This window comes from Pyxidicoccus xibeiensis (assembly GCF_024198175.1).
GTDB classification, from domain to species: domain Bacteria; phylum Myxococcota; class Myxococcia; order Myxococcales; family Myxococcaceae; genus Myxococcus; species Myxococcus xibeiensis.
Window position 1 is genome coordinate 1 of record NZ_JAJVKV010000031.1, and the last position, 46,997, is coordinate 46,997.

The window sequence follows — 46,997 nt, forward strand, 5'->3', positions numbered from 1 at the left end:
CCGAGCTGGTGCGCCACCGCGTTACGTCCCTCTGGCTCACCGCCGCCCTCTACGAGCAGATGGTCGCCCACCAGCCTCAGTCCCTGGCTGGTGTGAGCCAGGTGCTCGCCGGTGGTGACGTGCTGCCGGTGGAGCGCGTGCGCGAGCACCTCGCTCGCCTGCCCGAAGGCAGCGTCCTCATCAACGGCTACGGCCCCACCGAGAACACCACCTTCTCCGCCACGCATACGCTGAAGGCCGGAGACGCGGTGGGCCGCTCGGTGCCCATCGGCCGGCCGCTGCCGCACTCCACCACCTACGTGTTGGACGAGGCCTTCCAGCCGCTGCCGCCCGGCGTGCCCGGAGAGCTCTTCGTCGGTGGCGAAGGCTTGGCCTGGGGCTACCTCAACCGCCCCGACCTCACCGCAGAGCGCTTCATTCCCCACCCCTTCGCCTCCACCCCCGGCGCACGCCTCTACCGCACCGGTGACAAGGTGCGCTGGACGGCCGACGGCACCCTCGAGTTCCTGGGCCGCACCGACTTCCAGGTGAAGGTGCGTGGCTTCCGCATCGAGCTGGGCGAAATCGAGGCCGTCCTGCGCCAGGTCTCCGGCATACGGGAGACCGTCGCAGTCGTCCGCGAGGACGTGCCCGGCGACAAGCGCATCATCGCCTACCTCGTCCCGGCCACACCCGGCCTGGACACCTCGGCCGTGCGCACCTTCGTGCAGCAGCGCCTGCCCGAGTACATGGTGCCTTCGGCCTTCGTCGAGCTGGCCGCCCTACCCCTGTCCTCCAACGGCAAGCTGGACCGCAAGGCCCTGCCTGCGCCCGACTTCGCTGCTTCCGCATCCGAGGACTTCGTCGCTCCGCGTACGGAGCTCGAAGTCACACTGGCGGGCATCTTCGCCAGCGTGCTCGGCCTGGAGCGCGTCGGCCTGCACGGTGACTTCTTCGACCTGGGCGGCCACTCGCTGCTGGCCACGCAGGTGGTCTCCCGCATCCGTGCCACGTTGAACGTCGAGCTGCCCCTGGGCGAGCTGTTCTCCGCCCCCACCGTGGCCCTGCTCGCCGAGCGCCTCCAACAGCGCGGCGCCACCGCCCAGCAGCCTCCGCTCGTCCCCGTGGAGCGCTCGCAGGCGCTGCCGCTGTCCTTCGCTCAGCAACGTCTCTGGTTCATCGACCAGCTCCAGCCCGGCAGCGCCGCCTACAACATTCCCTGGGTGTTGAAGCTGGAAGGCACGCTGGATACCAACGCGCTGCTGCAGACGCTGCACGCGCTGGGGCAACGGCACGAAGTGCTGCGCACCACCTTCGTCGTGCGCGACGGCGAGCCCACCCAGCACGTCCACGCAGACCTCCAGCTGGAGCTGCCGGTGGTGGACCTGTCCACCCTGCCTCCCGCCCAGCGCGATGAGAAAGCTCGGAAGTTGGCGCAGGAAGAGGCGCAGCGCCCGTTCGATCTCGCGCGGGGGCCGCTGGTGCGCACCACGCTGGTGCGCCTGGCGCCCGAGCAACACCTGCTGCTGGTCACGCTGCATCACATCGTCTCCGACGGCTGGTCCATCGCCGTCATGGTGCGCGAGCTGGGCGCCTACTACCGCCAGTTCACCGGCGGCGAGCCCGCAACGCTCGCGCCGCTGCCCGTGCAGTACGCGGACTACTCGGTCTGGCAGCGCCAGTGGCTGCAGGGCGATGTGCTGAAGCAGGAGCTGGGCTGGTGGCGCGAGCAGCTGGCCGGTGCCTCCACCGCACTGGAGCTGCCCACCGACCGGCCCCGCCCCGCGCTGCAGACGTACCGCGGTGCAGTGGAGACGGTGCCCCTCCCCCGAGCGCTGAGCGAAGCCGTGAAGGCGCTGGCGCGGCGTGAAGGAGCCACGCCCTTCATGGTGCTGCTGGCCTCCCTCCAGCTGCTGATCTCCAAGTACTCAGGGCAGGACGACATCTCGGTCGGCTCGCCCATCGCCAATCGCAACCGGGCGGAGACCGAAGGCCTCATCGGCTTCTTCATCAACACCCTCGTCCTGCGCGCGAAGGTCGACAGCCGCCAGTCCTTCCGCGAGCTGCTGGCCCAGGTGCGGGAGCGCACGCTGGCCGCGTACGAGCATCAGGACATCCCCTTCGAGAAGCTCGTCGAGGAGCTGCAGCCCCAGCGCGACCTGAGCCGCAGCCCGCTCTTCCAGGTCACCCTCACGCTGCAGAACGCCCCCACCAACGAGCTGGCGCTGCCGGGGCTCACCCTCAGTGCCCTGGCGCCGGAGATCGACACCTCGAAGTACGACTTCAGCCTCGTGCTCGACGAGGGCAGCGACGGCTTTACTGGCGTCATCAACTACAACACCGACCTCTTCGATGCCGGCACGGTGCGGCGCCTCATGCGCCACTACGCCGTGCTGCTGGAGGCCGCCGTCTCCGCGCCGGAGCGCAGGCTCGACCTGCTGCCCCTTCTCACGGCGACGGAGCGCCAGCAGGTCGTCGCTGAGTGGAGCGGGACGCGCGGGGACTACCCGAGCGACACCTCCCTGGCGGTCCTCTTCGCCCTGCAGGCGCGGCAGACGCCGGATGCGCTCGCCCTCGTCTTCGGCGATGAACAACTGACGTACGCGCAGCTGGATGCGCGGGCCAACCGGCTCGCGCACTACCTGCGCAGCCTGGGTGTCCAGGCGGGCAGTCGCGTCGCGGTGCGCCTGGAGCGCTCCGTGGACCTGGTGGTGGGGCTGCTGGCCATCCTCAAGGCCGGAGCGGCCTATGTCCCGCTCGACAAGGGCTGGCCCACCGAGCGCGTCACCTTCGTCCTCCAGCAGTCCGCTGCGGCCGTGCTGCTCACCCAGTCCGCGCTCGCTGACGAGCTGCCCGACACGGGCAACGTCATGGTCGTCATGGACGAGGAGGGCGCTCGCATTGCACGCCAGCCCGAGTCCGCTCCTGCCATCCACCTGGGCGGGGAAGCTTTGGCGTACGTCATGTACACCTCGGGCAGCACCGGCCAGCCCAAGGGCGTGTGCGTGCCCCACCGCGCTGTCGCGCGACTGGTGAAGAACAACGGCTTCATGCGCTTCGGCAGCCAGGAGGTCTGGCTCCAGGCCGCCCCCGTCGCCTTCGACGCCTCGACTCTCGAAATCTGGGGTGCCCTGCTCAACGGCGCCAGGCTCGTCCTCGCCCCGGCCCGCTCCCTCTCCTTGGAGGAGCTGGGCTCCGAGCTGGTGCGCCACGGCGTCACCTCGCTGTGGCTCACCGCCGCCCTCTACGAGCAGATGGTCGCCCAGCAGCCACAAGCCCTGGCTGGTGTGAGCCAGGTGCTCGCCGGTGGTGACGTGCTGCCCGCGCACCGCGTGCGTGAGCACCTCGCCCGCATGCCGGAAGGCGCCGTCCTCATCAACGGCTACGGCCCCACCGAGAACACCACCTTCTCCGCCACGCATACGCTGAAGGCCGGAGACGAAGTCCTGCGCTCCGTCCCCATCGGCCGGCCGCTTCCCCACTCCACCACCTACGTGCTGGACGACGCCTTCCAGCCGCTGCCGCCCGGCGTGCCTGGAGAGCTCTTCGTCGGTGGTGAGGGCCTCGCCTGGGGCTACCTCAACCGCCCCGACCTCACCGCCGAGCGCTTCGTCCCCCACCCCTTCTCGACGACTCCCGGCGCGCGGCTCTACCGCACCGGCGACAAGGTGCGCTGGACTGCCGACGGGACGCTGGAGTTCCTGGGCCGCACCGACTTCCAGGTGAAGGTGCGTGGCTTCCGCATCGAGCTGGGCGAAGTCGAAGCCGTCCTGCGCCAGTTCTCCGGCATCCAGGAGACGGTGGCTGTCGTGCGCGAGGACGTCCCGGGCGACAAGCGCATCGTCGCCTACGTCGTCCCCACCACGCCCGGCCTGGACACGTCAGCCCTGCGCGGCTTCATGCAGCAGCGACTGCCCGAGTACATGGTGCCCTCGGCCTTCGTTGAAATGGCCGCGCTGCCCCTGTCCTCCAACGGCAAGCTGGACCGCAAGGCCCTGCCCGCACCAGACTTCGCGGCTTCCGTCTCCGAGGACTTCGTCGCGCCGCGCACCGAGCTGGAGACGCAGCTGGCCGGCATCTTCGCGGGCGTGCTCGGCCTGGAGCGCGTGGGCCTGCATGGAGACTTCTTCGAGCTGGGCGGCCACTCGCTGCTGGCCACGCAGGTGGTCTCCCGCATCCGCGCCACGCTGAACGTCGAGCTGCCCCTGGGTGAGCTCTTCTCCGCCCCTACCGTGGCCCTGCTCGCCGAGCGCCTTCAGCAGCGTGACGGCACCACGCAGCAACCGCCGCTGGTGCCCGTGGAGCGCACGCAGGCCCTGCCGCTGTCCTTCGCTCAGCAGCGCCTCTGGTTCATCGACCAGCTCCAGCCGGGAAGCACCGCCTACAACATTCCCTGGGCGCTGAAGCTGAACGGCACACTGGATGTCACCGCGCTGCACCGCGCGCTCCACGCACTGGGACAGCGACACGAGGCCCTGCGCACCACCTTCGTGGTGCATGGCAGCCAGCCCACGCAGCACATCCACTCCGAGCCTCGGGTGGAGCTGCCAGTGGTGGACCTGTCCGCCCTGCCTGCCGCCCAACGTGACGAGGAAGCACGGCGGCTGGCGCGAGAGGAGGCGCAGCGCCCGTTCGACCTCGCTCAGGGCCCGCTGGTGCGCACCACGCTGGTGCGCCTCGCATCCGCCGAGCACATCCTGCTCGTCACGGCGCACCACATCGTCTCGGACGGCTGGTCCGTCGCCATCATGGTGCGCGAGCTGGGGGCCTACTACCGCCAGTTCAGCGGCGGTGAGCCGGCGCGACTGGCGCCGCTGCCCGTGCAGTACGCGGACTACTCGGTGTGGCAGCGGCAGTGGCTCCAGGGCGAAGTGCTGAAGCAGGAGCTGGAGTGGTGGCGCCAGCAGCTGGCCGGCGCGCCCGCCGCGCTGGAGCTGCCCACCGACCGGCCGCGTCCCGCGATGCAGTCCAATCACGGCGCCACGCTGCCGATTCCCTTCCCTCACGAGCTGAGTGACGCGGTGAAGGCGCTGGCGCAGCGTGAGGGGGCCACGCCCTTCATGGTGATGCTGGCCGCCCTGCAGCTGCTGCTGTCGCGCTACTCGAGCCAGGACGACATCACCGTCGGTGCCGCCATCGCCAACCGCAACCGCGCGGAGACCGAAGGCCTCATCGGCTTCTTCGTCAACACCCTGGTGGTGCGAGCCACCATCGACAACCGCCAGTCCTTCCGCGAGCTGCTGGCCCAGGTCAAGCAGCGCACGCTGGCCGGATACGAGCACCAGGACGTCCCGTTCGAAAAGCTGGTGGAAGAGCTGCAGCCCCGGAGAGACCCGAGCCGCAGCCCGCTCTTCCAGGTCAGCTTCAGCTTCCACAACACGCCGAGCGAGCCGCTGACGCTCCCCGGGCTGGAGCTGGAGCCGCTTCCCCCCACAGAGGACACCTCGAAGTTCGACCTCGGCTTCGGCGTGGTGGAGGTCAACGGCCACCTGGAGCCCGCGCTCAACTACAACACGGACCTCTTCGACGCGAGCACCGCGGAGCGGATGGGGCGCCACTACCGCGCGCTGCTCGAGCATGTCACCGCCAACGCGGACCAGCCCCTGCGCCAGGTGAGCCTGCTCACCACGGACGAGCTCGCACAGGTCCAGGCGTGGAACGCCACCGGGCGTGGCTTCCCGCGCGAGACGACCGCGCACCAGCTCTTCGAGGCCCAGGCCGCGCTCACTCCCGACGCCGTCGCCGTGCGCTTCGAGGGCCAGGCCCTCACCTACGCCCGCCTCGACACCCGCGCCAACCAGCTGGCCCACCACCTGCGCTCGCTGGGCATCCGGCCCGAGGTCCCCGTCGCACTCTGCGTCGAGCGCTCGCTCGACATGGTCGTCGCCATCCTCGCCATCCTCAAGGCCGGTGGCGCCTACGTCCCCATGGACCCCGGCTATCCGGTGGACCGCCTCACGTACATGCTGCGTGACTGCGCCGCCCCCGTCCTCGTCACCACCGAGGCCATCGCCGACGAACTGCCCTCCGGCAGCGAGCAGCTCGTCCTGCTCGACACCGACGCCCCCCTCTTCGAGGCCGGGCCCGACTCCGCACCTTCCTCGGGCGTGGGCGCCGACAACCTCGCATACATCATCTACACCTCCGGCTCCACCGGCCGCCCCAAGGGCACGCTCCTTCAGCACCGCGGACTGTGCAACACGGCGCTCACCGCCGCCCGCGAGCACGGCTTCCACCCCTCCAGTCGCGTCCTCCAGTACGCCGCCTTCGGCTTCGACGCCTCCGTCGCCGAAGTCTTCGGCACCCTGCTGGCCGGCGCCACCCTCGTGCTCGCGCCCCGCGAGCGGCTGATGCCAGGCACCCCGCTGCGCACCCTGCTGCGCGAGGAGTCCGTCACCGCCGTCACCCTCACGCCTTCCGTGCTGGCACAGCTGTCTCCGGAGGACTTCCCCTCCCTGGAGACGCTCATCTCCGCCGGCGAGGCCTGCGCTCCGGAGCTGGTGGAGCGCTGGGGCTCTCGCGTGCGGATGCTCAACGCCTACGGCCCCACCGAGGTCACCGTCTGCGCCACCCTCTCCGCCCCCATGCGGCCCGGCCAGCGCATCACCATCGGCCGCCCCTGGGCCAACGTGCGTGTCCACGTGCTGGACTCCACCCTGCGTCCGGTGCCCGTCGGCGTCCCGGGAGAGCTGTGCGTGGACAGCGTGGGCCTGGCCCGCGGCTACCTCGGCCAGCCCGCACTCACCGCCGAGCGTTTCATCCCCAACCCCTTCGCCACCGACGCGGGCTCCCGCATCTACCGCACCGGCGACAAGGCCCGCTGGCTGGACGACGGCACCCTCGAGTACCTGGGTCGCCTGGACGAGCAGGTGAAGCTGCGCGGCTTCCGCATCGAGCCAGGTGAGGTGGAGTCCGCCCTCCTGCAGCACCCCTCCGTGCGCGAGGCCGCCGCCGTGGTGCGCGAGGATGCCCCGGGGGACAAGCGCCTGGTGGCGTACGTGGTGGCCGAGGAGGGCGACTCCCTCGACGTCGCCGCCCTGCGCACCGCCCTCAAGCAGCGGCTGCCCGAGCACATGGTGCCCGCCGTCATCTCCGTGCTCCAGGCCCTGCCCCTCACCCCCAACGGCAAGGTGGACCGCAAGGCCCTGCCCTCGCCCGATGACGAGCGCGAGGCCCAGGCCCGCGACTACGTCGCGCCCCGCAGCCGCACCGAGGAGCAGCTCGCCGCCCTCTGGGCGAAGCTGCTGCACGTCGCGCGCGTCGGCGTGCACGACGACTTCTTCGAGCTGGGCGGCCACTCGCTACTGGCCACCCAGGCCCTCTCGCAGGTGCAGGCCACCTTCGGCATCGAGCTGCCGCTGCGCGAGCTGTTCGAGGCACCCACCGTGGCCAGCCTCGCCGAGCGCGTGGACGCCGCCATGCGGACGTCCCAGCAGGCCCCCCAGGCGCCCGCGCTGCGTCCCACCTCGCGCGACGGAGCCACTCCCCTCTCCTTCGCCCAGCAGCGCCTGTGGTTCCTCGACCGCCTGGAGCCGGACAGCCCCTTCTACAACGTGCCCCTCGGCCTTCGCCTGGAGGGCACGCTCGACGTGTCCGCGCTGGAGCGAGCCTTCACCGAGCTGGCACGCCGCCACGAGGTGCTCCGCACCACCTTCCGTGAAGGCCCGGTGCAGGTCATCCATCCGCCCGCGCCGGTGCCCCTGCCGGTGGTCGACCTGTCCACCCTGGCCGAAGGCGCGCGCGAGGAAGAGGCCCTGCGGCTGGCCCGCGAGGAGGCACGCCGCCCGTTCGACCTCACCCACGGCCCGATGCTGCGCGCCACGCTGCTGCGCCTCGGCCCCACCGAGCACGTGCTGCTGCTGTCGATGCACCACATCGTCACCGACGGTTGGTCCATGGGCGTGCTGGTGCGTGAGGCCGCCACGCTCTACGCGGCCTTCTCCGCCGGTCGGTCCTCGCCCCTGCCCGAGCTGGCCATCCAGTACGCGGACTACGCGGCCTGGCAGCGCGGCTGGCTCCAGGGTGACGCGCTCGAGGCCCAGCTCTCCTGGTGGCGCGAGCACCTCACCGGCGCCCCTCCGCGCCTGGAGCTGCCCACCGACTTCCCGCGGCCTGCCCTCCAGGGCTTCCGCGGCGCCACCCACTCGCGCCTGCTGCCGCGCGAGCTGGCCGACTCGCTCCAGGCCCTCTGCCGCCGTGAGGGGACCACGCTCTTCATGGCCCTGCTGGCCGGCTTCGACATCGTCCTCTCCCGCTACAGCGGCCAGCAGGACTTCGTCGTCGGCACGGACATCGCCAACCGCAACCGCGCGGAGACCGAAGGCCTCATCGGCTTCTTCGTCAACCAGCTCGCGTTGCGCGTGAAGCTGGAGGAGGGGCAGACCTTCCGCGAGCTGCTCGGCCAGGTGCGGGACGTCACGCTGGGCGCCTACGCCCACCAGGACCTGCCCTTCGAGGAGCTGGTCAAGGAGCTCAACCCCGAGCGCAGCCTCGGACACTCGCCGCTGTTCCAGGTGAAGCTGGTGCTGCAGAACCAGCCGACCAGCGAGATTGTCGTGCCCGGCCTCACGCTGCGGGCCCAGAGCGTCGACTCCGGCACCTCGCGCCTGGACATCACGCTGGCCGTCCTCCAGACGGAGCAGGGCCTGGCGTGCGCCTGCGAGTACCGCACGGACCTCTTCACCGCGGCCACCATGGACCGACTCCTGCGCCACCTGGGCACGGTGCTGGAGGCCGCGGTGGCGCGGCCCGAGGCCTCCATCTCCAGCCTGGCCCTGATGGCCGAAGCGGAAGAGCGACAGGTGCTGGTGGACTGGAACGCCACCGGGCGTGACTTCCCCCGCGACACGGCCGTGCACTCCCTCTTCCAGGCCCAGGCGGCCCGCACGCCCGACGCCATCGCGCTCGAGTCCGAGGAGGGCACCCTCACCTACCGGCAGCTCGACGAGCGCTCCAACCAGCTCGCGCACCACCTGCGCACGCTGGGCGTCACCCCGGGCACGCGCGTGGCGCTGTGCCTGGAGCGCGGCCTGCTGCTGCCCGTGGGCCTGCTCGGCATCCTCAAGGCCGGTGCCGCCTTCGTCCCGTTGGACCCGACCTACCCGGCGGAGCGCCTGCAGACGATGCTCGCGCAGACGGCCGTGTCCGTCCTCGTCACGCAGGAGCGGCTCGCCGACGAGCTGCCCGCCCACGTCCCGCTCCTCGTGTGCCTGGACTCCGAGTGGGAGCAGGTGGCCCGCCAGCCCGTGTCCGCGTCCGACGCGTTCGCCAGCGCAGACAGCCTCGCGTACGTGATGTTCACCTCGGGCTCCACCGGTCAGCCCAAGGGCGTCGCCATCCCCCACCGCGGCATCACCCGCCTGGTGATGAGCGGCACCTTCATCCACTTCGGGCCCGAGGAAACCTTCCTCCAGCTCGCCCCCAGCTCGTTCGACGCCTCCACCCTGGAAATCTGGGGCGCGCTGCTGCACGGCGCGCGGCTGGTCCTCTTCCCGCCCCACGCGCCCTCGCTCGAAGAGCTGGGCGCGGCGCTGGTGCGCCACCGCGTCACCACGCTGTGGCTCACGGCCGCCCTGTTCGAGCAGATGGCGGTGCACCAGCCCGAGGCCCTGGCCTCCGTGCGCCAGGTGCTGGCTGGCGGTGACGCCCTGCCCGCGCAGCGCGTGCGCGAGCACCTGGCCCGGCTCCCGCAGGGCGCCGTGCTGGTCAACGGCTACGGCCCCACGGAGAACACGACGTTCACCGCGTGCCACCGGATGGAGACCGGCGCCACCTTCGGCGCCTCCGTCCCGCTGGGCCGCCCCATCTCCAACACCCGCGTCTACGTGCTGGACGCGGCGCTGCGGCCGGTGGCGCCGGGCGTGCCCGGTGAGCTGTACACCGGCGGCGACGGCCTGGCCTGGGGCTACCTGGGCCGGCCGGACCTCACCGCCGAGCGCTTCGTCCCCCACCCCTTCGCCACCGAGCCCGGTGCGCGGCTCTACCGCACGGGCGACAAGGTGCGCTGGCTGGAGGACGGGACGCTGGAGTTCCTCGGCCGCGTCGACTTCCAGGTCAAGGTGCGTGGCTTCCGCATCGAGCCCGGCGAGGTGGAGAGTGTCCTGCGCCTGCACTCGCGCGTGCAGGAGGCTGTCGTCGTCGTGCGCGAGGACTCGCCCGGCGACAAGCGCCTGGTGGCCTACGCCGTCGCGCCCGACACGGACGCGGCGGACCTCAAGGACTTCCTGCGCCAGAAGCTGCCCGAGTACATGGTGCCCTCGGCACTCGTGTGCCTGGAGTCCCTGCCCCTCACGCCCAACGGCAAGGTGGACAGGCGCGCCCTGCCCGCCCCCGAGCTGGGAGGCGCGGAGGGCGACGACTTCGCCGCGCCCCGCACCGCCACCGAGGGTGTGCTGGCCGGCATCTTCTCCGACGTGCTGGGCGTCAAGCGCGTGGGGCTGAATGACGACTTCTTCGAGCTGGGCGGCCACTCGCTGCTGGCCACCCAGGTCGTCTCCCGCATCCGCGCGGCCTTCGACCTGGAGCTGGCGCTGCGCGAGCTGTTCGAATCGCCCACCGTCGTCGGGCTCGCCCGGCACGTGGACTCGACGCGCCTGGAGCGTCAGGGCCTGGGCATCCCCGCGCTCACGCCCGCGCCGCGCAAGGGCGCGCTGCCGCTGTCCTTCGCGCAGCAGCGTCTGTGGTTCATCGACCAGCTCGAGCCGGGCAGCCCGCTCTACAACATGCCCGCCGCGCTGCGGATGAAGGGCACCCTGGACGTGGGCGCACTGGAGCGCTCCATCTCGGACGTGGCGGAGCGCCACGAGGCGCTGCGCACCACCTTCGCCTCGCGCGACGGTGAGCCGGTGCAGGTCATCCACCCGGCTGCGCCCCTGTCGCTGCCCGTGGTGGACCTGAGCACGCTGCCCGAGTCCGAGCGCCAGGACGAGGTGCTGCGCCGGGCCCGCGAAGAGGCGCTGCGGCCCTTCGACCTCGCCGCAGGCCCCCTCTTCCGCGTCACCCTGCTGCGGCTGGGTGAGCGGGAGCACGTGCTGCTGTCGACGATGCACCACATCGTCTCCGACGGTTGGTCCACGGGTGTACTGGTGCGGGAGCTGGGCGCGCTCTACACGGCGCACCTGTCCGGCACCCGCGCGGAGCTGCCGCCCCTGCCCGTGCAGTACGCGGACTTCGCGGCGTGGCAGCGCGGCTGGCTGCGCGACGACGCGCTCCAGGCGCGAATGGAGTACTTCAAGAAGCAGCTGGGCGGCGCACCCGCCCTGCTGGAGCTGCCCACCGACAGGCCCCGCCCATCCGTCCAGACGCGCAACGCCGCGCACCTGCCCGTCATCGTTCCGGCGGACCTCTCCGAGGCCGTCAAGGCCCTGTCGCAGCGCCACGGCGCCACGCCGTTCATGACGCTGCTTGCTGCCTTCCAGGTGCTGCTGTCGCGCTACTCCGGCCAGGATGACGTCGTCGTCGGCTCGCCCATCGCCGGCCGCAACCGCGCGGAGACCGAGGGCCTCATCGGCTTCTTCGTCAACACCATCGCCCTGCGCACGCGCATCGACCCGGACGCGTGCTTCACTTCGCTGCTGGAGCAGGTGAAGCACACCACCCTGGGGGCCTTCGACCACCAGGACGTGCCCTTCGAGAAGCTGGTGGAGGAGCTCCGTCCGGAGCGCAGCCTCAGCTATTCGCCGCTGTTCCAGGTCATGTTCTCCGTCCTGAACACCCCCATGGGTGCGCTGGAGCTGCCAGGCTTGCGGCTGGAGGAAGTCGGGACCAGCGAGGTGCCTCTCAAGTTCGACCTGGACCTCGGTGTGCTGGAGACGCCCGCGGGCTTCCAGGGCAGCCTCGTCTACAACACCGACCTGTTCGACGCGGCCACCATGCAGCGCATGGTGGTGCACCTGCTCACCCTGCTGCGCGCCGCCGTGGCGGCCCCCGAGCAGGCCGTCTCCACCCTGCCGCTGATGGACGAGGCCGAGCAGCGCCGCCTGCTGGTGGAGTGGAACGACACCGCCGCCGCCTTCCCGGATGGCGCCAGCGTCCACCACCTCTTCTCCGCCCAGGCCGCCCTCACGCCGGACGCGCTCGCCGTGGTCTCCGGCACAGGCTCGCTCACGTACGCGCAGCTCGACGCACGCTCCGGCGTGCTGGCCGCTCACCTGCGTGCGCTGGGCGTGCGACCCGGCACCCTCGTCGCCCTGTGCATGGAGCGCTCGCTGGAGGTGCCCATGGCCCTCCTCGGCGTGCTCAAGGCCGGCGGCGCCTACGTGCCGCTGGACCCGGCCTACCCGCGTGAGCGCCTGGCGTTCATGCTCCAGGACACCGCTGCCCCGGTGCTGCTCACCCAGCAGCACCTGCTTGGCGTGCTGCCCGAGGGCCCGGCCGTGGTGTGCCTCGACGCCGGCTGGGAGGCCGGCTTCCGTGACACCGCCTTCAGCGCGCCGGTGCCGGCGGATAGCGCCGCCTACGTCATCTACACCTCCGGCAGCACGGGCCAGCCCAAGGGCACGGTCCTGTCGCACCGCGCTCTGGCCAACCACTCCACCTGGATGCGCACGCTGTGCGACCTGGGCCCGGGAGAGAGGGCGCTCCAGCTCACCTCGCTGAGCTTCGACGTGTCCGTCGCCGAGGTGTTCTCCACCGTCCTGTCCGGAGCCACCCTCGTGCTGGCGCCGCCGGAGGCACAGCGCGACCCGGTCGTCCTGCGCGAGGCCCTGGTGCGCCACGACATCACCGTGCTCCAGGTGGTGCCGTCCATGCTGCGCGTGCTGCTGGACGACCCGGCCCTGCGCACCGCCACGCGCCTGCGCTGGCTCATCTCCGGCGGCGAAGCCCTGCCTGCGGACCTGCCGCCGCGCGTGCGCGAGGTGCTGCCGCACGTGCGCCTCAACAACAACTACGGCCCCACCGAGACGACCATCGACGCCACGTCGTGGCTCGTGGAGGGCGCGTTCTCCTCGCCGGTGGCGCCGATCGGCCGGCCCATGGCCAACGCCCAGGCGTACGTGCTGGACGCGCGCATGCGCCCGGTGCCCACGGGTGTGCCCGGGGAGCTGTACATGGGCGGCGTGGGCCTGGCCCGCGGCTACCTGCACCGCCCGCACCTCACCGCCGAGCGCTTCGTCCCCCACCCCTTCGCCACCGAGCCCGGCGCACGGCTGTACCGCACCGGCGACAAGGTGCGCTGGCTGGCGGACGGCACGCTCGACTTCCTGGGCCGCATCGACTTCCAGGTGAAGCTGCGCGGCCTGCGCATCGAGCTGGGCGAAATCGAGGCCGCCCTCAAGGCGCAGCCCGGCATCCTCGACGCCACCGTGCTGGTGCGCGACGAGCGGCTGGTCGGCTACGTGGTCGGCGCAGTGGACACAGCCTCACTTCGTCAGGGCCTGGCGCGCGGCCTGCCCGAGTACATGGTGCCGCAGGCCTTCGTGACGCTGGCCGCCCTGCCCCTCACTCCCAACGGCAAGCTGGACCGCAAGGCCCTGCCGGCGCCGGACAGCGACGCCAACACGGCGGCCACCTTCATCGCCCCGCGCACGCCCACCGAGGCGACGCTGGCCGGGTTGATGGCGCAGCTGCTGCGCGTGGAGCGCGTGGGCGCGGAGGACAGCTTCTTCGCCCTGGGCGGCCACTCGCTGCTGGCCACCCAGCTCGCCTCCCGCATCCGCGCCAGCTTCGGCGTGGAGCTGCCCCTGCGCATCCTCTTCGAGGAGCCCACCGTCGCCGGCCTCGCCGCGCGCCTGGACCTCCTCCGGAACGAGACGGCCTCCGCTCCGCCGCCCCTGGTCCCCGTGCCGCGCACGGGAGCCATGCCCGTCTCCTTCGCCCAGCGGCGGCTGTGGTTCATCGAGCAGCTCCAGCCCGGCAGCCCGCTCTACAACATGCCCATCGCGCTGCGCCTCAAGGGCGCGCTGGACGCGCGAGCCCTGGAGCACGCTTTCAACACGCTGGTCCACCGCCACGAGGCGCTGCGCACCACGTTCTCCACCCGCGACGGCGAGCCCGTGCAGGTCATCCACGCCGCCGCCGGCCTGGCGCTGCCGGTGGTGGACCTGAGCGACCTGCCCACCGAGGAGCGTGAAGCCCGGGCCCGAAGCCTGGTCACCGAGGACGCCCTGCGGCCCTTCGACCTCGTTGCCGGTCCGCTGATGCGCGCGTCGCTGGTCCGGCTGGACGCACGCGAGCACCTGCTGCTGCTGACGCTGCACCACATCGTCACGGACGGCTGGTCCATGGACGTGATGGTGCGTGAGTCCGCCACGCTCTATGCGGCCTTCTCCGCCGGTCAGCCCTCGCCCCTGCCCGAGCTGGCCATCCAGTACGCGGACTACGCGGCCTGGCAGCGCGGCTGGCTCCAGGGTGAGGCCCTCGAAGCCCAGCTCTCCTGGTGGCGCGAGCACCTCACCGGCGCGCCCCAGCTGCTGGAGCTGCCCACCGACTTCCCGCGGCCCGCCATCCAGGGCTTCCGCGGCGCCATCCACACGCACGTGCTGCCGCGCGAGCTGGTCGACTCGCTCCAGGCCCTGTCACGCCGTGAGGGCATCACCCTCTTCATGGCCCTGCTGGCGGGCCTCGAAGTCGTCCTCTCCCGCTACTCGGGCCAGGAAGACTTCGTCGTCGGCACGGACATCGCCAACCGCAACCGCGGAGAGACTGAAGGCCTCATCGGCTTCTTCATCAACCAGCTGGCCCTGCGCGCGCGGCTGGGTGGCGACCCCACCTTCCGCGAGCTGCTCGGCCGGGTGCGGGACGTCACGCTGGGCGCCTACGCCCACCAGGACCTGCCCTTCGAGGAGCTGGTCAAGGAGCTCAACCCCGAGCGCTCCATGGGCCACGCGCCCCTCTTCCAGGTGAAGCTGGTGCTGCAGAACCAGCCTGACACCGAGCTGGTGCTGCCGGGCCTCACGCTGCAAGCCGAGAGCTCCGAGTCCGGCACCTCGCGCCTGGACCTGACGGTCTCCGTCATCGAGACGGCCCAGGGCCTGTTGTTCGGCTGCGAGTACCGCACCGACCTCTTCACCGCCGACACCGTGGCACGGCTGATGCGCAACCTGGGCACCCTGCTGGAGGCCGCGGCGGCCCAGCCCGACATGCGCATCTCCGCGCTCCCCCTGATGGGCGCCCCGGAGCGCCGTCAGCTCCTGGTGGACTTCAACCCGTCCTCCGACGTCTCGCCCTCCGGCGAGGCGTGCGTCCACCAGCTCATCGCCGACGTGGCCGCGCGTGCGCCCGAGGCCACCGCCGTGTGCTTCGAGCAGCAGACGCTCACCTACGCGCAGCTCGACGCGCGCTCCAACCAGCTCGCGTGGCACCTGCGCTCGCTCGGCGTCACGGCCGAGGTGCCCGTGGCCGTCTGCTTCCAGCGGTCCCCGGAGCTCACCGTCGCCATCCTCGCCGTCCTCAAGTCCGGCGGCGCTTACGTCCCGCTAGACCCGAGCCTGCCCGTCGAGCGTCTGGGCTATATGCTGCGCGACTGCGGCGCGCCCGTGCTCCTCACCACCGAGGCCATCGCCGACGAGCTGCCCTCGGGTGGCGAGCGGCTGGTGCTGGTGGATGCCGAGGCGGCGGTCATCTCCGCGCAGCCCGAGACGGCGCTCCCCTCCCGCGTCCAGCCCGACAACCTGGCCTACATCATCTACACGTCGGGCAGCACGGGCCGGCCCAAGGGCACGCTGCTGGCACACCGGGGCCTGTGCGCCACCGCCTCGGCCGCCATCTCCGCCCACCGCTACCGCCCGGGCAGCCGCGTCCTCCAGTACGCCGCCTCCAGCTTCGATGCCTCCATCATGGAGGTCTTCGCCACCCTGCTCGCCGGCGCCACCCTCGTGCTCGCGCCCCGCGAGCGGCTGCTGCCCGACGAGCCCCTGCGCTCGCTGCTGGTGGAGCAGGGAATCACCGCCGTCACCCTCACGCCCTCCGTCCTCGCCCAGCTCCAGCCCGAGGGGCTGGCCTCACTCGAGACGCTCATCTCCGCCGGTGAGGCCCTCACCCCGGAGCTGGCACGCCGCTGGGGCCCTGGCCGCACCCTGCTCAACGCCTACGGCCCCACCGAGGCCACCATCTGCGCGACCATCACCCGCGGCCCTGTCTCCGCCGAGCGCCCCACCCTGGGCCAGCCCTGGGCCAACACCCTGCTGTACGTGCTCGACTCGCGCCTGGAGCCGGTGCCGCACGGCGTGCCCGGTGAGCTGTTCATCTCCGGCGTGGGCCTGGCACGTGGCTACGTGCGCCGCGCGGACCTCACCGCCGAGCGCTTCCTGCCCAACCCCTTCTCGGCCATTCCGGGCGCGCGCATGTACCGCACCGGAGACCGGGTGCGCTGGCTGGAGTCCGGTGAGCTGGAGTACCTGGGCCGGCTCGACTCGCAGGTGAAGCTGCGCGGCTTCCGCATCGAGACGGGAGAGGTGGAAGCAACCCTCACCGCCTTCTCCGGCGTGCGCGAGGCAGCGGTGGTGGTGCGCGAGGACGTCCCAGGTGACAAGCGCCTGGTGGGCTACCTGGCCGCGGAGGCCGAGCTGGACCTGGCGGCCGTGCGCGCCCACCTCCAGCAGCGGCTGCCCGAGTACATGGTGCCCTCCGCGCTGGTGCGCCTGGACTCGCTGCCCCTCACCGCCCACGGCAAGCTGGACCGCGCCGCACTTCCGACTCCGGAAGCGCCCACCGGACTGCGCGCCTACGTGGCGCCGGGCAGCCCGGTGGAACAGAAGCTCGCGGAGCTGTGGATGGAGGTGCTACGTGTGGACAAGGTGGGCCTCCACGACAACTTCTTCGAGCTGGGCGGGCACTCGCTGCTCGCCACGCAGCTCATCTTGCGCGTGCGCTCCGCCTTCGGGGTGGAGCTGCCCCTGCGCGAGTTCTTCGAGGCCTCGTCACTCCAGGGGCTCGCGGGGCGGGTCCAGGCGGCGCTCCAGACGGGTCAGGGACTCACGGCGCCGGCCATCGTCGCCGTCCCGCGCACGGGCCCGCTGCCGCTCTCCTTCGCGCAGCAGCGCCTGTGGTTCCTCGACCGGCTGGAGCCCAACAGCCCGTTCTACAACATCCCCATCGCGCTCCGGCTGGAGGGCACCCTGGACGTGGACGCGCTCCAGGGCATCCTCACGGAGCTGGTGCACCGCCACGAGCCGCTGCGCACCACCTTCGCCGACCACGAGGGACAGGCCGTCCAGCTCATCCATCCGCCCACCGCCGTTCCGCTCCCCATCGTGGACCTGCGGAGCCGGCCGGACGCCGAGGCCGAGGCGAAGCGCCTCGCGATGGAAGAAGCGCAGCGTCCCTTCGACCTGACGAAGGGCCCGCTGGTGCGCGCCACCGTGCTGCGCATTGCCCCCGAGCAGCACACGCTGTTGCTCAGCCTGCACCACATCATCTCCGACGGCTGGTCCATGGGCCTGCTGGTGCGCGAGATGACCGAGCTCTACCAGGCGCGCCTCACGGGCAGGCCTCCGGCGCTGGCGCCGCTGCCCGTGCAGTACGCCGACTTCGCGGCGTGGCAGCGCTCCTGGCTGCAGGGCGCCGCGCTCCAGCGGCAGCTCGACTGGTGGAAGCAGCACCTGTCCGGCGCACCGTCCCTCCTGGAGCTGCCCACCGACTTCCCCCGTCCGTCGGCCCAGAGCTTCCAGGGCGCCAGCCTCCAGCACGTCCTCCCGGCCCCGCTCACCCCGGCGCTGCACGCCCTCAGCCGCCAGCACGGCGCCACGCTGTTCATGACGCTGCTGGCGGGCCTCGACGTCGTCCTCTCGCGCCACTCCGGCCAGCAGGACATCGTCGTCGGCACGGACATCGCCAACCGCCACCACGCCGGCACGGAGGAGCTCGTCGGCTTCTTCATCAACCAGCTCGCGCTGCGCGCCCGGCTGGACGACGACCCCACCTTCACCGAGCTGCTGGGCCGCGTGCGTGAGTCCACGCTCGGCGCCTACGCCCACCAGGACCTGCCCTTCGAGCAGCTCGTCCAGGCCGTCAACCCCGAGCGCTCCATGGGCCACGCGCCCCTCTTCCAGGTGAAGCTGGTGCTGCAGAACCAGCCCACCTCCGAGCTGCGCGTGCCCGGCCTCACCCTGCGCGGCGAGGACGTGGAGTCGACCACGTCACGACTGGACCTGACGATCTCCTTCACCGAAACGCCCGTGGGCCTGGCGTGCAGCTGCGAGTACCGCACCGACCTGTTCACCGCCGCCACCGTGACGCGGCTGGTGCGCAACCTGGGCACCCTGCTGGAGGCCGCGGCGGCCCGGCCCGACACGCGCGTGTCCGCCCTCCCCCTGCTGGCCGACCCCGAGCGCCATCAGCTCCTGGTGGACTTCAACCCGACCCCGCACGTCTGGCCCTCCGGCGAGGCGTGCGTCCACCAGCTCATCGCCGACGTGGCCGCGAGGGCGCCCGGCTCCACCGCCGTGCGCTTCGAGCAGCAGACGCTCACCTACGCGCAGCTCGACGCGCGCGCCAACCAGCTCGCGTGGCACCTGCGCTCGCTCGGCGTCACGGCCGAGGTGCCCGTGGCACTCTGCCTGGAGCGCGCTCCGGAGCTCATCGTCTCCATCCTCGCCGTCCTCAAGGCCGGCGGCGCGTACGTCCCGCTCGACCCGAGCCTGCCCTTCGAGCGCCTGGGCTACATGCTGCGCGACTGCGGCGCGCCCGTGCTCGTCACCACCGAGACCATCGCCGACGAGCTGCCTCCGGGCGGCGAGCGGCTGGTGCTGCTGGACACCGAGGCGGCCGCCATCTCCGCGCAGCCCGAGACGGCGCTCCCCGTCCACGTCCAGCCGGACAACCTGGCGTACGTCATCTACACGTCGGGCAGCACGGGCCGGCCCAAGGGCACGCTGCTGGCGCACCGGGGCCTGTCCAACACGGCGCGGCGCATCGGAGAGACGATGCGCCTGGGGCCGACGAGCCGCGTGGTGCAGTTCTTCTCCGTGGGCTTCGACGCCTCGGTGTGGGAGGTGTTCGGCGCGCTCGTCGCCGGAGCGACGCTGGTGCTGACGCCTCGCGAGCGGATGCTGCCCGGCGCGCCCCTGCACTCGCTGCTGGTGGACGAGGGCATCACCGCCGCCACCCTGACGCCCTCCGTGCTCGCGCTGCTCGAGCCCGAGGGGCTGCGGCTGGACACGCTCGTCTCCGCCGGTGAGGCGCTCTCACCCGAGCTGGTGCAGCGCTGGGGCGGCCACACCCGGCTGCTCAACGCCTACGGCCCCACCGAGGTCACCGTCTGCGCGTCCATCTCCGCGCCGCTCAGGCCGGGACAGCGGCCCTATATCGGCCAGCCCTGGGCCAACACGCGCCTGTACGTGCTGGACGCCACGCTGCGCCCGGTGCCCGTGGGCGTGCCCGGCGAGCTGTACGTGGGCGGCGTGGGCCTGGCCCGCGGCTACCTCGGCCGGCCGGAGCTCACCGCCGAGCGCTTCATCCCGGACCCGCTGGGCGACGTGCCCGGCGCGCGGCTCTACCGCACGGGAGACCGGGTGCGCTGGCTGGAGTCCGGTGAGCTGGAGTACCTGGGCCGCACCGACTTCCAGGTGAAGCTGCGTGGCTTCCGCATCGAGCTGGGCGAGGTCGAAGCGAGCCTGGCGGCCTTCTCGGGCGTGCGCGAGGCGGCGGCCATCGTGCGCGAAGACGTGCCCGGAGACCGGCGCCTGGTGGGCTACGTGGCCGCGGAGGCCGAGCTGGACATGGCGGCCCTGCGCACGCACCTCCAGCAGCGGCTGCCGGACTACATGGTGCCCTCCGCGCTGGTGCGCCTGGAGTCGCTGCCCCTCACCTCCAGCGGCAAGCTGGACCGCGCGGGCCTGCCGGCCGCCGAGGCGCCCACGGGGCCGCGCCCCTACGTGGCGCCGCGCGACGAGCTGGAGCAGCAGGTGGCGGACCTCTGGTCGGAGGTGCTGCGCATGGAGAAGGTCAGCATCCACGACAGCTTCTTCGAGCTGGGCGGGCACTCGCTGCTCGCCACCCAGCTCATCACGCGGGTGCGCTCCATCTTCCAGGTGGAGCTGCCGCTGCGCGGGCTGTTCGAGAACCCCACCGTGGAGGGCATGGCGCTGCTCCTCCTGGAAGCCCTGTCGGAGGGCATGGATGCCTCCGAGCTGGAAGACATGGTCGACGCGCTGGACGAGTCCGGGAGTGAATCATGAAGTTGCTGCTCATCCTGTTGCGCAAGTCGATGCCCCTGGCCGTGCTCACGGTCGTCTTCGGCCTGCTGTCCGGCGCGAGCAGTGCGTCGCTGCTGGCCCTCATCAACCAGGCGCTGACCCGGGGCACGGAAGGCTCCCTGTCGGAGATTGCCCTGCCCTTCGTGGGCATCGCGTTCGCGGCGATGCTGACGCGCATCGGCTCGCAGTACATGCTCAACCGGCTCCAGCACGGCATCCTGGTGCACCTGCGGATGTGGCTCAGCCGGCACCTGCTGGCCACCTCACTCCGGACCCTGGAATCGGCCGGCGCCCACCGGATGCTGACGTCGCTGATGCAGGACATCGGCACCCTGAGCGCGGGCGTGCTGGTGCTGCCGGACATCTTCATCAGCTCCGCCATCGTCCTGGGCGGCCTCATCTACCTGGGCTGGCTGTCGTGGCCCCTGTGCCTGGCCATCGTGGTCCTGATGGTGCTGGGACAGCTCACGTACACCGTGCCGGCCGGAGTCGCGAACAAGTACGCGGAGCAGGGACGAGAGCAGGGCAACGTCCTGTTCAAGCACTTCCTCACCATGTCCACGGGCGCCAAGGAGCTGCGGCTCAACCGGCGCCGGCGGCGCGACTTCTTCGAGCTGGACCTGGGCCCCGCCGTCCAGGAGTCCCGCCGGCTGTACCTGCGCACCGACGACCTGTTCTCCGTCGCGGCGAGCTGGGGCATGTCTCTCTACGTCCTCACCATCGGCCTGCTGCTCATCGTGGGGCCGCGCGTCACCTCGCTGACGCAGACGGAGCTGTTCGGCGCGGTGCTCGTGGTCCTCTACTTCCAGCAGCCCCTCAACTCCATCACCGCCTCGTACCCCGCCGTGCGCCGGGGCGAGGTGGCGCTGGCGCAGATCGAGAAGTTCGGCGTCATCCTGGCGCCCGAGGAGGGCATGGGGATGGAGCTCCCGGCGGACACCCAGGAGGCGCCGCGCACCTTCGAGCGCATCGAGATGGCGGGCGTCACCCACACCTACCGCAACGAGCGGGACGGTGAGCAGTTCACCCTGGGCCCCATCAACCTGTCGCTCGAGCGCGGACAGGTGATGTTCCTCGTGGGCGGCAACGGCAGTGGCAAGACGACGCTGGCCAAGGTGCTCAGCGGGCTCTACGCACCCGAGTCCGGAGAGCTTCGCGTGGATGGCACCGCCGTCCCGCACCACGGCATGGACGACTACCGCCAGCTCTTCTCGGCCGTCTTCTATGACTTCTTCCTGTTCGAGCGGCTGGTGGGCGGCGCCTCGCCCGACATGCTGAAGCAGGCCCGGGACTACCTGGAGCACCTGCACCTGGACAAGAAGGTGACGATTGCGGACGACGGCAAGCTGTCCACGACCGCCCTCTCCCAGGGACAGCGCAAGCGGCTGGCGCTGCTGATGGCCTACCTGGAGGACCGCCCCGTCTACCTCTTCGACGAGTGGGCGGCGGACCAGGACCCCCAGTTCAAGGAAGTGTTCTACCGGCAGATCCTCCAGGACCTGAAGGCTCGCGGGAAGGCGGTGGTCGTCATCAGCCACGACGACCGCTACTTCCACCTGGCGGACCGTCTCGTCCGCATCGAGTCCGGGCAGCTCATCTTCGATGGGAAGCCGGACGAGCCGCGAATCACGAACGTGTTGAGTGCGTAGGCAGGGGTTGGGTTCATGAGTGACATCAAGAAGAAGATTGCAGCGCTGAGCCCAGAGAAGCGCGCGCAGCTCGCGAAGCAGCTCCAGCAGAAGGCCGCACGCAATGCGGTACCCCCGCCGACCCGCCGCAAGAGCGACGGGCCGCCGCCGCTGTCGTACGCCCAGCAGCGCGTGTGGTTCCTCGACCAGCTCGAGCCCGGCACCACCGCCTTCAACCTGCCCACCGCGCTGCGCCTGGAGGGCTCGCTCAACGTGCCTGCCCTGGAGCGCGCCCTCACGGAGCTGACGCGCCGCCACGAGGCGCTGCGCACCACCTTCCGTGACGAGGGTGGCACGCCGCTCCAGGACGTCCACCCGCCGTCGCCCTTCCCGCTGCCCGTGATGGACCTGAGCGGGCGCGAGGACCGCGAGGCCGAGGCGCTGCGCATCGTCATCCAGGAGACGACGCGCCCCTTCAACCTGGCCACCGGCCCGCTGCTGCGCGCCATGCTGCTGCGGCTGGACGCCGCGAAGCACGTGCTGGTGCTGACGATGCACCACATCGTCTCCGACGGCTGGTCCATGGGCGTGCTCATCCGTGAGCTCACCGCGCTCTACCCGGCCTTCGTGGCGGGACAGCCCTCGCCCCTGCATGAGCTTCCCCTGCAGTACGGAGACTTCGCCGCGTGGCAGCGCGAGTGGCTGAAGGGCGAGACGCTGGAGACGCAGCTCCAGTGGTGGAGGCAGCAACTTGCCGGTGCGCCCGAGATGGAGCTGCCGGGCGACTTCCCCCGCCCCCGGCACTCCCGACACCTGGGAGGCCATACCACCCTGAAGCTGCCACGCGACGTGTCCGCCGCCTTCTCGGAGCTGTGCAAGGCGGAGGGCGTCACGCCCTTCATGGCGGTGCTGGCCGCGTTCCAGGTGGTGCTGGGCCGCTACTCCGGGCAGGACGACATCGTCGTCGGCTCGCCCATCGCCGGCCGCAACCACCACGAGGTGGAGGGCCTGGTCGGCTTCTTCCTCAACACCCTGCTGCTGCGCACCCGCCTGACCGGCGACCCCACCCTGCGCGAGCTGCTGGGCCGCGTGCGGCAGACCGCGCTGGATGCCTTCGCGCACCAGCACGTGCCGTTCGAGCACCTCCAGCCGCCGGAGGGCGGCCGGGGGCAGCACTTCAACGTCATGTTCATGATGCAGAACTTCGGGAAGCTGGACCTGGAGCTGCCCGGACTGACGGTCGGTGGAGTGGAGCTGCCGGAGCAGGCGGCGAAGTTCGACCTGACGCTCACCTGCGTCGAGGGGCCGGACGGCCTGCATAGCGTGCTGGAGTACGACGCGGAGGTGTTCGAGCGGTCCACCGCCGAGCGCATGCTGAAGCACCTGAACCAGGCCATCGCCGCGATGGTGGCCCGGCCGGACGGGAAGCTGTCCCGGCTGGAGCTGCTGGACACGGAAGAGAAGCAGCGGCTGCTGAAGGAGTGGCACGGCGCGCGTGCGGAGTTCCCGGATGGCGCCACGCTGGGCGGGCTCATCCGCGAGCAGGCCCGGCGCGCCCCGGAGGCGGTGGCGGCCGTGGTGGACGGGCAGCACCTGACGTACGCGGAGCTGGAGCGCCGGGCCAATGCCCTGGCGCGCCGCCTGCGTCGCGACGGCGTGGGCCCCGAGTCCATCGTCGGCCTCTGCGTGGAGCGCTCCCTGGAGCTGGTGGTGGGCCTGCTGGGCATCCTCCACGCCGGTGGCGCGTACCTGCCGTTGGACCCGTCGCTGCCGCGGGAGCGCCTGGCCTTCATGCTGGAGGACTCGGGCGCACGCGCGCTGGTGACGCAGCAGTCCATGCTCGCGCGCTTCTCGCGCCCGCCCGCGCACGTGGTGTTGCTGGACGCGCTGTCGGCGGAGGGTGGCGAGCCGGTGGAGAGTGGCGTCACCGCGCGCAACACCGCCTACGTCATCTACACCTCCGGCTCCACAGGGCAGCCCAAGGGCGTGCTCGTCGAGCACCGGGGCGTGTGCAACCTCGTCGCCCACGAGGCGCTGGCCTACGAGGTCGGCCCTGGCACGCGGATGCTCCAGTTCGCCAACCTGGGCTTCGACATCTCGGTGGAGGAAATCTTCACCACCCTGTGCGCCGGCGGCACCCTGTACCTGGCTCCGCTCGAGAAGCTGATGCCGGGCCAGCCCCTGCACGCCTTCCTGGCAGAGCACGCCATTACGGCCGTGAGCCTCACGCCCGCGGCCCTGGCCCTCACCGAGGCGACGGGCCTGCCCGCGCTGCGCACCGTCATCTCCGGCGGTGAGGCGTGCTCGGCGGACGTCGTTGCCCGCTGGAGTCCGGGCCGCCGCTTCCTCAACACCTACGGCCCCACCGAGGGCACCGTGGTGGCCACCCTCACCGTCTGCGAGGCGGACGGCAAGCCGCCCTCCATCGGCCGGCCCCTGGCCAACGTCGAGGCCTACGTGCTGGACGCGGGCCTGCAGCCGGTGCCCGTGGGCGTCCCGGGAGAGCTGTACCTGGGCGGCGTGGGCGTGGCGCGCGGCTACCTCGGCCGCCCCGCCCTCACCGCCGAGCGCTTCGTGCCCCACCCCTTCAGCACCGAGCCCGGCGCCCGCCTGTACCGCACGGGAGACCGGGTGAAGTGGCGCGCCAGCGGCGAGCTGGACTTCCTGGGCCGCGTGGACACGCAGGTGAAGGTGCGGGGCTTCCGCATCGAGTTGGGCGAGGTGGAGTCCGCCCTCGCCTCCCACCCCGCCGTGCGCGACGCGGTGGTGGTGGTGCGCGAGGACGGCCCCCTCGGCAAGCGGCTGGTGGGCTACGCCGTGCCCGCCCCAGGCCAGTCCGTGGAGGTGGAGGAGCTTCGCCAGTACCTGCGCGAGCGGCTGCCCGAGTACATGGTGCCCACCGCGCTGATGCGCCTGGATGCCATGCCGCTGACGCCCAACGGCAAGGTGGACCGCAAGGCCCTGCCCGCGCCGGACGCCTCCACCGAGGTGCACCGGGACTTCGTGGCCCCGCGCACCGCGACGGAGCAGGCCCTGGCCGAGCAGTGGAGCGCGCTGCTGGGCGTCTCTCGCGTGGGCATCCACGACGGCTTCTTCGAGCTGGGGGGCCACTCGCTCATCGCCACCCAGGCCATCTCTCGCATGCGCACCCACTTCGGCATCGACCTGCCGCTGCGCATGCTCTTCGAGGCCCCCACGCTGGAGGCCCTCGCTCGCATGGTGGACCAGGCCCTCGTGTCGGGCCAGGCCGTCCGACTGCCTCCGCTGCTCCCGGCGTCGCGGGACGGAGCGCTGCCGCTGTCCTTCGCGCAGCAGCGCCTGTGGTTCCTCGACCAGATGGACCCCGGCAGCCCGTTCTACAACATCCCCTCCGCCATCCAGCTGGACGGCGTGCTGAACGCGGAGGCGCTCGAGCGTTCCCTCCAGGAGCTCGTCCGCCGCCACGAGTCGCTGCGCACCAGCTTTGGTGAAGAGGCCGGCTCACCCGTGCAGTTCGTCCACCCGGAGGCGGCGCTGCCGCTGAAGGTGGTGGACCTCAGCCACCTGCCCGAGCCCGAGCGCACAGTGGAGACCCGGCGACAGGTCGCCGCGGAAGCCCAGACGCCCTTCGACCTCGCGAAGGCCCCGCTGCTGCGCACCACGCTGCTGCGCCTGTCCGAGCAGAGCCATGCCCTGCTCGTCACCGTGCACCACATCGTGTCGGACGGCTGGTCCGTCGGCATGCTCATCGGTGAGGTCAGCGCCATCTATGCGGCGTTCGCGCGAGGGCTGCCGTCGCCGCTGCCACCGCTGACGCTCCAGTATGCGGACTACGCCGCCTGGCAGCGCGGATGGCTGCGGGACGAGGTGCTGGAGCAGCAGGTGTCCTGGTGGAGGCGCGAGCTCGCCGACGTGCCCCATGCGCTGGAGCTGCCCACGGACCGGCCACGCCCGCCGGTGCAGTCGCTGCGCGGCGCCACCCTCCCGGTGCGCATCGAGGGCGAGCGCGCGGCGGCCTTCCAGGCACTCTGCAAGCGTGAAGGGGTGACGCCGTTCATGGCGCTCCTCTCCGCGTTCCATGTGCTGCTGTCGCGCTACTCGCGGCAGGACGACATCGTCATCGGAACGCCCATCGCGGGCCGGCGGCTGTCCGAGCTGGAAGGCCTGGTCGGCTTCTTCGTGAACACGCTGCCCCTGCGCGCGCGGCTGCGCCCCGGCATGACGTTCCGGGAGCTGCTGGCACAGGCCAAGGAGACGACGCTCGGCGCCTACGCCTACCAGGACGTCCCCTTCGAGAAGCTGGTGGACGAGCTCCGCGTCGAGCGCGACATGAGCCGCTCGCCGCTGTTCCAGGCGATGATTGCCCTGCAGAACACGCCGCTCGTGAAGCAGGAGGACGCCGGCCTGGCGATGCGGCAGCTGGATGTGGACAGCGCCACGTCGAAGTTCGACGTGTCCCTGCTGCTGGCCGACTTCGGGACGGATTTCGCGGGCGTGCTCGAGTACAACGCCGACCTCTTCGACGAGGCGACGGCCCGCCGCATGGTGGGCCACCTGCTCAAGCTCATCGACGGAGCCGTGGCCGACCCGGGCCGCGCCATCTCACGCCTGCCCATGCTGTGGGAGGAGGAGCAGCGCCAGCTCCTCGTGGAGTGGAACGACACCTCGCGCGACTCGCACACGCCCGAGCTGCTGCACCGCCCCGTGGAGGCCCAGGTCGCCCGCACGCCTCACGCCATCGCCGTCACCGACGGCACCCGCTCGCTCACCTATGCCGAGCTGGACGCCCGCGCCAACCAACTGGCCCACCACCTCGTCGCCCTGGGCCTGCCCATCGGCGCCATGGTGGGCCTGTGCCTGGACAAGAGCCTGGACATGGCCGTCGCCGTCCTGGCCGTGCACAAGGCCGGTACCGCCTTCCTCGCGCTGGACCCCACCTATCCCGCGGATCGCCTCGCCTTCATGCTGGAGGACGCGGACGCTCCCGTCGTCGTCACCCAGTCCCACCTCACGTCCGCGCTCCCGGCCGACCTGCGCGCCCGCCGCGTCTTCGTGGACACCGAGGTCGACGTCATCGCCCGGCAGCCCACGCATCGCCCCGAGCGGCACCAGACGCCCGAGGCCATCTGCTACGTCATCTACACCTCTGGTAGCACCGGCCGGCCCAAGGGCATCGTCATGCCCCACCGCGCCCTCAGCTACATGCTGGCGTGGCAGCAGAAGCAGTCCTTCAACCCCGCCGACACCACGCTGCAGTTCGCCTCACTCAACTTCGACGTCTCCATTCAGGAGCTCTTCAGCACCTGGTGGGCCGGTGGCCTCGTCGTGCTGCCCACCGGCGGTCTGCGCCAGGACATCCCCGCGCTGCTGGACTTCATGCACCGCCACTCGGTGCGCCGCCTCTTCCTGCCCTTCATCGCCCTGCAGGCCATGGCGGACGCGGTCGTCCATGGCGCCACCCTGCCGCGCGCACTGCGCGAGGTGATTACGGCCGGTGAGCAGCTCCAGGTGACGCCTGCCCTGGTCTCCTTCTTCGAGAAGCTGCCCGGCTGCGTCCTGGAGAACCAGTACGGCCCTTCCGAGGCCCACGTCGTCACCGCCTTGCGCCTCCAGGGCGCTCCTTCCTCCTGGCCCTCCCTGCCCGCCGTTGGCAGCGCGCTGGCGCACACGCAGCTCTACGTGCTGGACGCCGAGTGGCAGCCCTGCCCCGTGGGCGTGCCCGGAGAAGTCTTCGTCGGTGGCTCGCACCTGGCCCATGGCTACCTGGCCCGGACGGACCTGACGGCCAAGGCCTTCGTGCCCAACCCTTTCAGCGACGAGCCCGGCTCCCGTCTGTACCGCACCGGTGACCTGGCGCGCTGGAAGGCCGACGGCAACCTGGAGTTCCTCGGCCGCATCGACTTCCAGGTGAAGCTGCGCGGCTTCCGCATCGAGCTGGGCGAAGTCGAGGCCGTCCTACGCGCCCTGCCCGGCGTGCGTGACGCCGCCGCCGTGGTGCGCGAGGACAACCCCGGTGACAGGCGCCTGGTGGCTTACGTCGTCCCGGCCCGCGCGGAGGGACACGCAGAGGCCACGCCGCTGGACATCGACGTCCTGCGGGCACAGCTCCAGAAGCGGCTGCCCGAGTACATGGTGCCCTCCGCCTTCGTCTCGCTGGAGACCCTGCCCCTGACGCCGAGTGGAAAGCTGGCGCGCAAGCTGCTCCCCGCGCCGGACGCCGAGAGCCTGCGCGGCGACGCCCCCTTCACCGCGCCCCGGACGCCCGACGAAGAGAAGCTGGCACACGTCTTCGGCGAGGTGCTGCGGCTGCCTCGCGTCAGCGTCACCGACAACTTCTTCGCCATGGGTGGGCACTCGCTGCTCGCCACCCAGGTCATCTCGCGCGTGCGCTCCACCTTCGGCGTGGAGCTGCCCCTGCGTGCGCTTTTCGAGGCGCCCACCGTGGCCACCCTCGCCACGCGCATTGCGCAGGCCCGGCTCCTGTCCCGGCCCGGCAGGGAGCGCCCGCCGCTGGTGCCCGTGTCGCGCACCGGCTCGCTGCCGCTGTCCTTCGCCCAGCAGCGCCTGTGGTTCATCGACCAGCTGGAGCCCGGCAACGCCACCTACAACCTTCCCGCCGTCGTCCGGCTGGAAGGTCGCCTGGACGTGGACGCCCTCCAGCGGAGTCTCTCCGAGCTGGTGCGGCGTCACGAGTCGCTGCGCACCACCTTCCTCTCCCGGGAGGGCGGGCCGGTGCAGGTCATCTCGCCCCCCGCGCCCGTCGAGCTGCAGCAGGTGGACCTGAGCGCGCTGACGGCCTCCGCGGCCGAGGCAGAGGCGTTCAAGCGGGTGGAGGAGATGGTCTGGCGCCCCTTCGTCCTGGACACGGGGCCGCTGCTGACGGCGCTGCTGGTGAAGCTCGGCCCGGCCGAGCACGTGCTCGCGCTCAACATCCACCACATCGTCACGGACGGCTGGTCCCAGGGCGTGCTGGTCCGCGAGGTGGCGGCCCTGTACGACGCGTTCTCCCGGGGCCAGCCCTCGCCGCTGCCGGAGCTGTCGGTGCAGTACCCCGACTTCGCCGTGTGGCAGCGCTCCTGGCTCCAGGGCGCCGTGCTCGACGAGCAGCTGCGCTGGTGGAAGCAGCAGCTCTCCGGCGCTCCGCATGCGCTGGAGCTGCCCACGGACTTCCCGCGTCCGGCCATTCAGTCGTTCCGCGGCGACAGCTTCGTCTTCACGTTCCCCCCCGAGCTCCAGCGGGCGATGGAGGCCCTCTGCGAGAAGGAGGGCGCCACGCCCTTCATGGCGCTGCTCGCCGCCACGCAGACGGTGCTGGCGCGCTACTCGGGCCAGGACGACATCGTCATCGGCTCGCCCATCGCCGGCCGGCACTTCGCCGAGCTGGAAGGGCTCATCGGCTTCTTCGTCAACACGCTCGCCCTGCGCACGCGCCTGGACGACAACCCCTCCTTCCGCGCCCTGCTGGCCCGCGTGAAGGAGACGACGCTGGGCGCCTACGCGCACCAGGACGTGCCCTTCGAGAAGCTCGTCGAGGAGCTTCGCCCCGCGCGCGACCTGAGCCGCTCGCCGCTGTTCCAGGCGATGCTCATCCTCCAGAACACCGCGCCGGATGAGGCGAAGGCGACGGGCCCGGCGGAGCAGGACTCGCTCTCCATCCACCCGGTGGAGGTGAAGAGCCATCACGCCCGGTTCGACCTGACGCTCAGCTTCTCCAGCGCACCCGAGGGCCTGGTCTGCGTGGTGGAGTACAGCACGGACCTCTTCCGGAAGGAGTCGCTGCACCGCCTGATGGGCCACCTCCAGGTCCTGCTGGAAGGCGCCATCGCCCATCCCGAGCAGCGCGTGCTCGACCTCCCGCTGCTTCCCGCCACCGAGCGGCACGCCGTGGTGGTGGAGTCGGCCGACCCGCGCACCTCGCTGCGCAGGACGCTCGTCCACACGCGGGTGTCCGAGCAGGCCGCCCGCACGCCCGACGCCATTGCCCTCGTCGCCGGCACGGAGCGCCTCACCTACCGGCAGCTCGAGGAGCGCGCCAACCGCCTCGCCTGGCACCTGCTGTCGCTCGGCATGGGGCCCGAGGTGCGCGCCGCCGTCTGCATGGAGCGCACGGCGGAGCTCGTCGTGGCGCTGCTCGCCATCCTCAAGACGGGTGGCACCTACGTCCCGTTGGATCCGAACTACCCGCGCCAGCGCCTGGACTTCACCCTGGCCGACTCCGCGGCCCGGCTGCTGCTCTCTCACCGCGTCCTGCTGGACTCGCTCCAGCTCGACACGGCGGGTGCCCTCACCGTCTGCCTCGACGCGCTTCCCGAGGCCTTCTCACGCCTGCCCTCCTCGGCGCCGGCCTGTGAGGCTGTGCCGGACAACCTGTCGCACGTCATCTACACGTCCGGCTCCACCGGCCGGCCCAAGGGCGTGGCCATCTCCCACGCCAGCACGACCGCGTTCCTGGACTGGGCCACGGGTGCGTTCTCCCGCGAGCAGCTCGCCGGCACGCTTGCGGCCACCTCCATCTGCTTCGACCTGTCCATCTTCGAGCTGTTCGCGCCCCTCTGCTGCGGCGGCACCGTCTTCCTGGTGCGGGATGCGCTGGCGCTCGCGTCGATGCCCGACGCCAGCGGGGTGACGCTCGTCAACACGGTTCCCTCCGCCATCGCGGAGCTGCTGCGGCTGGGCGCCATTCCGCCCTCGGTGCGCACCATCAACCTCGCGGGCGAGGCGCTTCCGGGCGCGCTCGTGCGGGGCCTGTACGCCACCGGCACGGTGCAGCACGTCTTCAACCTCTACGGCCCCACCGAGGACACCACCTACTCCACCTTCACCCGCGTGCCGGAAGGCCCGGGCGAGCCCACCATCGGCCTGCCGCTGCCGGAGACGCGGGGCTACATCCTGGACGCGCGCCTGGGGCTTCAGCCGCAGGGCGTTCCGGGCGAGCTGTACCTGGCGGGCGCGGGACTGGCCCGTGGCTACCTGGGCCGACCGGACCTGACGGCCGAGCGCTTCATGGCCGACCCCTTCAGCCCCGAGCCCGGGGCACGCATGTACCGCACGGGCGACCTGGTGAGGCACGTGCCCGGCGGCCCGCTGGAGTACCTGGGCCGCATCGACCACCAGGTGAAGGTGCGCGGCTTCCGCATCGAGCTGGGAGAGATTGAGTCCGCGCTGCGCCAGCACTCCAGCCTCGCGGGCGCGGTGGTGGTGGCGCGCGAGGACGGCGGCGGTGGCAAGCGGCTGGTGGCGTATGTGGTGCCGGCCGAGGGGCAGGCGCTCGACACGGAAGCGCTGCGGCGGCACGTGCGGCAGTCGCTGCCGGACTTCATGGTGCCCTCCGCCTTCGTCGCGCTGGACGCCTTCCCGCTGACGCCCAACGGCAAGGTGGACCGCAAGGCCCTGCCCGAGCCGGACCTCGCGGCCCGGAGCTCCGCGCACACCTATGTGGCGCCGGCCACGGCCACCGAGGAGCGGCTCACCGCGCTCTGGACCGAGGTGCTGCGAGTCGAGAAGCCGGGCCGTCACGACGACTTCTTCGCCCTGGGCGGCCACTCGCTGCTGGCCACTCAGATGGTGGCGCGCATCCGTGCGTCCTTCGGGGTGGAGCTGCCCCTGCGCGCGCTCTTCGAGGCGCCCACGCTGGAGCGGCTCGCCAGCATCATCGACCTCCAGGACGCGGCGGGGGTGCCGTCGGTCCAGGCGCCACGGCCCGTGCCCAGGACTGGGGGAATGCCGCTGTCGTTCTCGCAGCAGCGGCTGTGGTTCCTCGACCAGCTCGAGCCGGGCAGCGTGCAGTACAACATGCCCACCGCCCTCATCCTGGACGGGGCGCTGGACGTGCAGTCGCTGGAGCGCGCGCTCAGCGAGGTCGTGCGCCGCCATGAGGCACTGCGCACCACCTTCGCCACCGAGGCGGGCCAGCCCACGCAGCTCATCCACCCGCCCTCCGCGGTGAAGGTGGCGGTGGTCGACCTGACGGCCCTGCCGGACGCGGAGCGGATGGAGGAGGCGCGTCGCCTCGCCACCGCGGACGTCATGCGGCCCTTCAACCTGTCCACGGGACCGCTGCTGCGCGTCAGCCTGCTCCGGCTGGGGGAGGACCAGCACGCGCTGCTGCTCAACGTGCATCACGTCGTCTCGGACGGCTGGTCCTCCGGCGTGCTGGTGCGCGAGCTGGTGGCCCTCTACGAGGCCTTCCGTCAGGGTCTGCCTTCGCCCCTGCCCGAGCTGCCGGTGCAGTACGCCGACTACGCCGTCTGGCAGCGCGAGTGGCTGCAGGGCGCGACGCTCGAGGCGCAGCTGTCCTGGTGGAAGCAGCAGCTCACCGGTGCGCCGCCGCACCTGGAGCTGCCCACCGACTTCGCCCGGCCGCCCGTGCTCACCCACCGTGGCACCACGGTGCCGGTGAACCTGCCCCGTGAGCTGAGCGAGTCAATCGTGGCCGTGGCCCGGCGCGAGGGCGTGACGCCGTTCATGCTGTTGCTGGCGTCGTTCCAGCTCCTGCTGTCCCGCTACTCCGGCCAGGAGGACATCGTCGTCGGCTCGCCCATCGCGGGCCGTCGCTTCACCGAGCTGGAAGACCTCATCGGCTTCTTCGTCAACACCCTGGTCCTGCGCGCACGCCTGGACGACAACCCGTCCTTCCGCACCCTCCTGGGCCGCGTGAAGGAGACGACGCTGGGCGCCTACGCGCACCAGGACGTGCCCTTCGAGAAGCTGGTGGAGGAGCTGCAGCCGGCGCGAGACCTGAGCCGCTCGCCGCTGTTCCAAGCCCTCTTCGTCCTGCAGAACATCCCGGCGGGGGACGTCGTCCTGCCGTCGCTGACGGTCCGTCCGCTGGAGGCCCGTGGCGGTGAGGTGGCCAGGTTCGAGCTGAGCCTCAACCTCTTCGAGACGCCCGAAGGCTTCCTCGGCACCCTGCAGCTCAATGCGGACCTCTTCACGGAGGCCACGGGTGCGCGTATGGCGCGCCACCTCCAAGTGCTGCTGGAGGCCATTGTCGCCAATCCCGCCCAGCGCCTGGCCGAGCTGCCCCTGCTCACCGGCTCCGAGCGCCAGCAGGTGCTGCGCGCCTGGAATGACACCGCCTCCGAAGCGGCGGTGGACTCCTGCTTCCACCACGCCTTCGAGGCTCAGGTCGCCAGGACCCCCGACGCGTCCGCCGTGGCCTTCGGGGACTCCGGCCTCTCCTTCGCCCAGCTCAACTCCCGCGCCAACCAGCTCGCCTGGCACCTGCGCTCGCAGGGTGTCGGCCCCGACGTCCCCGTCGCCCTGTGCTTCGAGCGCTCCGTCGACATGGTCGTCGCCCTGCTGGGCGTCATGAAGGCTGGCGGCGCCTACGTGCCCCTGGACCCGGCCTGGCCCTCCCAGCGCCTGGAGTTCACCCTCCTGGACTGCGCCGCCCCCGTCCTGCTCACCCAGCGGCACCTGGAGTCGTCCTGGTGCCCGGTGGGCACCCGCGTGCTTTGCCTCGACTCTGCGGATGCGCTGCCCGCGTCGCTGCCCTCGCACAACCCTCCGGCCTCCGCCTCCTCCGGCAACCTCGCCTACGTCATCTACACCTCCGGCAGTACCGGCACGCCCAAGGGCGTCATGGTGCAGCACCGCTCCGTGCTCAACCTGCGCCATGCACTGGCCACCACGGTGTATGCCGGCCAGCCTTCGGGCCTGCGCGTCAGCGTGAATGCGCCCCTGGCCTTCGATGCTTCCGTCAAGCAGCTCGTCCAGCTGCTCGACGGCCACTGCCTGTGCATCGTCCCCGAGACGACTCGCCAGGACCCGGACGCCATGCGCCTGTGGCTCAAGCACCAGCGGGTGGACGTGCTCGACTGCACGCCTTCGCTGCTGCGGCTGCTGGTGCAGTCCGGAATGCTTCAGGACGCGTCTGCTCCGCGCTTGCTGGTGCCCGGTGGTGAGGCCCTCGACGAGGCCCTCTGGCTGCAGCTGGCCTCGGCGCCTCGCACCCGCACCTTCAACGTCTACGGGCCCACCGAGTGCACCGTCGACTCCACCGCCTTCGCCGTACGGCCAGACACCCGCCCCACCATTGGCGGGCCGCTTTCCAACGTCCACGTCTACGTCCTCGACTCGCACCTGCGTCCGGTGCCTGTCGGCGTGCCTGGGGAGCTGTTCATCTCCGGCGCGGGCCTCGCCCGTGGTTACCTGCGCCGGCCGGGCCTCACCGCCGAGCGCTTCCTTCCCGATGCCTTCAGCCCCACGCCCGGTGCTCGCATGTACCGCACCGGCGACAAGGTGCGCTGGCTGGCCGACGGCACGCTGGACTACCTGGGCCGTACCGACTTCCAGGTGAAGCTGCGCGGCTTCCGCATCGAACTGGGCGAAATCGAAGCGGCGCTGTCCGCCCAGCCCGGCGTGCGGCAAGCCCTGGTGCTGGTGCGCGAGGACGTGCCCGGCAACCCGCGCCTTGTGGCGTACTTCACCCACGAAGGCACGGCGCCGGACTCCGCCGCCCTGCGCTCTGCTCCCAAGCAGCGGCTGCCCGAGTCCATCACCCACGAAGGAACCGCGCCGGACTCCGCCGCCCTGCGCTCTGCCCTCAAGCAGCGGCTGCCCGAGTACATGGTGCCCGCGGCCTTCGTCGCCCTCGATGCCTTCCCGCTGACGCCCAACGGCAAGATGGACCGGCGTGCCCTGCCCGCGCCCGACACGGCGTTGCTGGCCGCCACGTATGAAGCGCCCGCGACGCCCACCGAGCAGACCCTCGCCGCGCTCTGGGCCGAGCTGCTGCACGTGGAGAAGGTCGGTCGTCACGACGACTTCTTCGCGCTGGGCGGCCACTCCCTGCTGGCCACCCAGGTCGTCTCTCGCGTGCGCAAGGCCTTCGACGTGGAGCTGCCCCTGCGCGCCCTCTTCGAGGCGCCGACCGTAGCGGCCCTCGCGCCTCGCATCGAGGACGCCCGGCGTGAACGCGACGGCGTGCGTCCGCCACCGCTGCTCCCCGTGCCTCGCACCGGCGCGCTGCCGCTGTCCTTCGCGCAGCAGCGACTGTGGTTCCTGGACCGGCTGCAGCCCGACAGCGCCTTCTACAACATCCCGTTCGCCGTGCAGCTGGATGGTGCGCTGGAAACCGGAGCCATGGAGCGCGCCCTCCAGGGGCTCGTCCAGCGTCATGAGGCGCTGCGCACGTCGTTCCACATGATGGAGGACGGCTCTCCCGTTCAGCGCCTCCACACCGAGGTCTCGCTGCCACTGACGGTGGTGGACCTGAGCCACCTGCCCGAGTCCGAACGGGAGGCCAGGGCGCTCGAACACGCTGCTACGGAAGCGCGAAAGCCCTTCGACCTGACGCAGGCCCCGCTGATGCGCACCACCGTGGTGCGACTGGCTGAGCGCAGCCATGTCCTGCTCGTCACCGTCCACCACATCGTCTCGGACGGCTGGTCCAACGGCATCCTCATTCGTGAGGTTGGCGCGCTCTACTCGGCGCTTTCGCAGGGGCTTCCCTCTCCGCTGGCGCCGCTGCCCGTCCAGTACGCGGACTACGCCGTGTGGCAGCGTGGTTGGCTGCAGGGCGAGGTGCTGGAGAAGCAGGTGTCCTGGTGGAAGCGACAGCTCGAAGGCGCGCCTCATGCGCTGGAGCTGCCCACTGACAGGCCCCGGCCTCCCGTGCAGACGTCCCATGGCTCCACGGTGCCCGTGCGCTTCGGCCCGGAGCTCGCGTCGGCCTTCCATGCCCTGTGCCGGCGCGAGGGCGTTACGCCCTTCATGGCCCTGCTGTCCGCCTTCAGCGTCCTGCTCTCTCGCTACTCCGGCCAGGACGACCTGGTCGTCGGCTCCCCCATCGCCAACCGCCAGCAGGCCGAGCTCGAGGACATCGTCGGCTTCTTCGCCAACACCCTCGCCCTTCGCACGCGCCTGCACCCGGGCATGTCCTTCCGGCAGCTGCTCGCCCAGGTGAAGGAGACGACGCTCGGCGCCTATGCGCACCAGGATGTCCCCTTCGAGAAGCTCGTCGACGAGCTGCGTCCCGAGCGCGACCTGAGCCGCACGCCCCTCTTCCAGGTGCTCCTCGCCCTGCAGAGCGCTCCCAGGCAGCAGCCGGGTGCTCGCCCGGGAGTGGACGACGCGGCCCTGGCGCTGCGCCCGTTCGAGGCGAGCAACAGCACCGCCAAGTTCGACCTCTCGCTGCTCGTGACAGACCTCGGCGACGAGCTCCTGGGCGGCTTCGAGTACAACACCGACCTCTTCGATGAGGCGACGGCCCGCCGCATGGTGGCCCACCTCCAGCGGCTGCTCGAAGGTGTCGTGGCCAACGCAGAGCTGCCCCTGTGGCAGCTGCCCCTGCTGGACACGGCCGAGCGGCGCCAGCTCCTCGTGGCGTGGAACGACACCGCGCGCGAGCCGCACACGCCGTCCCCCGTGCATCGGCAGGTCGAGGCCCAGGCAGCCCGCACGCCTCGCGCCATCGCCGTCACCGACGGCACCCGCTCGCTCACCTACGCCGAGCTGGACGCCCGCGCCAACCAGCTGGCCTGGCACCTCGCCGCCCTTGGCGTGCCCACCGGTGGCACCGTCGGCCTGTGCCTGGACAAGAGCCTGGACATGGCCGTCGCCGTCCTCGCCGCCCTCAAGGCCGGCGCGGCCTACCTGCCGCTGGACCCCACCTACCCCGCTGAGCGACTGGCCTTCATGCTGGAGGACGCGGGCGTTCCCGTCGTCCTCACGCAGTCGCACCTCACGTCCGTGCTGCCGGCGGACTCGCGGGCCCGCCGTGTGTCCGTCGACTCCGAGGCGGACGCCATCGCCCGCCAGCCCACGCACGCGCCCTCGCGTGACGTGTCGCCCGAGGCCACCTGCTACGTCATCTACACCTCGGGCAGCACCGGCCGCCCCAAGGGCGTCGCACTGCCGCACCGCGCGCTCAGCAACCTGCTGGCCTGGCAGCTGCGCCAGTCCGCGAAGCCCTCGGCCACCACGCTGCAGTTCGCCGCGCTCAGCTTCGACGTTTCCTTCCAGGAGCTCTTCAGCACCTGGTGGGCCGGCGGCACCGTCGTGCTGCCCACCGGCGGCCTGCGCCAGGACATCCCCGCGCTGCTGACCTTCATGGACCGGCACGCGGTGGAACGACTGTTCCTTCCGTTCGTCGCCCTCCAGGCCATGGCCGACGCCGTGGCCCACGGCGCCACCCTGCCGCGCGCGCTGCGCGAGGTGGTGACGGCCGGTGAGCAACTCCAGGTGACGCCTGCCCTGGTGGCCTTCTTCGAGAGGCTCCCCGGCTGCGTCCTGGAGAACCAGTACGGCCCCTCCGAGACGCACGTCGTCTCCGCCCACAGGCTGCAGGGCGCGCCGTCCGCCTGGCCGCGCCTGCCCTCCATCGGAGCCCCGCTGCCGCATACTGGCCTCTACGTGCTGGACGCGCACGGCCAGCCCTGCCCGGTGGGCGTGCCCGGCGAGCTGTTCATCGGCGGCACGCACCTGGCCCACGGGTATGCCGGCCGTCCCGAGCTGACCGCGGAGAAGTTCGTTCCGCATCCGTTCAGCAACGTGCCCGGCTCGCGCCTGTACCGCACCGGCGACTCCGCGCGCTGGAAGGCCGATGGCACCGTGGAGTTCCTCGGCCGCGTGGACTTCCAGGTGAAGCTGCGGGGCTTCCGCATCGAGCTGGGTGAAGTCGAGGCTGCCCTGCGTGCCGCGCCCGGCGTGCGCGACGCGGCCGCCGTGGTGCGCGAGGACAGCCCCGGCGACAAGCGCCTGGTGGCCTATGTCGTCCCGGCTCCAACGGACGGCCAGGCCGCTCCGCTGAACACCGACGCCCTGCGCACCGACCTCCTTCAGCGGCTGCCCGAGTACATGGTGCCCTCCGCGTTCGTCTCGCTGGAGGCCCTGCCCCTGACGCCCAGCGGCAAGCTGGCGCGCAAGCAACTCCCCGCGCCCGACGCCGAGAGCCTGCGCGGCGATGCCCCCTTCACCGCCCCTCGGACGCCCGAGGAAGAGCAGCTGGCGGCCATCTTCGGCGAGGTGCTCCGCCTGCCGCGCGTCAGCGTCACCGACGGCTTCTTCGCCCTCGGTGGACACTCGCTGCTCGCCACCCAGGTCATCTCGCGCGTGCGCTCCGCCCTTGGCGTGGAGCTGCCCCTGCGTACGCTCTTCGAGGCGCCCACCGTGGCCGCCCTTGCCGCGCGCGTCGCGCAGGCCAGCAAGGCGCAGAAGGGCCCGGCGACGCCGCCGCTGGTACCCGTGCCGCGCACCGGCCCGCTGCCGCTGTCCTTCGCCCAGCAGCGCCTGTGGTTCATCGACCAGCTCCAGCCGGGCAGCCCCGTCTACAACATGCCGACGGCAGTGCGCCTCACTGGCACCCTGGATGTCGGCGCGGTGGAGCGCGCCCTGGCCGCGCTCGTCGAGCGCCATGAGTCCCTGCGCATCACCTTCGCCACGAACAACGGCGAGCCCGTGCAGGTCATCCATCCCGCGGCGCCCGTGCGACTGCCCCAGGTGGACCTGAGCGCACTGCCCACCGCTTCACGCGAGGCGGAGACGGTGCGCCTGGCCACGGAAGAGGCCGGACGGCCCTTCGACCTCCAGCGCGGGCCCCTGTTCCGGGCCTCGCTCCTGCGCCTGGCTCCCGCGGAACACGTCCTGCTGATGACGATGCACCACATCGTCTCCGACGGCTGGTCGCTGGGCGTGCTCGTCCGCGAGCTGGCGGCGCTCTACGAGGCCTTCTCCTCCGGTGCGCAGCCCCAGCTTCCGCCGCTGCCGGTGCAGTACGCCGACTACGCGGTGTGGCAGCGCGACTGGCTGCGCGATGAGGCGCTCGAGGCCCAGCTCGGCTACTGGAAGGAGCAGCTCGGCGGCGCGCCCCAGGCGCTGGAGCTGCCCACCGACAGGCCTCGCCCGCCCGTGCAGACCTTCCGCGGCGCGACCCATGCCTTCCAGCTCCCGCGCGAGCTGTCCCAGCGACTGGAAGCGCTCGGCCGTGAGCACAACGCCACCCTCTTCATGGTGCTGCTGGCCGCGTGGCAGACGCTGCTGCATCGCTACTCGGGTCAGGACGACGTCGTCGTCGGCTCGCCCATCGCCGGGCGCAATCGCTCGGAGCTGGAAGGGCTCATCGGGTTCTTCATCAACACCCTGGCCCTGCGTGCACGCATCTCCGAGGAGGACACCTTCGCGTCGCTGCTGGACCAGGTGCGCGAGACGACGCTCGGCGCCCAGACCCACCAGGACGTGCCGTTCGAGAAGCTGGTGGAGGTGCTCCAGCCCGCGCGCGACCTGAGCCGCTCGCCGCTCTTCCAGGTGATGTTCGCCCTGCAGAACCTTCCCGAGGCGACCCTCACCCTCTCCAGCCTGACGCTCTCCGGAGTCGAGACCGCCGGTAGCGTCGCCAAGTTCGACCTGACGCTGGCCCTGACGCCCGACCCCGAGGGCCTCTTCGGCTCGCTCGGGTACAACACGGACCTCTTCGATGCGGCCACTGCCGCTCGCATGGCGGACCACCTGCGCGCCGTGCTGGAAGCCGCCGTCCACGCCCCGCGCCAGCGTCTGTCCCAGCTGCAGCTGATGAGCCCCGCAGAGCAGCGGCAGGTGCTGGTGGAGTGGAACCAGACGGCCGCGCCCTTCGATGATGGCCTCTGCATCCACGAGGCATTCGAGGCCCAGGCGCTGCGCACGCCCGAGGCTCCCGCCCTGCGCTTCGGCCAGCTGTCGCTGAGCTACCGAGAGCTGGACGCTCGCGCCAACCGGCTCGCCCATGAGCTGCGCTCACTGGGCGTGGGCCCGGACTCGCGCGTGGCCCTGTGCCTGGAGCGCTCGTTCGACCTGGTCGTCGGCCTGCTGGGTGTCATGAAGGCTGGCGGCGCCTACGTGCCGCTGGACCCGGCCTACCCTCGCGAGCGCCTGGACTTCATGCTCCAGGACTCCGGCGCCTCCGTCCTGCTCACGCACTCGCACCTCCGTGACGCGCTGCCGCCCGGCTCCGCCCACGTGCTGGCGCTCGATACGCATGCGTCGGCGCTTGCTCGCCACCCGGAGACGGCGCCCACGCGGTGGGGCTCCGCCGACAACCTGGCCTACGTCATCTACACCTCCGGCAGCACCGGTCGTCCCAAGGGCGTCATGGTCGCCCACCGGGGCGTGCTGAACCTCGCCCGGCACATGATTGCCCTGACGGGCGCGCGTGCGGGCCAGCGGGTGTTGCAGTTCGCCTCACTCAGCTTCGACGCCTCCGTGCACGAGGTGACGATGGCCCTGCTGAGCGGCGCCACGCTCGTGCTGGCTCCGCGCGAGGAGCTGATGCCCGGCCAGCCGCTGGTGGACACGCTGCGCGACCAGGCCATCGACTCGGCGCAGCTGCCGCCTTCCGTGCTGGCGGTGATGCCCGCCGAAGGCCTGGAGGGGCTCACCACCCTTCAGACGGGCGGCGAGGCCTGCCCCGCCGAGGTGGTGGAGCGGTGGGCCCCGGGCCGGCGCTTCCTCAACGCCTATGGCCCGACCGAAGCCACCGTCATCGCCACGGTGCATGCGTGCGTACCGAACGGCCTCAAGCCGCCGCTCGGCAAGGGGCTCTCCAACACCCGCCTCTACGTGCTGGATGCCTCCCTGCGTCCGGTGCCCGTGGGCGTCGCCGGAGAGCTGTTCATCGGCGGCGTGGGTCTGGCTCGCGGCTACCTCGGCCGGCCGGAGCTCACCGCCGAGCGCTTCATCCCCGATGCCTTCAGCACCGAGCCCGGCGCCCGCCTGTATCGCACGGGCGACCGCGTGCGCTGGCTCGCCGATGGCACGCTCGACTACCTGGGCCGCACCGACTTCCAGGTAAAGCTGCGTGGCTTCCGAATCGAGCTGGGTGAAATCGAGGCCACCCTGGCCCAGCACCCGGCAGTGCATCAGGCCCTGGTGCTGGTGCGTGAGGACGTCCCCGGCGACAAGCGACTGGTGGCCTACGTCACCGGCCGCGGCTCCACGCCCGACAGCGCCGCGCTGCGTGACTTCCTCAAGCAGCGGCTGCCCGACTACATGGTGCCCGGGGCCTTCATGGCGCTGGACGCCTTCCCCCTCACGCCCAACGACAAGGTGGACCGCAGGGCGCTGCCGGCCCCGGAGGTCTCCTCCTCCGCCGGCACCTACGAGGCGCCCGCCACCTCCACCGAAGAGCAGCTCGCCGCCCTCTGGGCCGAGGTGCTGCGAGTGGAGAAGGTCGGCCGTCACGACGACTTCTTCGCCCTGGGTGGCCACTCCCTGCTGGCCACGCAGGTCGTCGCTCGCGTGCGCAAGACGTTCGAGGTCGAGCTGCCCCTGCGCGCCCTCTTCGAGGCGCCCACCGTCGCCACGCTCGCTCCGCGAATCGAGCGCACCGGGCGCGAGCACGTGGGTCAGACGCTTCCGCCCCTCGAGAGCGTGCCGCGTACCGGAGCGCTGCCGCTGTCGTTCGCGCAGCAGCGGCTGTGGTTCCTCGACCAGCTCGAGCCGGGCAGCGTGCAGTACAACATGCCCACCGCCCTCATCCTGGAGGGGGCGATGGATGTGGCCGCGCTGGAGCGCGCCTTCTCCGAGCTGGTGCGCCGCCATGAGTCGCTGCGCACCACCTTCGCCTCCAGTCAGGGCGAGCCGGTGCAGGTCATCCACCCGGCCTCCGCACTGAAGCTACCGGTCGTGGACCTCAGAGAGGTGCCGGAGTCGCAGCGGCTGACCGAGGCCCGCCGGCTGGCCTCGGAGGAGGCGCTGCGGCCCTTCAACCTGTCCACCGGGCCGCTGCTGCGCGTCAGCCTGCTGCGCCTGGGCGAGCAGGAGTTCGCGCTGCTGCTCAACCTGCACCACATCGTCTCCGACGGGTGGTCCTCGGGCGTGCTGGTGCGCGAAGTCGTGGCCCTCTACGAAGCCTTCGCCGCGGGCCAGCCCTCTCCGCTTCCCGAGCTGCCGGTGCAGTACGCCGACTACGCCGTCTGGCAGCGCCGGTGGCTGCAGGGCGCTGCGCTCGACACGCAGCTGGGGTGGTGGAAGGAGCAGCTCACCGGGGCGCCGCCGCACCTGGAGCTGGCCACCGACTTCCCGCGTCCGCCTGTGCTCACCCACCGTGGCGCCACGGCGCCGGTGCTGCTGCCTCGGGAGCTGAGTGAGTCCCTCAAGGCCCTGGCCCAGCGCGAGAGCGCCACGCCCTTCATGGTGCTGCTGGCCGCCTTCCAGGTGCTGCTCTCGCGCTACTCCGGCCAGGAGGATGTCGTCGTCGGCTCGCCCATCGCGGGCCGCCGTCACGCGGAGACCGAGAGCCTCATCGGCTTCTTCGTCAACACCCTCGTCCTGCGTGCGCGCACGGACGGCCAGCGCTCGTTCCTCGAGCTGCTGCGGCAGGTGCGGGAGACGACGCTCGGCGCCTACGAGCACCAGGATGTGCCTTTCGAGAAGCTCGTCGAGGAGCTGCATCCGGTTCGCGACCTGAGCCGGTCGCCGCTGTTCCAGACGCTCTTCACCTTGCAGAACACCCCGGTGCAGGACGTCGTTCGCCCGTCGCTGTCCGTGCGGTCCCTGGAGAGCAGTGGCTCGGGCGCGACCAAGTTCGAGCTGATGCTCAACCTCACCGAGACGCCCGACGGCTTCGCCGGCCAGGTCCAGTTCAACGCGGACCTGTTCACCGAGGCCACCGGTACGCGCATGGCGCGCCACCTCCAGGTGCTGCTGGAGGCCATTGTCGCCAATCCCGCTCAGCGCCTGTCCGAGCTACCCCTGCTCACCGGCTCCGAGCGCCAGCAGGTGCTGCGCGCCTGGAATGACACTGCGGCCGAAGCGGCTGTGGACTCCTGCTTCCACCACGCCTTCGAGGCTCAGGTCGCCAGGACTCCCGACGCACCCGCCGTCTCCTTCGGGGACTCCGTCCTCTCCTTCGCCCAGCTCAACTCGCGCGCCAACCAGCTCGCCTGGCACCTGCGCTCGCAGGGTGTCGGCCCCGACGTGCCCGTCGCCCTGTGCTTCGAGCGCTCCGTCGACATGGTCGTCGCCCTGCTGGGCGTCATGAAGGCCGGCGGCGCCTACGTGCCGCTGGACCCGGCCTGGCCCACTCAGCGCCTGGAGTTCACCCTCCTCGACTGCGCTGCCCCCGTGCTGCTCACCCAGAAGCACCTGGAGTCGTCCTGGTGCCCGGTGGGTACCCGCGTGCTGTGCCTCGACTCTGTTGATGCGCTGCCGGGCTCGCTGCCCTCGCACAACCCTCCGGCCTCCGCCGCCTCCGGCAACCTCGCCTACGTCATCTACACCTCCGGCAGTACCGGCACGCCCAAGGGCGTCATGGTGCAGCACCGCTCCGTGCTCAACCTGCGCCATGCCCTGGCCACCACCGTCTACGCCGGCCAGCCTTCCGGCCTTCGCGTCAGCGTCAATGCGCCCCTGGCCTTCGACGCCTCCGTCAAGCAGCTCGTCCAGCTGCTCGACGGCCACTGCCTGTGCATCGTCCCCGAGACGACTCGCCAGGACCCGGATGCCATGTGCCTGTGGCTCAAGCACCAGCGGGTCGACGTGCTCGACTGCACGCCTTCGCTGCTTCGCCTGCTGGTGCAGTCCGGAATGCTTCAGGACGCGTCTGCCCCGCGCCTGCTGGTGCCCGGTGGTGAGGCCATCGACGAGGCCCTCTGGCTGCAGCTGGCCTCGGCGCCTCGCACCCTTACCTTCAACGTCTACGGGCCCACCGAGTGCACCGTCGACTCCACCGCCTTCGCCGTGCGGCCCGACACCCGGCCCACCATTGGCGGGCCTCTTTCCAACGTCCACGTCTACGTCCTCGACTCGCACCTGCGCCCGGTGCCCGTCGGCGTGCCCGGGGAGTTGTTCATCTCTGGCGCGGGCCTCGCGCGTGGCTACCTGCGCCGGCCGGGCCTCACCGCCGAGCGTTTCCTGCCCGACGCCTTCAGCCCCACCCCCGGCGCTCGCATGTACCGCACTGGCGACAAGGTGCGCTGGCTGGCCGACGGCACGCTGGACTACCTGGGCCGCACCGACTTCCAGGTGAAGCTGCGTGGCTTCCGCATTGAACTGGGCGAAATCGAAGCGGCGCTGTCCGCCCAGCCCGGCGTGCGGCAAGCCCTGGTGCTGGTGCGCGAGGACGTGCCCGGCAACCCCCGCCTGGTGGCCTACTTCACCCAAGAAGGCACGGCGCCAGCTTCCGCCGCCCTGCGCTCTACGCCCAAGCAGCGGCTGCCCGAGGACATCGCCCACGAAGGCACCGCGCCGGACTCCGCCGCCCTGCGCTCTGCCCTCAAGCAGGGGCTGCCCGAGTACATGGTGCCCGCGGCCTTCGTCGCCCTCGGTGCCTTCCCGCTGACGCCCAACGGGAAGGTGGACCGGCGCGCCCTGCCCGCGCCCGACGTCTCCTCCCTGGCCTCAACCTACGAGGCGCCCGCCACGCCTACCGAGCAGACGCTCGCCGCGCTCTGGGCCGAGCTGCTGCACGTGGAGAAGGTCGGTCGTCACGACGACTTCTTCGCCCTGGGCGGCCACTCCCTGCTGGCCACCCAGGTCGTCTCGCGCGTGCGCAAGGCCTTCGACGTGGAGCTCCCCCTGCGGGCGCTCTTCGAAGCGCCCACCCTCGCTTCGCTTGCTCCGCGCATCGAGGACGCCCGGCGCGAACGGGATGGCATCCGTCTGCCGCCGCTGCTCCCCGTGCCTCGCACGGGCGCGCTGCCGCTGTCCTTCGCCCAGCAGCGACTGTGGTTCCTGGACCGGCTGCAGCCCGGCAGTGCCTTCTACAACATCGCCTCCGCGATGCAGCTCGATGGCCACCTGGACCTCCGTGCCCTCAAGCACGCGCTCCAGGGACTCGTCCAGCGCCATGAGGCCCTGCGCACCAGCTTCCACACGCTGGAGGACGGCTCCCCCGTCCAGCACCTCCACACCGAGGTCTCGCTGCCGCTGACGATGGTGGACCTGAGCCACCTGCCCGAGTCCGAGCGCGAGGCAGAGGCCCGTCGACAGGCGTCCCTGGAAGCACAGAAGCCCTTCGACCTGACGAAGGCTCCGCTGATGCGCACCACCGTGCTGCGCCTCGCTGAGCGCAGCCATGTCCTGCTGGTCACCGTCCACCACATCGTCTCGGACGGCTGGTCCAACCGCATCCTCGTCCGTGAGGTTGACGCGCTCTACTCGGCGCTTTCGCAGGGCCTTCCCTCTCCGCTGGCGCCGCTGGCGCTCCAGTACGCGGACTACGCCGTGTGGCAGCGCGGCTGGTTGCAGGGCGAGGCACTGGAGAAGCAGGTGTCCTGGTGGAAGCGGCAGCTCGAAGGCGCGCCTCACGCGCTGGAGCTGCCCACCGACAGGCCCCGTCCTCCCGTGCAGACGGACCGTGGCGCTGTCGTGCTGGTGCGCTTCGGGTCGGAGCTCGCGACGGCCTTCCATGCCCTGTGCCGGCGCGAAGGCGTCACGCCCTTCATGGCCCTGCTGTCCGCCTTCAGCGTCCTGCTCTCTCGCTACTCCGGTCAGGACGACCTGGTCGTCGGCTCTCCCATCGCCAACCGCCAGCAGGCCGAGCTCGAGGACATCGTCGGCTTCTTCGCCAACACTCTCGCCCTTCGCACACGCCTGCACCCGGGCATGTCCTTCCGGCAGCTGCTCGCCCAGGTGAAGGAGACGACGCTCGGCGCCTATGCGCACCAGGACGTCCCCTTCGAGAAGCTCGTCGACGAGCTGCGTCCCGAGCGCGACCTGAGCCGCACGCCCCTCTTCCAGGTGCTCCTCGCCCTGCAGAGCGCTCCCAGGCAGCAGCCGGGTGCCCCCGAGAAAGTGGACGACGCGGCCCTGGCGCTGCGTCCGGTGGAGGCGAACAGCGGCACCGCCAAGTTCGACCTCTCGCTCCTGCTGACCGATGCCGGGGACGAGCTCCGAGGGGCGTTCGAGTACAACACCGACCTCTTCGATGAGGCGACGGCCCGCCGCATGGTGGCCAGCCTCCAGCGACTGCTGGAAGGCATCGTGGCCGATGCGGACCAGCCCCTGTGGCGCCTGCCGCTGCTGGGCACGGCCGAGCGGCGCCAGCTCCTCGTGGCGTGGAACGACACCTCGCGCGAGCAGCACACGCCCGGGCTGCTGCACCGCCCCGTGGAGGCCCAGGCCGTCCGCACGCCTCACGCCATCGCCGTCACCGACGGCACCCGCTCGCTCACCTACGCCGAGCTGGACACGCGCGCCAACCAGCTCGCCCACCACCTCGTGGCCCTGGGCGTGCCACTGGGGGGCACCGTTGGCCTCTGCCTCGACAAGAGCCTGGACATGGCCGTTGCCGTCCTGGCCTCCCTCAAGGCCGGCGCCGGCTACCTCGCGCTCGACCCCACCTACCCCGCCGAGCGCCTGGCCTTCATGCTGGAGGACGCGGACGCTCCCGTCGTCGTCTCCCAGTCCCACCTCACGTCCGCGCTCCCGGCCGACCTGCGCGCCCGCCGCGTCTTCGTGGACACCGAGGCCGACGTCATCGCCCGGCAGCCCACGCATGCGCCCGCGCGCGACGTGTCGCCCGAGGCCACCTGCTACCTCATCTACACCTCTGGTAGCACCGGCCGGCCCAAGGGCATCGTCATGCCCCACCGGGCCATCAGCTACCTGCTCGCGTGGCAGCAGCGGCAGTCCATCAACCCCGCCGACACCACGCTGCAGTTCGCCTCGCTCAACTTCGACGTGTCCGTCCAGGAGCTGTTCAGCACCTGGTGGGCCGGTGGCACCGTCGTGCTGCCCACCGGAGGCCTGCGCCAGGACATCCCTGCCCTGCTCGCCTTCATGCACCGCCACTCGGTGCGCCGCCTCTTCCTGCCCTTCATCGCCCTGCAGGCCATGGCCGACGCCGTGGCCCACGGCGCCACGCTGCCGCGCGCGCTGCGCGAGGTGGTGACGGCCGGTGAGCAGCTCCAGGTGACGCCCGCCCTGGTCTCCTTCTTCGAGAAGCTGCCCGGCTGCGTCCTGGAGAACCAGTACGGCCCTTCCGAGGCCCACGTCGTCACCGCCCTGCGTCTCCAGGGAGCCCCCTCCACCTGGCCCTCCCTGCCCGCTGTTGGTAGCGCGCTGGCCCACACGCAGGTCTACGTGCTCGACACCCAGGGACAGCCGTGCCCGGTGGGCGTGCCCGGCGAGGTCTTCGTCGGTGGCTCGCACCTGGCCCACGGCTACCTGGCAAGGCCGGACCTGACGGCCAAGGCGTTCGTGCCCAACCCCTTCAGCGACGAGCCCGGCTCTCGCCTGTACCGCACCGGTGACCTGGCGCGCTGGAAGGCTGACGGCAACCTGGAGTTCCTCGGCCGCATCGACTTCCAGGTGAAGCTGCGCGGCTTCCGCATCGAGCTGGGCGAAGTCGAAGCCGTCC

Annotated in this window: 2 protein-coding genes and 1 pseudogene; all 3 read left to right on the forward strand. The window is 71.5% G+C overall.

What is annotated here, in order from left to right; all coding sequences use genetic code 11:
• Positions 1-8: 8 nt before the first annotated feature.
• Positions 9-20,096: pseudogene (locus LXT23_RS48805) on the forward strand (non-ribosomal peptide synthase/polyketide synthase); the annotation flags it as partial.
• Positions 20,093-21,763, forward strand: coding sequence for a cyclic peptide export ABC transporter (locus LXT23_RS48810; protein ID WP_253987432.1), 1,671 nt, complete (start codon positions 20,093-20,095; stop codon positions 21,761-21,763). The pseudogene LXT23_RS48805 and the gene LXT23_RS48810, both read left to right, overlap by 4 nt.
• A 15-nt stretch (positions 21,764-21,778) precedes the next feature.
• A partial coding sequence (locus tag LXT23_RS48815; protein ID WP_253987433.1) for a non-ribosomal peptide synthetase occupies positions 21,779-46,997 on the forward strand: 25,219 nt, incomplete at its 3' end.

Bases quoted from the DNA above. Each gene is read 5' to 3' on its own strand.
- LXT23_RS48810 (WP_253987432.1), top strand. From the start codon at position 20,093: ATGAAGTTGCTGCTCATCCTGTTGCGCAAGTCGATGCCCCTGGCCGTG.